Origin of the sequence: Mesorhizobium sp. NFR06 (genome assembly GCF_900115245.1) — a bacterium.
In the GTDB taxonomy this organism is placed as follows: Bacteria; Pseudomonadota; Alphaproteobacteria; order Rhizobiales; family Rhizobiaceae; genus Mesorhizobium.
This window is the reverse complement of sequence record NZ_FOVT01000004.1, coordinates 278,021-333,871: the sequence shown is the minus strand read 5'-3', so window position 1 is coordinate 333,871 and position 55,851 is coordinate 278,021. Positions and strand designations below refer to the sequence as shown.

The following is a 55,851-nucleotide window of genomic DNA, read 5'->3' as shown; positions in this document are numbered from 1 at the left end:
CGCCGCTGCCGACACCCAAGGGCGAAGCCGTTCGCGACGCCATTCCGGCGCTGCGCGAGGCAGGCAGCGGCCGCCCGACCAAACGCGAGCGTCGGCAAACTGACCGACTGCTCGGCGACGACTGAGCGGGCGCAACCGGGGCCTCGAGCGCAAGCGGCTGGAGTTCCATTTCCCGACGTCGGCCATCGGCCGCAACCCCCGCCCTTGCAAGCAGCCGGCAAAGGCGTTACCTCACCTGAAAAGCCGAGCAAATCGGGTCGTCCCGGAGCCTGCAATGACCTATGTCGTGACCGACAATTGCATCAAATGCAAATACATGGACTGCATCGAGGTCTGTCCGGTCGACTGTTTCTACGAAGGCGAGAACATGCTCGTCATCCATCCCGACGAGTGCATCGACTGCGGCGTCTGCGAGCCGGAATGCCCCGCCGACGCGATCAAGCCGGACACCGAGGGCGGCCTCGACAAATGGTTGCAGGTCAACTCCGAATACGCCGAGAAATGGCCCAATATCACCGCCAAGAAAGAGCCGCCGGCGGACGCCAAGACCTTCGACGGCGAGACCGGAAAGTTCGAGAAATATTTCTCGCCGGAACCCGGCGAGGGCGATTGATGCGGGCGCTGGCAACGCCGGCATGACGCGACGTAACGTGGCCGATACGATTGCTGTCTTGACAGGCAGCGACCCCGCTTGGCGTTAGCGAACGCAGCAAAACCTTGATTCTTCCGACTTTTTGTGTTACATGAACCAAACATGCCGGTGACACAACGTCGATTTATGGCGCTAACGCCCCAAATCACTGAAAGGTGAGCTTTTAGATCCGGACCAGAGCGATCTGGGGCAGGCAATCGCATTCGTGCGGTTTGCCGGTTCCTGCTTTTCCGGTGGCTCACGCTGTTGTGCGGCTAACGGTCGGCTATCGCCGACCCCACGGATTCGAGCCGGCATGAAGCCGGCTGCACAACTAAGGAGTTCAGGGCGTAATGGCAACGATAACCCCGCAGAAGAAGTCCACCGCGGCTCGCCACGGGTTCAAGACCGGTGAGTTCATCGTCTATCCGGCGCATGGCGTCGGCCAGATCGTGGCGATCGATGAGCAGGAAGTTGCGGGTCACAAGCTGGAACTGTTCGTCATCGATTTCCAGAAGGACAAGATGCGGCTGAAGGTGCCGGTCGCCAAGGCGACCTCGATCGGCATGCGCAAGCTGTCGGAAGAGGATTATGTCGACCGCGCGCTCAAGGTCGTGCAGGGCCGCGCCCGCATCAAGCGCACCATGTGGTCGCGCCGCGCCCAGGAATATGATGCCAAGATCAATTCCGGCGACCTGATCTCGATCTCGGAAGTGGTGCGCGACCTCTATCGCGCCGACAACCAGCCGGAGCAATCCTATTCCGAGCGTCAGCTTTATGAAGCCGCGCTCGACCGCATGGCCCGCGAAATCGCGGCGGTGAACCGCATGTCGGAAACCGAAGCGGTGCGCCTCATCGAGGTCAACCTCAACAAGGGTCCGAAGCGCGGCGCCAAGGCCGACAACGAAGAATCCGAACAGGAAGAAGCTGCCTGAGCTCTTTCGTTCTGACCGAATGCGAAGAACCCGGCCTGGCGCCGGGTTTTTTGTTTCTGGGGCTTTACTCTCCCCTTTGTAGGAGGTCGCTGCGAAGGAGCGGGGCGGGGGTGCGGCGCCAACCCCACCCGGACCCCTACGGATGTCCGACCTGCCCACAAGCGGGAGGTAGAGGGCTCAGCTGCCCGTTTGCTTCTGCGCCTCTTCCTGCCTCAACGAGGCAATAAAACGCTTGGTGCGCTCGCGCTCCGGTTTGTCGAACACGACCGAAGCCGGACCTTTCTCGACGATCGAGCCGGCGTCGAGGAAGACGACCTCCTGCGCGATCTTGGAGGCGAGCCTCAGATCATGCGTGGCCATCACCATGGTCGTGCCTTCCCGGGCAAGCTGTCCCAGCACGTCGACCACCTCCTGCGCCAGTTCCGGATCGAGCGCCGAGGTCGGCTCGTCGCAAAGCAGCACGCGCGGCGACGGCGCCAGCGCCCGGGCGATCGCCACGCGCTGCTGCTGACCGCCGGACAGCGTCGCCGGCCAGGCATCGGCCTTATGCGCCATGCCGACCTTCTCGAGCAGCGCCATCGCCCGCTCGCGTGCCTTTGGCTGCGGCCATTTCAGCACCGTCACCAAGCCTTCCATGACATTCTCGATCGCGGTGCGATGCGGGAAGAGCTGAAAATTCTGGAACACCATGCCGGTCTGCAGGCGGATGCGCTGGATATCCTTTGCCGGCACCTTGCCGCCCGGATGGAATTCCAGCGTCTCCTCGCCGATGCGCAAAGCGCCGGACGTCGGGATCTCCAAGAGGTTGACGCAGCGCAGCAGCGTGCTTTTTCCGCCGCCGGAAGGGCCGACCAGCGCCGTCACGCTGCCCTCGTCGAGGCTGACCGTGACGCCTTTCAGCACCAGATTGTCGCCGAATCGCTTTTCGATGTTGGTGAGGCCGATCATGCGTTGGCCTCCAGGAAACCGCCATAACGGTTGAGCCGCACCTCCAGCCGCGCTTGCAGCGCCGACAGCACGGAGCTCAAGGCGAGATAAAGTGCTGCTGCCTCGACATAGAGGATCAGCGGTTCATAGGTGGTGGCCACGATGCGCTGCGCGGCCTGGAACATCTCCGGCACCGTGATCGCGGCCGCCAGCGACGTGTCCTTGACCAGCGAGATGAATGTGTTGGAAAGCGGTGGGACCGCGACGCGGCCCGCCTGCGGAAGGATCGTGCGCCGCATCGCCTGGCTCCAGGTCATGCCGATCGAATAGGAGGCCTCCCATTGGCCTTTCTGCACCGAGCCGATGACGGCGCGGATGATCTCCGACGTGTAAGCGCCGATGTTGAGCGTGAAGCCGATCAGCGCCGCGGGAAAGGCATCGAGCAGGATGCCGACCGACGGCAGGCCATAGAAGATCAGGAACAGCTGAACGAGCAGCGGCGTGCCGCGGAAAATCCAGACATAGAAACGCGCCAGCGCGACCAGCGGCTTCGGCCCGAACAGCCGGATCAGCGCCGTCACCAGCCCGGCGATCAGCCCGAGCGCGAACGACAAAAGCGTCAGCGGCACGGTGAAGATCAACGCCGCCCATAATAGCGTCGGCAACGATTCCAGCATCAATTGCAGCCAATGCGGCACGGAGCGCTTCCCCTTTCCAGATACGGCGGCGTCTTCCCCCGTACGCAACGACTATCATGCAAAGACCGGCGGGCCGTCAAAGACGGCCCCGATGAATGTCACGCAAAAATGGCGGCCCGTCGTTGACGGCTCCGATGAACATAAAAAGGTGGCGGGCCGTCTTGGACGGCCCGCCGCATCCCAACAAAGGACGATTGCCTTATTTCGAAACGTCCTGGCCGAAATACGTGTCGGCGATCTTCTTGTAGGTGCCGTCGGCCTTGATGTCGGCCAGCGCCTTGTTGATGGCCGCGACCAAGTCCGGATCGCCCTTGCGCACGATGACGCCGGAATAGTCGGCATTCTCTTCCTGCGCGGCGATCTTCACATTCGCGTCCGGCTTGTGCTTCTTGAAGTCGAGGAAGGATAGGCTGTCGTTGATGGTGGCATCGGCGCGGCCGGTCAGCAGAAGCTGGATCGATTGGTCGAAGCCGTCGGTGCCGACAAGTTCCGCGCCGTTCTTCTCGGCGAGCTTGCCGAAATTCGAGGTCAGCGACTGCGCCGACTTCTTGCCCTTCAGATCGGCGAAGGTCTTGATGTCGGCGTTGTCGCCGCGCACGATCAGCACTGCCTTCGAGGCTATGTAGGGATCGGAGAAGGCGTACTTGGCCTTGCGGGCATCGGTGATGCCGACCTCGTTGATGACGGCATCGTAGCGGTTGGCGTCGAGGCCGGCGATCAGGCCGTCCCACTTGCCTTCGAGGAACTGCACTTTTACGCCGAGCTTGTCGGCGATGGCCTTGGCGATCTCGACGTCGAAGCCGACCAGGGCGCCGGATTCGTCATGATAGGTGAAGGGCGCGTAGGTGCCTTCCGTGCCGACCTTGATGACGCCAGCCTGCTTGATCTGGTCGAGATTGGCGCCGGCATGGCCGGCGGCAACCGCCAGAGCCTGCAGCGTTCCGGCGATAAGGAGCGATTTAAGCCATTTCATTTTTCTGTGATCCCGTTTTGACCGGTGCCCCGGCGCATTGTGAGAGCCGGAAACTGACAGATAGAAGGCCACGAAATAAGGAACCAGATTTCAAAAATCGTCTCCGCCAGAAATCTGATTCTCAAAATCATTCGACAATTCGCCAAGCGGCTTTCCGGGCCGATAACAAAATGTTCCCGCTGGCAACATTTGCCTCCTCGGGTGGCGGAACCATCCATGCGCCTGACACGTTGCAGGGCTGTTGTAGGGCGCGGTGGCCTCGTTTCAACCGCCACAGTGCAATCACCGCCAAAAGGAGCCGGCATGATCGAGGACGCGGCAGGACGGACACTGGTCCGGGCGGCAATGAGGGCTCCTTATCTCGAGCGCGACGAGGAGCATGTTCTGGCGCTGCGCTGGAAGGAAGAGAACGACCAGCACGCGCTGCACAGGATCACCGTCGCCCATATGCGCCTGGTCATCTCCATGGCCTCGAGATTCCGCCATTACGGCCTGCCACTCGGCGATTTGATCCAGGAAGGCCATGTCGGTCTGCTCGAGGCGGCGGCCCGCTTCGAGCCGGCGCGCGAGGTGCGCTTCTCGACCTATGCCACCTGGTGGATCCGCGCCTCGATGCAGGATTACATCCTGCGCAACTGGTCGATCGTGCGCGGCGGCACCAGTTCGGCGCAGAAGGCGCTGTTCTTCAATCTGAGACGTTTGCGCGCCCGCCTCGCCAATGGCGCCGAGCCGATCTCCAATGCCTCGCTCTACCGTGAGGTCTCGGCGGCGCTCGGCGTGCCGGAGGCCGACGTAGCGATGATGGATTCACGCCTTTCCTCCCCCGACAGCTCGCTCAACGCGCCTTTGGCCGACGAGAACGGTGCCGCCGAGCGGATGGATTTCCTGGTCTGCGAAGACCCGCTGCCCGACGAGATCGTCGGCGAAAGGATCGACATCCAGCGCCGGGCCGACTGGCTCAAAAGTGCGCTCGGGGCGCTCAACGCCCGCGAGCTTCGGATCATCGAGGAGCGCAGGCTGAGCGATGACGGCGCCACGCTGGAATCGCTTGGCGAGCAGCTCGGCATCTCCAAAGAGCGGGTGCGCCAGATCGAGGCGCGTGCCATGGAAAAGCTAAAGCTGGCACTGGTGAAGCAGAACCCTGACTTCCTGGCGGAAGCGGCCTGAAAATTGATATAAAATTGCCGAAAAACGATATTATCTATTTATTAAATAAGAATATATCGCCATCGCGGCAATTTTTCTTCACCTTATCCGTGAATTGTGAGCTCTTTAACAGACCATTGAGCCGCAATCGGCCTTTTTAAGCCTCCAGATCGTAACCGATGGGGGATTCGCCATGCTCCGATGCTGCGTGCTCCTTGCGGCCTTGATGCTCGTGGGCCTCACGACGATCCAGGCACGCGCCGATCGAAGGGTTGCCTTTGTCATCGGCAATTCCGAATACCGCGAAATCCCGGCGCTCAAAAACCCGGACAAGGACGCCGACGGTGTGTCGAAGACGTTCAGGCTGGCCGGCTTCGAGGTGTTCACTGCCAAGGACCTGACCAAGCTCCAGTTCGAAGATCAGTTCCGCAACTATCTCGCGGCGGCAGACGGCGCCGATCTGGCGGTCGTCTATTATTCAGGCCACGGCTTTCAGGTCGGCGGCGAGAATTTCCTGATCCCCGTCGACGCGTCGCTGAAAGATGCCGCGGACATGGAAATTCAGGCAATCAAGGTCAACGACGTGCTGCAGCAGTTGCGCGCCAAATCGAAGATCCAGGTGGTCATCCTCGACGCTTGCCGCAACAATCCTTTCCCGCGCAAGGACTATTGGCTGCGCGACCAGCTGATCGTCGCGGGCGGCACCGGCCTTGCTCAGCTGGCAAGCTCTCAAAACACGCTGATCGCCTTCGCCACGGAGCCCGGTGCGGTCGCCTATGACGGGTCCGGCAACGTCAGCCCGTTTTCGTCCGCCTTTTCCCGCCGCGCGCTGGCGCCGAACCAGGAGATACGCTCTGTCATGGCGGCCGTGCGCCGCGATGTGGTCAAGGCGACCAACGGCAAGCAGGTTCCCTGGGAGAACTCCTCGCTGATCGACGACGTGGTGCTGATGCGCCGCCCGAGCCAACCCGCGCTTCCGCCGGTGATGGAGAAAGTGGTGCCCTCGGGCGTCGGACCCGTCGTTTTGGACCTGCCGGCGCCTGTCGATGTCTATGGCGGTCCGGTCACCGTCAGCATCGAAACCCTTCCGGCGCTCGGACGCCTGGTACTTGATGGCAAACCGGTCGCCAAGGGCGAGCCTATACAGGGCAAGGACCTGCCGCGCCTGCGCATGGAGGCGCCGCGGATCTTCGGCGCGCAGGAGCAGGTGGAAACGCTGACCTACTTCACACATGACGACTTGGGCGGCGAAACCCAGGGTGTCCTCATCGTGCGTGTCAAGAACGGCGAGGGCGACGAGGGCCAGCAACTCATGGCGTCGCTGAAGGCCGGGCAGAAACAGCAAGTGCTGGAGCGCGGCATCCACGTCAGCGGCGCCGCCGAGGCGATCGGCAACCGCGACATCAGCGTTCCGGTCGGTGTCGGACCGGTTCCGCTGAAGCTGGATTTCCCGACGAAGGATCCGGCGATCAGCCTGCAGCTGGCAAGCTATCCGGCAACCGGAACCTTGTCGCTGCCCGATCGCATCCTGTCGCCTCAATCGAGCCTGATGGCCAATGACGTCGGCAATTTGCGTTATGAGCCGCAGATCGGCTCGGCGGCTCCGGTCGAGGTCGGCTTCGAAATCCGCGCCGGCAATGCATCCAAGCCGGCGACGATGAAGCTGTCGCCAGCCATCGACCCTTGCGACCGGGCCGCGGGCGAACCGCTCGACTCGCAGGGTGTCGTCCCCGGCCGGTTGCCGAACGAGATCGGCGGCGGCGCGGTGGAGGCCTGCGAAGCTGCGGTGAAGACCTACCCCGAAGTCGCCCGCTTTCACTACGAACTCGGACGCGCGCTGCTGGCGGCCGGCAAGGTCGACGAAGCACGGAAGGCCATCCAGGATGCTGCCGACAAGGGCCATATCCGCGCCGTCTTCGAGCTCGGCTACATCGCGTCGTCCGGAACGGGAACGGCCGTCGATCTCACCAGAGCGAACAGCTTCTATTCGCAGGCCTCCGACAAGGGAGATGGTTACGCCATGGCCGCCTGGGGGCGCGCCCTGTTCGATGGTGTCGGCGTCGAGCGCGATGCCGGCAAGGGCTTGGACCTGCTGCTCAAGGCGGCTGCGATGGGGCATATCAACGCCATGAACGATCTCGCAGTGATCTTCAAGGAAGGCCGCAACGGCATGCCCGCCGATCCGGCCCGCGCCCTGGCTTTCCTCAAAGCCGGCATCGAGCGGCAGGAAAAATATTCGATGAGCATTCTCGGGCTGGCCGGACGCGGCCCGCTGACGGTCGCGGCGTGCAAAGTCCCGCCGAAGATCATCACGAAGATAAAGGTGGTCCGCGTGCCCGCGCCGAAACCGAAGACCCTCACGAGCAAGCCGGTGCAAAACGAAACCGGGCCTGTGCCTTGGCGCGGCAGTAACGGCGACCGCAGTCAGCCACAGCCCCGAGGCGGTGGCAGCAATAGCAATAATGATAGCAGCGATAATAATAATGATAATAGCGATAATAATAATAGCGACAGCTGATCGCGCCCGCGATGGCAGCAATGCGGTGTTGCTGTCATCGGCCGCAAATGGTTCCGACATCGGATAGTGGCCGTGGCGCACATGCGGCCGCCGCCAACAGCGGCTTGTTTGCCCCTGCGGGGATTTACTTGTCGGTAACGATCTTGACCTTGTCGCCGGTCGACACGGTGGCGCCGGGCGACATGGCGTTGAGCACCCGGAACAGGTCGAGCTTGCGGTCGACGCCGACCATCTGGGCAGCGAGCGAGCCCATGGTCTGGCCCGCCTGAACGGTGACGACCCGGATATGCAGCGGCTTCAATGCCGCCTTCTCTGCCGGGCTGAGCACGCGGAAGGAACCGCTGACCGAGCGCGCGACCGGGTCGAGCGCGGCGCTGGCCGAAGGCGCGGCCGTCAGCAACCTGTAGACCTGCCCGCCGGCGCGGATCACCGCGATGTCGAACTGCCAGCCTTGCGCGCTGGCATGCGCCATCGCCGCCTCGTTGCCGTTGATCGTGTCCTGACGCACGCTGGCGTCTTCCAGCCCCGCCACCCAGCCGCTGCGGATGTAATCCGTGAGCGAGACCGACTTGTCGATCGCCACGCCGTCGAAGCGAATGGCGATGTCGCCGGGCCCTGTCGCGGTGACGGCGGCAGCCGAATTGTCGATGACGAACCCGTCCGGCACCGTGAACGAGACGCCGAGATTGGGGTGCATGAAGGTTTGGCCGCGCACATAGCCTTCTTCCGGCGTGTCGCCGTAAAGCAGGCCGTCAATGCCGGCGAGGAAAGCGTCGCGGTCGCGCGTGCCGACGCCCGGCGGGCCGAAATTGCGCGCAAGGCGTTGCGCCAACTCGATGCGTTGCGGCGTGTTGGGATGGGTGGCCAGGAAATCGAGGCTGGCGTCGGTGGCGCCGCTGACCGAACGGAAATCGGTATAGGCCGACATCGACTGCAGGAAACGGCCCGCCGCATAGGGATCGTAGCCCGCCTCGCCGATCGACTTGATGCCGATGGCGTCGGCCTGCAGTTCCTGGTTGCGCGAGAATTGTGCGAGCCTCAGCTTGCCGCGGATCAGCGCCGCCTTGGCGGTCGGGCTGTCGCCAAGCACGTCGGAAACCACCTTGGTCGCCAGGCCTTCCTCGGCCTCGAGCTGCTGCCGCTGCAGCCCATGATTGGCGGTGACGTGGCCCATCTCGTGCGCGATGACGGCGGCAAGCTCTGAAGAGTCATTGGCCAGCGCCAGCAGGCCGCGCGTCACATAGAGATAGCCGCCCGGCAGCGCGAAAGCGTTAACGTTGGGCGAGTTGAGGATGGTGATGCGATAGGTCTGGGTCGGGTTGGCCGACACCACGGTCAGGTTGCCGACGACCTTGGCCACCATGCGTTCGAGCTTGGGGTCGGAATATTCGCCGCCATAAGTGGCCAGGATGCGCGGATGCTGCGCCTTCGCCATTTCGGCGAGCTTGGCGTTGGCCACGACATTGTCGACGGTGATCGGCCTGTCGGAGGGCTGGAAGCCGTTCTCCTGCACGTCCGGCGGCGTGAACATCTGGCAGCTCGCCAGCGCCACGGCAAAGCCAGCCATCGCGAAAAATCGCGCCAGCGGCCTCGTCCACGCTCTCTCGATGCCGGTCGTCAGATCGGCTTCCTTTCGAAATCTTTCGGCAAATCACGGCTTGAGCCGGACCGGTATGGCCGGACCTAGCCACACTCCTCCGGACAAGGCAAGCAAACGCCGGATCGCCCTTTGCCGGTTTGGCCGTAAATTATGTCCGCTTCCGGGCAACATGTTGTGATCCGGCAACGCCGCCGCCACGATCGCCGATATAGCGCCGGAAGGCCTCGGGTCCAGACCGGTTGAAGAAATCGTCGGCCGGCCCGGTCGCCGCAATCGTGCCCTCGTCGAGAAAAGCGACGTCCTGCCCGATGTGGCGTGCATCCTCCGGCTGATGCGTGACGAAAAGCACCGTCATATGCCGCTCGGCATGGATATCGGCGACCAGGTCGAGCATGTCGGCGCGCAAGGCCGGCCCAAGCGACGCAAATGGTTCGTCGAGCAGCAGCACGGGCCGGTCGCGCAGCAGGACCCTCGCCAGCGCGACGCGTTGCCGTTCGCCGCCGGATAGCTCGCGCGGCAGCCGTTTCTCCTTGCCGGCAAGACCGACGCGCGCCAGCGCCTCGGTGACGGCGACGCGATCGGCGTCGCCGAGCTTGAGCGACGGCGAGCGGCCGAGCCCGACATTGGCCTCGACTGAAAGATGCGCGAACAGATTGTTTTCCTGGAACACCATCGACACCGGCCGCGCCGAAGGCGGCGCATTGCCCAGATCGGCCCCGCCGATCAGCACCTTGCCGGTATCCGGGGCTTCGAAGCCGGCTATCAGATTGAGCAACGTCGATTTGCCCGACCCGCTCGGCCCCATGATGGCGGTGATCCTGCCGGCCGCGAATTCGGCGTTGAAGCGGAAGGACGCCTCGCCATAGCTGAACGCGACGCCATCAAGCGCGACGGCGAGAGCCTTTTCCGCGGCGGCGCCATTGATGGTCGTCGTCATGATCTTCCTTCCCGCCCCAGCCAGTCGGCGGCAACCACCAGCATCAGGCAGACGAGACCGAGCAGCAAGGCGAGTCCCGCGGCGTCGGCTGTGCGGTAGCTGCTCATGCGCGCGAGCAGCAGATAGGGCAAGGTCTGCACGGAATCGCTGCCGAACAGCGCGATCACGCCGAGATCGCCCAGCGATAGCGCCATGGCGAACGCAAAGCCGGTTGCCAGCGGCCGCCTCAGCGACGGCCAGTCGATCAGGCATAGCCGGTTCCAGCCGGAAATGCCGAGCGCCAGGCAAAGCCGCTCGTGACGCTCGCTTGCCGCGTCATAGGCCGGGCGAATGGCGCGGATGGCAAACGGCATCGCCATCACCGCGTTGACGGCGACTACCATGACGGGCGCGACGCCAAAGACATCGGTGACGCTGCGCAGCGCCAGGAACCAGCCGGCGCCAAGCACGATCGGCGGCACGACGAGGACGAAGCCGGCGCCGGTGTCGGCGGCATGTTCGAGCAGGCTCATGGCGGCGCCTGTCCCGCGCCGCAGCGCCAGCGCGCGCCGCGCCGCAATCAGCGCCAGCGACAACGTCACCGCCAGCAGCGCCGCAAGGAAGGCAAGGCTTGCGCTGGTGAGCGTCGCGCGGCGCACCGCCGCTTCACGGGCCAACCGCCCGAGATCGGGCTCCAGGCCTGAAAACACCGTTGCCGCCATCGGTCCGGCAACGAACAGCAGCGCAAGCGCGATGAGGCCGGCGTTCAGCGCGCTTTCCACCCGGCCTGCCGAGAGGTAGCGACGCGGCGCCACCGGCAGATTGGCGTCGCCGACCATATTGGCGCCGAGCCGCGTGAGCATGATGACCACGACGAAGGTCAGCGCGATCTGCAGCAGCGTCAGCACCACGGCGCGCGCGGGATCGAAGTCGAAGCGCAGCGCCTGGTAGATGGCGACCTCCAGCGTCGTCGCGGCCGGACCGCCGCCCAGCGTCAGCACGATGGTGAAGGAGGTGATGCAGAGCATGAAGACCAGTCCGGCAATCCCCGGCAGGGCCGCGCGCAGCACCGGCCATTCGATCATCAAGAAGGCCGGCCGGGCGCCCATGCCAAGCTGGCTCGCCAGCCGCCATTGGTCGGCGGGGACGGTGCCCAACGCCTCGAGGAACAGGCGCGAGGCCAGTGGCAGATTGAAGAAGACATGGGCGACGAGAATGCCGGAGAGGCCGTAGACACCGGGCCATTCCCCGCCGCCAAGCCCGGCAAGGACGCCGGCAAAATAGCCGGCACGGCCGTAGAGCGCCAACACCCCGAGGGCGGCGACGATAGCCGGCAAAGCCAGCGGCACGGTGAAGAGCTGCAGGATCAGGCGGCGACCCGGGAAGCTTGGGTGCCTCGACAAAGCGCGCGCCACGAGCAGCGCCGGCGCGACCGACAGCAGCGTCGACAGCAGCGCCTGCCAGAGCGTGAAGCGGGCGACACGCAGGAGATAACCGTCGAAGGCCACGACAGCGCCGGACGGGTCGTGCGCGCCTTCGAGGATAAGCCCGGCGAAGGCGCCGCCGATGAGCAGGGCAATGGCTGCGAGGGCAACGATGCCGGCGGTGATACGGGAGTCAGAGCGGGGCGCGGACTGCACGCTGCACCATGTCGGCTTGAACTAGCGGGCGCCGCGTTCCTTCGCGCCCCCCTCTGTCTTGCCGGACATCTCCCCCACGAGGGGGGAGATCAGCAGTCACGCCGGCTTTCGCCAATCTCCAACGCAGCAGGGTTGAGCAAGGCGCCGAAGCAGCCAATCTCCCCCCTTGTGGGGGAGATGTCCGGTCCACCCTCCGCAGGTGCAGCGCAGCTGCTGCGAAGGACGGGCAGGACAGAGGGGGGCGCCGCAGAACAATCATCTTGGAAGATAGTAACCAAAATCACCTACTTGCTCATCACCGCCAGCCACTCATCCACCCATGCCTTGCGGTTGGCCGCGACCTCTTGCGGGTTGAACAAAAGGGTCTTGGTCGGCTTCACCAACTTGTCGAAGGCCGGATTGAGCGGCTTGTCGGTCTTGCCGGCCGGGAACATCCAGTTGGTCTCGGGGATGACGTCCTGGAATTTCGGCCCGGCCATGAAGGCTATGAACTTTTGCGCCAGCGGGTTCTTCGCGCCGGTCGTGGTGATGCCCGCCACCTCGATCTGCAGATATTCGCCTTCCTCGAAGGAGGCGGCCTGGTAGCGTTCGGTGTTTTCGGCCACCATGTGGTAGGCCGGCGAGGTGGTGTAGGACAGCACCATCGGCGCCTCGCCCTTGGTGAACAGTCCATAGGCCTCGCTCCAGCCCGGCGTCACCGTCAAAACCTTCGGCTTGAGCTTTGCCCAGGCTTCCGGCGCCTTGTCGCCATAGACCGACTTCACCCACAAGAGCAGCCCGAGGCCCGGCGTCGAGGTGCGCGGATCCTGGATGACGATCTTGTCGGTGCTGGCACCCTCGACCAGTTCCTTCAGGCTCTTCGGCGGGCTCTTCAGCTTTTCGGTGTCGTAGACGATGGCGAAATAGCCGTAGTCGAACGGCACGAAAGTGTCGTCGCTCCAGCCGCCCGGCACGTTGATGCCGGACACTTCGTCATGCGGCGCAAACAGGCCGCTCGCCTTGGCATCGGCGGTCAGGTTGGTGTCGAGGCCGAGCACGACATCGGCCTTGGTGCCGGCGCCTTCCAGCTTGACGCGGTTGAGCAGGGCGACGCCATCGGCGACCGAGACGAATTCGAGATCACAGCCGCATTCGGCCTCGAACTCTTTCTTGACGGCTGGTCCAGGACCCCAGTCCGCGGTGAAGCTTTCATAGGTGTAGACGGTGAGCTTGTCCTTCGCAGCGGCGGGCGCAACGCCCGCCAGAATCGAAACAAGACCGGTTGCGAGAATGAGATGGGACAGCATTGCGCGCATCGGCGCCTCCTTCGTTCGAGTGACAAGGAATTGAGGCGTCGGATGGTCCGAAACGTCTAATCCCTCCGCCGGTACAAACCGGATCAGGTTCAGCGGGTTGGCTTCTCGCCTCTCAGCCGGATCATGTCCGGCACCCCGTTAGAGCGTTTCGACAGATAGGCCCGGCCGAAGCGACGCGCAAGCGGAAGTTTGCCGAGCAGCTAATGCAGGGGCCGGACTTTGGCCCCATCTATGGCGCCGCCCGGCTTCCGTTTCACCCGGCGGGCTGGTAAGGGCGACGGCCATGGGCACATTCACCATCCTGCTTGGCGGCGAACTCATCCGCACGCCCCGGCTCGAACGCCAGATCGCGGGCTCGCGCATCATCGCCGCCGACGCCGGCATCGGCCATGCCCGCATGCTCGGGCTGATCCCGGAACTCTGGGTCGGCGATTTCGATTCCGTGCCGCCCAACCTGCCGGATGACCTTGCCGCCGTGCCCAGAACGGTGTTTCCGGCCGAAAAAGACAAGACGGACGGGGAGCTCGCCATCGCCGAAGCGCTCGACCGCGGCGCTACCAGCCTCATTCTCGCCGGCGCCTTCGGCGGCAAGCGCGCCGACCACGCCTTCCTGCATCTGGCGCTGGGGATCCGGCTGGCCGAGGCGGGCTCGACCGTGCTTCTGACGAGCGGCGCCCAGGAAGGCATTCCGGTCTTGCCGGGCGGCGCCAGCTTCGACTATGCGGACGGCACCTTGTTTTCGGTGCTTGGCTTCTCCGACCTGTCCGGCCTGACGGTCACCGGGGCCAAATGGCCGCTCGACCGCGTCGAGGTGGCGTTCGGCTCCTCGCTCACTATATCAAACGAGGTCAAGGGGCAGCTTGGCATCGCGCTGGAGCGCGGCCGGGCGCTGTTGCTGACCCACCCCTATCCTCTTCCTGAAAGCTGACATGGCGCCGCCACTTCTCAATCTCGACGGCATTAAACTGACCTTCGGCGGCACCCCGCTGCTCGACGGCGCGGCACTCAGCGCATCCGCCGGCGAAAAGATCGCGCTGGTCGGCCGCAATGGCTCGGGCAAATCCACCCTGCTCAAGATCGCCGCCGGGCTGATCGAGCCGCAGGACGGCGAGGTGTTCCGCCAGCCTTCGGCCACGGTTCGCTATCTGCCGCAGATGCCCGACATGGACGGCTTTGCCTCGGTGCGCGCCTATGTCGAGGCGGGCCTCGGTCCGGCCGACGATCCGCATCGCGCCACCTATCTGATGGAGCATCTCGGCCTTACCGGCGAGGAGCGGCCGAACGACCTGTCCGGCGGCGAGGCGCGCCGGGCCGCGCTTGCCCGCGTCATGGCGCCGGAGCCCGACATCCTTCTGCTCGACGAGCCGACCAACCATCTCGACCTGTCGGTCATCGAATGGCTGGAAGAGGAGCTTGCCCGCACCTCTTCGGCCGTGATCCTGATCTCGCACGATCGCCGCTTTCTCGAACGCGTGACCCGCGTCACCGTCTGGCTCGACCGTGGCCAGACGCGGCGGCTGGACAAGGGCTTTGCCCATTTCGAGGAATGGCGCGACCAGGTGCTGGAAGAAGAAGAGCGCGAGCAGCACAAGCTCGGCCGCCAGATCGTGCGCGAGGAGCATTGGCTGCGCTACGGCGTCACCGCCAGGCGCAAGCGCAACATGCGCCGTCTGGGCGAATTGCAAACCATGCGCCAGCGCTTCCGCAGCCATCGCGGCGCCGAAGGCACGGCGACCATGGTGGCAAGCGACGCCGCCGAATCCGGCAAGCTGGTGATCGAGGCCAAGACCATCGAGAAGAGTTTTGGCGACCTGACTGTCGTCAAAGGATTCTCGACCCGCATTCAGCGTGGCGACCGCGTCGGCCTTGTCGGACCGAACGGCGCCGGCAAGACGACGCTGCTGAAGATGCTGACCGGCGAGCTTTCGCCGGACGCCGGCACCGTTCGGCTTGGCGTCAATCTGGAGATCGCGACGCTCGACCAGAAGCGCGAGGCCGTCGACCCGCAGGAGACGCTGGCGCACTATCTCACCGATGGGCGCGGCGAAAACCTCGTCGTCAATGGCGAGCAGCGCCATGTCGTCTCCTACATGAAGGACTTTTTGTTCAAGCCGGAGCAGGCGCGCACGCCGGTGCGCGAGCTTTCGGGCGGCGAGCGGGCGCGGTTGCTGCTGGCCCGTGTGCTCGCCCGGCCGGCGAACCTTTTGGTGCTCGACGAGCCGACCAACGACCTCGACATGGAGACGCTGGAGCTGTTGCAGGAGCTGGTCGCCGGCTTTGCCGGAACCGTGATCCTGGTCAGCCATGACCGCGATTTCCTCGATCGCACCGTCACCAGCGTGATCGCGCCGGACGGCGGCGGACGCTGGATCGAATACGCCGGCGGCTACTCCGACATGCTGGCGCAGCGCGGCGGCTCCAGGCTGGAGGATCGCAAGGCCAGATCCAGGGCCGAGGCGGCTGAGGCTGTGCCGAAGGCCGAACAAGCCGCGCCGAAGGGCCCGGCGAGGAAACTCTCCTTCAAGCAGAAATTCGCGCTGGACTCGCTGCCGAAGAAGATCGAGGCGGTGGCGGCCTCGATCTCGCGGCTGGAAAACAACATCGCCGACCCGTCTTTCTACGAGCGCGATCCGGTCTCTTTCCAGAAGACCATCGCCGCGCTCGACAAGGAGCGCACGACGCTGGCCGCGCTTGAGCAAGAGTGGCTGGAGCTTGAGATGCTGCGCGAGGAGATGGAGGGCTGACAAGCTTGCCTGCACGCGGATATGCGCTTATTCTATGCGCATGAAGAGGTAGGCCATGCTCCAATCAACTGCAAAACCACAACGCAAATCGGTCAACACCTCGATTGATTCCAGACTGATCGAGGAGGCCAAGGCGTTGGGCATCAACATGTCCCGTGCTGCCGAGCAAGGAATCGCCAAGGCAATTTCTGCCGAGAAGACGCGTCGCTGGCAGGAGGAGAATAAGGAAGCGCTCGAAAGCTCCAACGAATGCGTCAAGCGCAACGGTCTGCCTTTAGCCAAGTACCGGCTGTTTTGATGGCTTGCTACGATTTCTATCGGAGCGCAGGAAGCGACGGTTATCTCCTTGATGTCCAGTCCGACATACTAGAACACCTCGATACCAACGTCGTCGTTCCGCTTCTGCCGCCCAAGGTCGCACCGTTGCCGGCTCGCAGGCTGAACCCGATCTTCAGGATCGATGGCGAAGACCATGTGATGGTCACTCAATTCATTTCGGCTGTGACGGCTTCCGAACTGCGGGCGGCAGAAGGAAATCTCGCAAGACATCACGACGAGATCGTCGCCGCGCTGGATATGTTGTTCCAAGGTTTTTGAGCGGCGGCGACGACGCCCTTCCTCAGCCCGACGTCTTCGCCGCCCAGGCCTTCAGCGCCTCATCGAAGACCTTCTCGCCGGGGATGCCCTTTTGCATGGTGAGCAGCGCGCGGCGTCCAGTCTTGTAGACCACCGGCACGTCGATCCAGTCCTGGCCCCTCAGCAGCGTCAGGTTGGCGTCCTCGTCTGCCTTGGTATCGTTGAGTGCGACGAGGAAGAAGCCATCGGCGATCTTGGCCGGGATGCCGATCAGCGGGCTGCCGGCGTCCTGCTCCGAGCTCTTCATGGCGATGCGCAGGATGTTGTCGACGCCGCCGCCGTCAAACCCTTCCGGTGTCAGGAAGATCATTTCGATGATGTGGCTGGCCGGCAAGGTCTGGTCGGTGTTGCGCCGGATCGTCATGCGCAGCTGGATGTTCTTGCCCGGGATCGTCGCCTCGGCGCGGATCGCCGGTTCTGGCGGCAGATCGCCGCCGGGTGATTCCTGCACCAGCGACCATACGATGCTGCCCGGCTCGGCCGTGCCCTGCTGGGTGCTGGTGCGCTCCTCATAGAAGATCGCCTTCTGCCCGACCGGCACGGTCGCCTCGGCCGTCGCCGGCGCCGGCGTGGCAGGCGCGGTCGCCGCCGCGGGGGGCGTGGTTCCAGCAGCTGGCGGCGCGGTGCCGGCCGCAGCTGTGGTTCCGGCTGCCGGCGTCGCGGGAGTGGCTGCATCGGTCGGTGGCGCCGGCGTCGCGCCGGCTGGGGCCGTCCCGGGCGTTTGCGTGGCCGGGGCAGGCGGAGTGGCGGTCGTCGCAGGCGCGGTTGCCGGCGCAGCCGGCGGCCGCGTCGTCAGCGCCGCGACGGATTCGCCTTCGCCGATCGTGGCCTGTCCGCCGGCAGGGCCGGGATCCGTCTCCTTGCCCTCGGGGGTCAGGCGCTGCGTGAACTTGGTCGTGTCGGCTGGCTCGCTGGGACTGGACGCAGCCGGCGCGGCCGCAGTCTCGGCCGCCGGCTTGGGCGGAGCGGGCTTGACCAGCGGCTCGGTCGAGACCGTCTTGCTGGCGCCGCCAACGCCGAAGAGCGAGCCGAACGCGTTCTTGTTCAGCCATACGCCGTAGCCACCGCCGGCCAGCACCAGCAGCGCGATGACGGCCGCGATCAACCCGCCATAGCTGCGCTTGCGCTGCCGCGACTGGGGCCGCAGCCGCTGGAATGTATCGGGCGCCGGCTGCTCGTTATTGGCGAAGACGTCGCTGTCATCATCGGCGTCGACGGCGTCCACACCGGCGAGGCCGACATCGTCTTCGCGCGGCGACGGCATCGGAGGCGGCGGCGCCTTCTGCCAGGCCGGCTCCGACTTTGGCGCAGCCTGCCAACTCGGCTCCGCCCTCGCCGTGCTCTGCCAGGCCGGGTCGGGCTTCGCGGCGTTTTGCGCTGCCGGCTCCGCCTTCGGCGCGCTTTGCCAGCTCGGCTCCATCCTGGCAGGCGCGGGTGCCGGCCTGAACGGTTCGGATTTGAAAGGATCGGGCTTGGCGGGCGTGGGTGCCGCCGGCTGCCGGGTATGGCTCGGCTGGTTCTTGTTGCGGTCGATGGAGGAGAAAATATGCTCCAGCTCCGCCAGCGGATCCTCGGCCGGGAGCTTGACATATTCGCGCTCGACGCTGGAAATGGCATCTTCCAGCGAGCGCTTCTGTTTGCTGACGATATCGGGCGCCAGCGGTGGGGAATACTCGGCGAGCTTCTTCGCCAGCATCGCGCGGACACCGTCGTATATCTGCTTGCGCACCTCGAACGAAGGTTCGCCCTTCTTGTCGAGCTGCTTTTTCAGAACACTAACGAAATCTGCCATGCGTCAGGTGACCTGCATTCGTTTCCCGCCCGGCCGCAAATCAGCTGTACCCCCGGGAAGGGCTGTGAAACTAGTCTTGAAACGGGTCGGTCACAAGTATTGTGTCGTCCCGCTCGGGGCTGGTGGAGAGCAGCGCAACCGGGGCGCCGATCAGCTCCTCGATATAGCGGACATATTTGACGGCCTGCGCCGGCAAATCGTTCCAGCTCCTCGCGCCGGCCGTGGTTCCCTTCCAGCCTTCGAGCGTCTCGTAGACGGGCTCGACCCGCGCCTGCGCGCCCTGGCTGGCCGGCAGGTAATCGATCGTCTCGCCGTCGAGCCTGTAGCCGGTACAGACCTTGATCTCGTCCAGCCCGTCGAGCACGTCGAGCTTGGTCAGGGCGATGCCCTTGATGCCGTTGACGGCCACCGCCTGGCGCACCAGCACGGCATCGAACCAGCCGCAGCGGCGCTTGCGCCCGGTGACGACGCCGAATTCGTGGCCGCGCGTGCCGAGGAACTCGCCGATCTCGTTTTTCTGTTCGGTCGGGAACGGCCCCTCGCCGACGCGCGTCGTGTAGGCCTTGGTGATGCCGAGCACATAGCCGATGACACCAGGACCGACGCCCGAACCGGCGGCCGCCTGTCCGGCCACGGTGTTGGACGAGGTGACGAAGGGATAGGTGCCGTGGTCGATGTCGAGCAGCGTGCCCTGCGCGCCCTCGAACAGGATGCGCTCGCCGGCCCGACGCTTGTCGTCGAGCACCTTCCAGACGCGGTCCATGTAGGGCAGGATCTCGGCGGCCACCGAGGTCAACTCCTGCATGATATCCTCATGCGTCGCTTCCGCGTGGCCGAGCCCGCGCCGCAGCGCATTGTGGTGCGTCAGCAGCCTGTCGACCTTCAAGGGAAGCGTTTCCAAATCCGCCAAATCCATCACCCGCACCGCTCGTCGGCCCACCTTGTCCTCATAGGCGGGGCCGATACCGCGGCGTGTCGTGCCAATCTTGGTTCCGGAATTCGAGGCGGCGTCTTCGCGGAACCCGTCCAGCTCCCGGTGCAAGGACAGGATAAGCGCGGTGTTTTCGGCTATTTTCAGGCGCTCCGGCGTGACCTGCACGCCCTGCTCCTTGAGCTTCTTGACTTCGGCGACGAAGGCATGCGGATCGAACACCACGCCATTACCGATGATCGAAAGCTTGCCTTCCCGCACCACGCCCGAAGGCAGCAGCGACAGCTTGTAGACCTTGCCGTCGACGACCAGCGTGTGGCCGGCATTGTGGCCGCCCTGGAAGCGCACGACCACGTCGGCCCGTTCCGACAGCCAGTCGACGATCTTGCCCTTGCCTTCGTCGCCCCATTGCGAGCCGACGACCACCACATTGGCCATGTTCTTTTCCCTTGAAACGCCGCGCAGGCGGCCTGAAACGACAGGCCTCTATAGCGTCAAGCGCCGGCCGGCGCGACCCCTTCTTTGGCGTCAAAACCGCGCCCAGGCACAACAAATTCCAGCTTTCGCATCATTTACTTGCCACAGCCGCCGCACTAGGCCGGCCTGAACTCTCGCAAACCCTGCAAGGCCGGATCCCCGATGCACCGAGCCGCCTATCTCTTCCTCTTGTTCACCACGCTCTTATGGGGCGGCAACTCCGTGGCCGGCAAGCTCGCCGTCGGCCATGTCTCGCCGATGACGCTGGTGTTCCTGCGCTGGGTGATGGCGGTGGCGATCCTGCTGCCCATCGGCTGGCGGACGCTCTGCGAGGATTGGCCAGAGGTGCGCAAGCACTGGCGGCTGCTTGCCGGCCTCGGCGCCTGTGGCTTCACATTCTTCAACGTCATCTTCTACACCGCGCTCAACTACACGACCGCCATCAATGTCTCGATCGAGCAGGCGGCCATACCGATGGTCATCATCCTTGCCAATTTCGTTCTGTTTCGGCTGCGCGTACGGCCGCTGCAGATCGTCGGCGTCGCGTTCACAATCATCGGCGTTGCCCTGACCGCGAGCCATGGCGATCTCGGCCAACTGCTGAAGCTCCAGCTCAATTTCGGCGACGCCATCATGCTGGCCGCGGTTCTCTGCTACAGCCTCTACTCGGTCGGCTTGCGCCTCAAGCCGGCGATCCGCTGGCAAAGCCTCATGCTGGCCTTGTCGGTCGCGGCGCTTGTCATCTCGGTGCCTTTCTTCGTTTGGGAAATTGTCGCCGGCCGCATCATCGTCCCGGACGCGCCTGGATGGGCGCTCACGCTGTATACCGCCCTTGGCGCCTCGGTCATCTCGCAGGTCCTCTACATCAAGGGCAACGAGATGATCGGCGCCAACCGCGCCGGCCTGTTCATCAACCTGGTGCCGATCTTCGGCACGCTGCTTTCGGTGCTGATCGTCGGCGAGCAGTTCCAGCTCTATCAGGGCTTGGCACTCGCGCTTGTCCTTGGTGGCATCGCGCTCGCCGAATACAGCGGCAGCAAAGCAGCGTCCCAGATGCAATGAGCCCGTGGTGGAATAGGCCAAGCAGCACTCGACTATGCTGGTCCCGTTAAGGATACCGGTGTTCGAATACTTCCAAATTCGCAGGGCAATTGACTTTCTCGACTTTCAGCCACCAGATGCCGCAATCGAGCTGCTTTGGAGCAATTCCGGGAAAGCGGTTTTTCGGTCCGGAATTCGCGTCAGACGAAGAGATGGAGCGGTTTCCGGTGAACCGCTCCGGTTCGAATGGAGGGACCATGAATTTCCGCATGTTTTTTGCGCTGATCGCCGCCCTTGTCGGCCTCGCGGCCTTTTGCGTATCGGCTTCGGCAGCCACGGTCGCCCACACCAGCACGTCGCTGAACGTCCGCAGCGGCCCGGGTGCGCACTATGCCAGGATCGCAACCTTGCCGGCTGGCCAGAGAGTTACGCTGTACCATTGCGAGGGCAGCTGGTGTTCTATTCGTGCGGCCGGAATCCATGGCTGGGCGAGCGCGAGCTACCTCGAACGCTCCCATGTCGTTCGGCCGGTCATTGTGCAGCCGCAAATCGTGATTCGCCCGCCATATTACCATCCGCACAGGCCATATCGGCCGCGGCCGCCCAAGCCTCACAAGCCGCAATGCAAGATCGCGCCCGGCTTCCCTTGCAAGTGAGCGAGGTATGAACTTATCGAAACGCCTCGCCTGCGCATGCAGGCGGGGCGTTTTTCATGTCACACCCGTCAAACAAAGACTTTTGAAGCGGCGCTGATTCCGTTTCAGTGCGACGCGCTTTGGAGCAATTCCAGGAAAAGTGCGACACGGTTTTCCGTCAGGAATTGCGTCAAAACAAAGAGATAGAGCGTTTCGCCGTTTCCGTGAAACGGTGAAATGCTCTAGGCGCCGCCGACGTCGAAGTGTAGCGGCTTGGCCGAGTCGATGGACTTGTGCGCCCGCAACTGATCCAGCACCCTCTCCGGGAACGGCGCGTCGAGATAGAGCAGCGCGATCGCATCGCCGCCCGGCCGGTTGCGGCCAAGCTGGAAGTTGGCGATGTTGACGCCGTTCTCGCCGCAGACGGTGCCGAGTAGGCCGATGATGCCGGGCGCGTCCGCATTGGTCGTATAGAGCATGTGCTGGCCGACCTCGGCGTCGAGATTGATGCCCTTGATCTGGATGAAGCGCGGCTTGTGATCGGAGAAGCAGGTGCCGGCGATCGAGCGCGTCATATGCTCGGTCTTGACGGTGAGCTTGATATAGCCGTCGAAGACGCCCGATTTGTCGCGCTTGACCTCGGCGACGATGATGCCGCGTTCCTTCACCATGATCGGCGCCGACACCATGTTGACGTCCGAGACCTGCGGCCGGATCAGGCCGGCAAGCGTGGCGCTCACCAGCGCGCGCGTGTTCATCGTCGCGGTCGATCCGTCGAACAGGATCTCGACCTCCTTGATCGGATCCTCGGTGACCTGGCCGACGAAGGCGCCGAGCACCTCGGCGAGCTTGACGAAGGGTTTTAGCCGTGGCGCCTCCTCGGCGGTGATCGAAGGCATGTTGATGGCATTGGAGACCGCGCCCTTGATCAGAAAGTCGCTCATCTGCTCCGCGACCTGCAGCGCGACATTCTCCTGCGCCTCGGTGGTCGAGGCACCGAGATGCGGCGTGACCACGACATTCTCCATGCCGAACAACGGGTTCTGGTCGGCCGGCTCGACCTCGAACACGTCGATGCCGGCGCCCGCCACCTTGCCGCTCTTCAGCGCCGCCACCAGGTCGGCCTCGACGACAAGGCCGCCGCGCGCGCAATTGATGATGCGCACGCCGTCCTTCATCTTGGCGATCGCCGCCGCATCGATGATGTGGCGTGTCTTGTCGGTCAACGGCGTGTGCAGCGTGATGAAATCGGCACGGGCGAAGAGCTCGTCGAGCTCGACCTTCTGGACGCCGAGCTCCTCGGCGCGGCTGTCCGACAGGAACGGGTCGAAGGCGATCACATGCATCTTCAACCCGACGCCGCGCGTGGCGACGATCGAGCCGATATTGCCGCAGCCGATCACGCCCAGCGTCTTGCTGGTGATCTCGACGCCCATGAAGCGGTTCTTTTCCCACTTGCCGGCATGGGTCGAGGCATTGGCTTCCGGTATCTGCCGCGCCAGCGCGAAGATCATGGCAACGGCGTGCTCGGCCGTTGTGATGGAATTGCCGAAGGGCGTGTTCATCACGATGATGCCCTTGCGGCTGGCGGCCGGGATGTCGACATTGTCGACGCCGATGCCGGCGCGGCCGACGACCTTGAGCCTCGGAGCGGCATTGATCAGCTTCTCGGTGACCTTGGTCGCCGAACGGATGGCGAGGCCGTCATACTGGCCGATCACCTCGGCGAGCTTTTCCTTGTCCTTGCCGAGATCGGGAAGATAGTCGACGTCGATGCCACGATCCTTGAAGATCTGCACGGCGGTGGTGGAAAGTTTATCCGAAACGAGAACGCGGGGCGCCATAGCGGCCTCCTTGAAAGGGATTTCGGGAAATGGTGGCGGCGGAGGCCGCCACGGATTTCAGGCCGCTGCCTTGAGCGAAGCTTTCTGTGCCGCGAAGGCCCAATCGAGCCACGGCAGCAACGCCTCGAGATCGGCAGTCTCGACGGTGGCGCCGCACCAGATGCGCAGGCCGGGCGGCGCGTCGCGATAGGAGCCGATGTCGTAAGCGACGCCTTCCTTGTCGAGCGAAGACACGATGCCCTTGGCGAAAGCCGCCTGACCGTCGGCATCGAGCGCCGCGACGTCGGGGTCGGTGAAGGACAGGCAGACCGAGGTGTTCGAGCGTGTCGCCGGATCGACGGCCAGATTGCCGAGCCATGGTGACTTGTCCGCGAACCGGTCGAGCACCGCGGCATTGGCGTCCGCGCGGGCAATGAGCGCCTCCAGCCCACCAATCGACTTCGCCCAGTGGAGCGCGTCGAGATAATCCTCGACGCACAGCATCGACGGCGTGTTGATGGTCTCGCCCTTGAAGATGCCCTCGATCAGCTTGCCGCCCGAGGTCAGGCGGAAGATCTTCGGCAACGGCCAGGCTGGCTTGTAGGTCTCCAGCCGCTCGACGGCGCGTGGCGACAGGATCAGCATGCCGTGCGCGCCCTCGCCGCCCAGCACCTTCTGCCAGGAGAAGGTGACGACATCGAGCTTTTCGAAATCGATCCTTTGCGCGAACGCCGCCGAGGTGGCGTCGCAGATGGTGAGGCCCTTGCGGTCGGCGGGAATGAAATCGCCGTTCGGCACGCGCACGCCGGAGGTCGTGCCGTTCCAGGTGAAGACCACGTCGCGATCGAAATCGATCTTTGTCAGATCCGGCAGTGCGCCGTAGCCGGCCTCGAACTTGCGCACGTCGGCGAGCTTGAGCTGCTTGACCACGTCGGTCACCCAGGCGGAGCCGAAGCTCTCCCAGGCGACCATGTCGACGCCGCGTTCGCCGAGCAGCGACCACATCGCCATTTCGACCGCGCCCGTGTCGGACGCCGGCACGATGCCGATGCGGTAGCCTGCGGGGACTTTGAGGATTTCGCGCGTCAACTCGATCGCCTGCTCGAGCTTCGCCTTGCCGATCTTGGCGCGGTGGGAGCGCCCGAGCGCGGCGGATTTCAGCGCCTCGGCCGACCAGCCGGGACGTTTTGCGCAGGGACCTGAGGAGAAATTGGGATTTGCCGGACGGAGTCCGGGCTTGGTAGGTGTCGTCATCGTGGTCTATCCTTCCAGATAGTGGCCCCTCGTTGGGGAGGGGTGGCCCACGGACGGCGATATGCGCTCAGGCTTCCGGCGTCAAGAGCAAAGTTTTTGTCGCTAGCGGGATATTCGCCTCAAGCCCTTGCCTCGGCGCGAACGAAAACGGCGGATCGCCCGATCCGCCGTCGAAATTTGCGGACTCTCGTTTCTCACCAGAGATCGTAGCGCAGCCCGAGCTTGACCGTCTGATAGTCAATGCCCTTGCGGATGTTGAAAGCGCCACCGTCATAGGCGACGTATTTGGCGCTCGGCACCGAGAAATATTCGTAACCGAGGTCGACCGAGACATTCTTGGTGACCTGGTAGGACAGACCCGCGGCGATGGAATAGGCGAGATTGAACTTGGCCGCGGTGTCGGTCTGACCTTCATAGCCGGCAGGATCATCGCAGAAGAATCCGCCGGTGCCGGCGCTGTTCGCGGGAACTTCCACGCAGTCGCGCGCACCCAGGCTCCTGTAGTATTTGTTGTAGGCTAGACCGATGCCGCCGCCGATATAGGGCGTGAGTCCGACATAGGTGCCCAGGTCGACATAGCCGTTGGCCATGACGCTGTAGCCCTTGTTGGAGGCGTTGTCGGAAAGGTCGCAGGCTTGGCTGGTCGCGACGGAATTGATGGTTCCGAAACCGTCGTCCACGAGCGTGTGCCCGTCGCAGGTCGCCCCTAGCTTGTCCTTTGCGGCGAATTTGTCGGTCGGCAGGATTCCCCCGTTCAACTCGACCCGGAGATAGTCGTTGACGTGATAGCCCATGCCGATGCTGCCGGTGAACAGACTGGACTCGTCGGTAAAGCTGTTGAGCGTTCCGGACGAGGTTTCCTCGTGCTTGAATGGATGGCTGAAGGCGTAGCCGACATCGCCGCGCAGGTACCAGCCCGAGCCGACTTCGACCGGCTGGTAGTCGGGCGCCTGATCGGCATAGATCGGCGGATCGTAGTCGGCCGCCAGCGCCGGCGTCATCGGCAACAGGATGATTGCTGCAAGCACTGACGCGATACGCGATCTCGATATCATGGTCCCCGGCTCCTGAAATTGGCGCCAGCCGCGAACGCGGGCGCCGTTTCAAGGAGCCATTGTTAACCATAGTGGTTAAGTGCCGGTTAAGGATAACAGCCGGTTACCGAATTGATTTCGATCGGATTTTAGCGACGGGTGCAAAATGCGAAAGCCGCCCGGCTGATGCCGGGCGGCTTGGAAGCCAAGAATACTCGAAGCGATTACTTGGTGTAGATCGGTTCCGGCTCGGGCTGGTAGACCACCGGCGCGGCGCAGCCATTGTTGCCGCCGAACTGGTAGCGCAGACCGCCGCGTACCTCGTGGGTATTGATGCCGCCGTCGAAGCCCGGCCCGGAACTGCTGGTGTCGAACTCGAACATGCGCCCGCCCTGGATATGGGTGTAGCGGTAGCCGGCATCGAGGATCACCCTGTCCGTCAAGCAGTAGGAAGCGCCGGCCATGAGTGCGTAAGCAAAGCGCCAGTTGGACGAGCCAGGATTGGTCTCGCTGGTGTTCGGATCGTGGACCGTGTCCCATTTGATGTGCGCGCCGCCGATACCGGCGCCGACATAAGGCGTGATGCCGTGCCAGGTGCCGATGTCGACATAGGCATTGGCCAAGAGCAGCAGGGCGCTCATCTTCGACACCTCGACCGACGTCGCGCCACTTTGGTCCGATGTTGCACCGTTGAAATTCGACTTGAACCAGTAGTCGGCGGTCAGATCGGTGCGGAAGTAATCGTTGATCTTGTAGCCGACACCGCCGCCGAGCGAGAAGCCGCCCTTGAGCTTGCCGAAATCGAAATCGTTGCTGCCTGGCGGCGGGCCATAAGTAATGTAGTCGATGCCGCGCAAGGTCGACTTGTGATAGTCGATGTCGCCGCGGATGTACCAGCCGCCGAAGTCGACCGGCTGCGCCTCGACGACCGGCGGCGGCGCCTCCTCGACCGGTGCCGGTTCCGCGAGGTCGGCGGCGAGCGCCGGTCCGGCCACCCCCGCGAACAGCGCGGCAAGCAATGCCATTCTCTTGAACATTCTGTCACCCCTAAGAAGCCTCGGGACGACACCCGCCCGAAGAAGTTTGACCTCGGGTTTGGATAATGAATCGGAAAGGTTAAAAGCCGTTTAACTGTATCGATTAACCACGAATCTATACAATTTTAGAGGGTAGGCCGTTGTGCGGCTGGCGCGGGACAGCGAAAAGCCCGCCCGGCGGCGGGCTCGTGGATATTGAGAACCAACCTCGCGGCGGGTTCAGGCGGCGCTGCGAGTTTCCGAAAGGATGCCGACGATGTCGTTGACGACCGCCTCGACCAGTTGCGGGTCGTCGCCCTCGGCCATGACGCGGATGAGCGGCTCGGTGCCGGAGGGCCGGATGACGAGGCGGCCGGATTTGCCGAGCCGGTTGCGTCCTTCCTCGATCGCCGCCTTGACCGGCGCTTCCTCCAGCGGCTTGCCGCCGGAGATGCGGACATTCTTCAACAACTGCGGCACCGGCTCGAACTTCCTCGACAACTCGCTGACCGGGCGGTTCTGCCGCTTGATGCAGGCCAGCACCTGCAGCGCCGAAACCAGGCCGTCGCCGGTGGTCGAGAAATCGGAAAGCACGATATGGCCGGACTGCTCGCCGCCGACATTCAACCCATGCGCGCGCATATGCTCCACGACATAACGGTCACCGACCTTAGTGCGGTGAAGCTGCAGCTTCATGTCGCCGAGGAAGCGCTCGAGGCCGAGATTGGACATCACCGTGGAGACGACGCCGCCCCCGGCCAGGCGTCCGCTCTGGTGCCAGGACTCGGCGATCAGCGCCATGATCTGGTCGCCGTCGACGATCGCGCCATTCTCGTCGACGATGACGACGCGGTCGGCGTCGCCGTCGAGCGCGATGCCGATATCGGCGCGCACCTCGTGCACCTTCTTCTGCAGGCCGGCCGGATGGGTCGAGCCGCACTCCTTGTTGATGTTGAAGCCGTTCGGCTCGACGTTGATCGCCACCACTTCGGCGCCGAGTTCCCACAGCGCCTCGGGCGCCACCTTGTAGGACGCGCCGTTCGCGCAGTCGACGACGATCCTAAGCCCCGAAAGCGACATCGAGCGCGGCAGCGTGCGCTTGGCGAATTCGATATAGCGGTCATGCACGCCATCGACGCGTTTGGCTCGACCAAGCCCGTCGGAATCGGCGAGCGCCAGCTCGATGTCCTTGTCGAGCATGCCTTCGATGCGTTCCTCGATCTCGTCGGAAAGCTTGTAGCCATCGGGCCCGAACAGCTTGATGCCGTTGTCGAAATAAGGATTGTGCGAGGCCGAGATCATCACGCCGATGTCGGCGCGCAGCGAGCGCACCAGCATGGCAACGGCCGGTGTCGGGATCGGGCCGAGCAGAAAGACGTCCATGCCGGCGGCGCACAAACCGGACACCATGGCATTCTCGATCATGTAGCCCGAAAGCCTGGTGTCCTTGCCGAGCACGACGCGGTGACGATGATTGCCGCGCTGAAAAGAGAGTCCGGCGGCCATGCCGACGCGCATGGCGACCTCGGCCGTCATCGGAAATTTGTTGGCGCGTCCGCGGATACCGTCCGTGCCGAAATACTGACCTGCCATGTCCGTTACAGTCCCCGTCGGTTTTTCAGCCGACCGTATTGCCACAAATTGGGCCGCATCCAATCATCAAATTTCATGATTATATATTACCATTCCTTAGAAAATCATTGTCGAGGATGGTGTAAGCGGCAGCCGACCACCACCTCTCCTTGTAGCGGGAATATACCAGCCGGCATGGACTTTTCTACCACACAGGCGGCCCGGCAAACCTTGTTCGCGCTGTGAAGCGCAAGAAATTCATGACATTATCGGGAGGGACACACTTTGTGACGGCATCGTAGCCGGAAGCATCTGGCGCAACTGAACATTGAGAGATATTGATTCGGTATAGGGACACCACCTGGCGACATCAAGGGAGAAAACGCCATGCTTATTCATAGACTTGCAGCTTTGACGGGCCTCGCCGTCGCAGCCTTTTTCGTGGCGGCGCCGGCCAACGCGCTGACCATGGCCGAGTGCAGCACCAAATATAACGCGGCCAAGGATGCGGGAACGCTCGCCGGCCAGACCTGGAACCAGTTCCGCAAGGCGCAGTGCGGCAGCGACGCCTCCGCCGCGACCGATACGAAGGCGGCGACCGAAACCAAGGCTGCTGAAACCAAGCCAGCCAAGAAGGCCAAGGACACCACCGCCGCGGCAACCGCCGACAGCGCGGCCAAGGGCCTGACCGCCAAGGAATGCAGCGCCAAATATCAGGCTGCCAAGGCCGCCGGCACGCTGAACGGCATGAAGTGGAATGACTTCCGCAAGACCGAATGCGCGGCTGGCGCTGCTGCGGCTGCTACCGACACCAAGCCTGCCGCCACCAAGACTTCGACCGCAGCGGCCTCTGACAGCTCGGCTAAAGGCCTGTCCATGGCCGAATGCAGCACCAAGTACCAGGCTGCGAAGACCGCCAACAAGCTGAACGGCATGAAGTGGAACGACTTCCGCAAGGCCGAGTGCGGCGCCGGCGCCGCCGATGACGACACCGTGCCCGCTCCGACCGAGGCGACCTTCACCAAGGAACCGGCGAAGCCGACTGTGACCGCGCCGAAGGGCGTGACTTTCCCCACCGCCATCTCGCCGAAATTCGCCAACGAGACCCCTGCCAAGGGCCGCATGCATACCTGCCTCGAGCAGTACTACGCCAACAAGGACGCCAACACGCTGAACGGTCTGAAGTGGATCCAGAAGGGCGGCGGCTTCTACAGCCTCTGCAACGCCAAGCTGAAGAGCTGATCGCTTAGCCACATCTTCCAGAGAAAGGCCCGCGCATCGCAAGTTGCGCGGGCCTTTTGTTGGGCGACTGTGCAGCAGAGCCGTAACCGCTGTTCTTAGGCCGCCAAGCAGGGACGTAGCTCCCCTTTGTTGACGCGATGTAGGTGGCGGATCATGATAGCCAACGGCGCAAAGAGCGACACCTCATGCTGGTGGGAGGACAATGATGCATCCACTTGTCATCGACGCGAAGCCTCAACCTATTTCAATTGATCCTGCTAACGCTGCAGTTCTCGTCGTGGACATGCAGAATGACTTCGGCACCAAAGGTGGAATGTTCGACAGAGCCGGAATCGATATCTCCGGGATTCAACGGGCTGTCGGCCCTACAGCCAGCGTAATCGCTGCCGCTCGCAACTTGAGAGTGCCCGTCGTCTATCTGAAGATGGGGTATTTGTCCGACCTCTCGGACCTTGGGACGTCGGACGCCCCCAACCGTATCCGACATCTCCAGATCTTTGGGGTCGGTGAGAGCATGATAAACCCGGATGGCAACGAGAGCCGGATTCTGGTCCGCGACAGCTGGGGAACAGACATCGTTGACGACCTCAAGCCACAGGCAGGAGATGTCGTTCTCTACAAAACACGGTTCAGCGGCTTCTACGAGACCGAACTCGATTCGGTTCTGAAGACCGCAGGCGTCAAACACCTCATCGTGACAGGATGCACGACCAGCGTGTGTGTGGAATCGACAATTCGGGATGCCTTCTTCAGGGACTATCACTGCATACTGCTGACGGATTGCACCAGCGAGCCCATCGCTCGGGACGCCCCAAGGAGCAATCATGATGCCTCGATCACGCTCGTGCAGATACTCTTTGGATGGACATCGACGTCCGACCATTTCCTGAAGGCGATCGAGGAGCGAGTTCAGGCACGGCTTGAACTAGCCGAATGAGCTGGCGAGGCTGCGTATCACCCGAACTCAGATCACGGCCTTAAGCTCGGGAGCCCGGATGTTGGCCCAGGGCAGCAGGTCATCGATCTGGCTGTTGGGGTCATCTGGCTGCCCCCATCTTCTCCCCGTGAACGGCAGGGCAATGAGGGGCAGCGCTGGCATCGATGGATAGAGAGCGTAGGCGAGGTCGACCGAGAGATCGCAGCCTGTCATCTTTGAACCGCGTAGAAAAAAAACGCCGCGGCAGGACCGCGGCGTTTTTGTTGATTCATATCTTTTCTAAAATCACCCCTGCGGCTGAGGCTCCATGCCGCCTTCGGGTTCGGGGCCCTTCTTGCGGCGGCCGCCGGTGCCGGCTTTCGGCACGGCCGAGCCGCGGCTCGGCGGCGTGTCGTCGCCGAGGTCGCGGGCGGGTTTGTGGCCTGCGATCAGCTGCTTGATCTCCTCGCCCGACAACGTCTCGTATTCGAGCAGGCCTTCGGCGAGCGCGATCCATTCCTTCTTCTTCTTGGTCAGGATGGCCTTGGCCGTCGAGTAGGCCTCGTCGATCAGACGGCGCACCTCCGCGTCGATGATCTGCGCCGTCTCTTCCGAGATGTTTTGCGTGCGCGCCACCGAGTGGCCGAGGAAGACTTCCTCCTGGTTGTCGCCATAGGCGACGTGGCCGAGCTTGTCGGAAAAACCCCAGCGCGTGACCATGGCACGCGCCAGCTTGGTCGCCTGCTCGATGTCGGAGGAGGCGCCGGAGGTGATGTTTTCCTTGCCGAACTTGAACTCCTCGGCGACGCGGCCGCCCATCATGATCGCGAGCCGCGAGATCATGTATTTGTAGCTCATCGAATAGCGGTCGCCTTCCGGCAGCTGCATGACCATGCCGAGCGCACGGCCGCGCGGAATGATGGTGGCCTTGTGCAGCGGGTCGGCCGTCGGCACGTTGAGCGCCAGGATGGCGTGGCCAGCCTCGTGATAGGCGGTCAGTTCCTTCTCGGCCTGCGTCATCGCCGACGAGCGGCGCTCCGCGCCCATCATGATCTTGTCCTTGGCGTCCTCGAATTCGGCCATGGTGACGAGCCGCTTGTTGCGGCGCGCCGCCATCAGCGCGGATTCGTTGACGAGGTTCATCAGGTCGGCGCCGGAAAAACCGGGCGTGCCGCGCGCGATGACCTTGAGGTCGACATTGGGCGCCAGCGGCACGTTGCGCACATGCACCTTGAGGATCTTCTCGCGGCCGACGATGTCGGGGTTCGGCACCACGACCTGGCGGTCGAAGCGGCCGGGCCTGAGCAGCGCCGGGTCGAGCACGTCGGGGCGGTTGGTGGCGGCGATCAGGATGATGCTCTCGTTGGACTCGAAGCCGTCCATCTCGACCAGCAGCTGGTTCAGCGTCTGCTCGCGCTCGTCATTGCCGCCGCCCAAGCCGGCACCGCGATGGCGGCCGACGGCGTCGATTTCGTCGATGAAGATGATGCAGGGCGCGTTCTTTTTGGCCTGGTCGAACATGTCGCGCACACGGGATGCGCCGACGCCGACGAACATTTCGACGAAATCCGAGCCCGAAATGGTGAAGAACGGCACGTTGGCTTCGCCGGCGACCGAACGCGCAAGCAGCGTCTTGCCGGTGCCGGGCGGGCCGACGAGCAGCACGCCGCGCGGAATCTTGCCGCCGAGGCGCTGGAACTTCTGCGGATCGCGCAGGAACTCGACGATTTCCTCCAGATCCTCCTTGGCCTCGTCGACGCCGGCGACGTCCTGGAAGGTGACGCGGCCATGCGCTTCCGTCAGAAGCTTGGCCTTCGACTTGCCGAAGCCCATGGCGCGGCCGGAGCCGGATTGCATCTGGCGCATGAAGAATATCCACACGCCGAGGATCAGGATCATCGGCAGCCACGAGATCAGATAGCCGAACAGCGAATTCGAGCCGTCGGTCTCAGGCTTGGCGGTGATGGTGACGTTCTTGTCCTGCAGCCTGGACACCAGCGACGGATCGCCGGGCGAATAGGTCTGGAAGCCGTTGGCGTTGTCCGTGTAGTTGCCGAAGATGCGGGCGCCGGCGATGGTCACGCTTTTGACCCGGCCGGAGGCGACATCCTGCAGGAACTGCGAATAGGCGATATCCGTCGTGGCACCGCGCGTCTGTGGCGTCTGGAAAAGGTTGAACAGGGCGATGAGCAGGACAGCTATGATCGCCCAGAGCGCGAGGTTGCGATAATTCGGATTCATCTATTGTCCTGTGGGCGTCCGCGTGCGGACCCGCGATGATGGAGAAGCTTGGGCCTAACATAGGGAGAGCACCTCCCCTTGCCAAGCAGAACAGCACGTATCGGTTAAGCTTTCGCCCACCCTCGGCCACCATCATGGCCATGGAATGGCGGCGCCGGCAGCGGCGGCGCGCCGACAAGGACCGCAACGGCGGCGGCGGGATCGAGATCGAAGGACGGCAGGAAGCGCGCGAAAGGGGTCACCACCGCAACGATCGAGACCGGTTGCCGGCCGGCTCCGCCGCCAGCAAAATCAAGGCGTTTGCCGCCGCACCACAGCGAGGGCTCCGTGGCAAGCGCCGCGTGTAAGAGGCTGGGCGGGATATCCTCGCTCGAGGACGCTTGCCTAGCGGCGGCGGCACCCAGCGGCGCGATCACCAAGTCGCCCGGCCTGTCGTTCAAAGTGATGCGGCACCGGTTGTCCCAAAGCCCATTCTCCACCACCGGAGCGGGAGCAGGGAGGTTGCGGTTCTCGCGGCGGACGAAAATCCCGGTTCGGCGCGCATCGACCACCGTCCGCGACAATGTGGCGCAAAGCGGGGCGGACCGCAGTTGGGAAAGCAACGTGGCGCAGCGCGCCTCGTCGGCGAGAAACGGCATGCCGCCGACGGTGGCCAGCAGGATGCGCAGCGCGTAGGTGGCCGCCTGGCCATCCTCCTGCGCGGCAAATTCGCGATCGAGACGGATGAGGCCCGCGACCGGCCTGCTGGCGAAGGCGTCGATCAGCGCGGCGGCACGACGGCCGACGTCCTCGCGCTCGCCGGCCGCCTCGCCCGCTCTTGCCAGCGCTTCCATGATGCGCCGCTCGCCATCGCCCTGCGCGAGCGCGGCCCGCACGCGCGGCCGCTCGAAGCGGGGATCGACATTGGTCGGATCCTCGATCCAGCCGACGCTGCGATGCACCAGCACCTCGCGCAGCGCCGCGCGCCGGGTGCCGAGCAGCGGGCGCACGATCCATGTCCGCCAGTTGTGAAGCGTGGCGGGCGCCATGCCGGCGAGACCGCGGCCGTCATCGTCGCGCGCCTGTCGCATCAGCACCGTCTCCGCCTGGTCGTCGGCGGTGTGGCCGGTCAGGATCAGCTTGATGCCTTCGGCGTCGGCTGCCGCGGCAAGCAGGTTGTAGCGCGCCTCGCGCGCGGCCGCCGGCAGCCCGCTGGTGGGCTTGTCGCCGCTCCAGGTAAGAATGCGATGCGCAATGCCGCGTTCGGCGCAGAAGCGGGCGACGAGCCGGGCTTCGGCGGCCGAATCCGGCCGCAGGCCGTGATCGACCGTCACCGCGAGCAGCCTGGCGGCCGGTGCGGTCCTGTCGAGGTGATCTTTGAGGAGGAGGAGAAGGGCGGTCGAATCGCTGCCGCCGGACACGGCCGCAACGGCGCCGTTGGAAAAGTCTAGGTTAGAGAAAAGGCAATCTGGAAACTCAGCTTTGGTATCGGCCGTCAGCACGCCGCCAGCGCCTTTTCCTGTTTGATGCGTTCCTTGAGCGTGCCCGAGACGTCGGGATAGCGCTTGCCGATTTCATTGAAGGTTGCGCAGGCGACGTCGTTCTGCTTCAGGCCGACCAGCGAAACGCCGAGCTTGAGCAGCATGTCGGGCGCCTTCTTGGCCTTCGGATAATCCTTGCTGGCGGCGAGGAAGACTTCGGCCGCGTCGCGGTATTTCTGTTGCCCGAGCAACGACTCGCCCAGCCAGTAATGCGCGTCGGCCGCCTTGCCGTCCTTGGGGAAGCGCGAAATATGATCGCGAAAACCCTGCTCGGCGGTCGAATAATCGCCCGACAGGATGAATTGGTAGGAGTTGCGGTAAAGCTCGTCGGGATTGTTGGTCGACGGCAAGGCCGCGACTTCGGTGCCGCCGGACTTGCCTTTCTTGGCCGGCGCCTCGGCTGCGGGAGCGCTTGCTGTGACCGGGGGAGGCTCAGCCGGCGCGCTGGCCTGCGGGCCGGTCTCGGCATTGACGACGTTGCCGTTCTTGTCGACGGTGATGGTGCCGAAATTCTTCGGCGGCGCGCCGGTGATCAGCTTGCCGGGATCGCCGGTCTGCGATTCCACGATGACGTCGCCGACCGTCTTGCCGCCGTTTTGCGAGCCGGTATCGGCCGGCGCCTGCGTCGCCGGAGCCTGGGCGACGCTGTTATCGGTTCCGGCGTCGCCGGTGCCGGATTGACCGGTGCCGGCATCGCCGAGATTGGTGTTGCCGCCGTTGGCATTGCCGTCCTGTGGGGCGGCTTCCGATTTCTTCTGCCCGGCTGGTTTGGCGCCTCCTTGCGAACCGCCCTCGAGCTGCTGGAAGCGGAACTCATTGTCTTCCTGCTGCTTTCGCATCTGTTCCTGCATCTGCAGGATCTGGAAATTGAGCTCCTCGATCTTGCCGTTCATCTGGCGAAGCTGGTCCTCCAGACCAGTCATGCCGGCGCCGCCATCCTGTTGCGCGACCTGCGCCTGTTCCGGCTTCTTCATGTCGCCGAAGATGCCGAGCGTCGGTAGATGGAAGCTGAACCCCTTGTCGGCAGCCTGCCCGGCGGTGTCGGCCGAGGCGGCAAGGCTCGGGAGGCTTGATACTAGCAGCAGCGCAAGCGTGCCGCTCAGGACCGTTCTGAAATGCATTCTGTCTCTCGCGGTGGGTGTGGGCCTGATGCGCCTTTCCAAATCAAACAGTGGGAGCAAGCGCCCTCGCGCTCATAGCAGGACGCGAGACTTCGGCCAAATTTTGTTTCAGCGTATTGCAAATGAAAAAGGCGGCGCTGAGGCCGCCTTTCATTGTTGGATGTGGCATTTTTGCCGCCCACCGCGCCGCGCGCCGTCAGACGCGCAAGCACGCTTCGGGACCGTTCAGCCGACGCGTGTTCCTCTCCGAAAATCGATGCCGATTTTCGGGGGCATGCGTCAGGAACCGGCGCCGGAAAGCGTAGTGACGGCGCGGCGGTTCTGCGACCAGCAGGAGATGTCGTCACAGACGGCGACCGGGCGCTCCTTGCCGTAAGAGATCGTCTTCAGGCGATTGGCGGCAACGCCCTTGGAGACCAGGAAGTCGCGGGTGGCGGCGGCGCGGCGGGCGCCCAGCGCCAGATTGTACTCACGCGTGCCGCGCTCGTCGGCATGGCCTTCGATGACGATCGCGTACTGGCGATACTGGTTCAGCCACTGGGCCTGGCGCGACAGCGTCGTTTGCGCATCGGCGCGGATCGACGAGGAATCGGTGTCGAAGAAGATGCGGTCGCCGATGTTGACGGTGAAATCCTGCGCCGAACCGGGCGTGGCGGCGCCGGCGCCGTTGAGGCCCAGATCGGCCGCGCTGTTCGGGGTCTTCTTCGAGGCGCAGCCGGTGATGGCGAGAGCCGCCACCAGCGCGATCATCGCTGGGTTTCTGGTAAGTGCTGCGATACGGCCCATGCCGCCTCTCCTTCGCATTTCGAGTGATTTCGTTGATCACCCAGTAACCACGTTTGGGTTAACCGCCATTCAAGAAACAGGGTTAATTTTTGGTTTCGAGCCGCCGTCCTCGGCCGGTTTTGGTGGGCGCACATTGCGTGCGGACCGTAGGCGGAAATGCGGCCAAAACATGAAGGAAAGAGGAACTGAGGAACTCAGGAATTGAGGAATTGACGAAAAGGGATCACCTCAGCCTCTCTCTGAGGCTCACGAGCATCCCATGGATCTGAGTTCCCTTACTCCAGCAACGGCGACCAGGCCGGATCCGAAGCGTAGTTCGCGGTCGGAATCTGCTGCTCGTTGCGGCCGGTCAGATCGACCGAGACCAGCTTGGGTCCGCCGGCGGAGTCGCGGAAGAACATCAGCACGCGGCCGTTCGGCGCCCAGGTCGGACCCTCCTGCTGGAAGCCGGAGGAAAGGATGCGCTCGCCCGAGCCGTCGGTCTTCATGACGCCGATCTGGAACTCGCCGCCGCTTTGCTTGGTGAAGGCGATGAGATCGCCGCGCGGCGACCAGACCGGCGTCGAATAGACGCCGTCGCCGAACGAGATGCGGTGCGGGTTGGAGCCGTCGGCGCCCATGACGTAGATCTGCGAGCGGCCGCTGCCGCCGCCGCGGTCGGAGGTGAAGACGATCTGTGAGCCGTCGGGCGAATAGGAAGGCGAGGTGTCGATTGCGGTCGAGTCGGTCAACCGCGTCGTCGAGCGGCTTCTCAAATCCATGGCGAAGATGTTGGAGTTGCCGTCGTCGCGCAGCAGGCTCATGATCACCTTCTGGCCATCGGGCGAGAAGCGCGGCGCGAACGTCATGCCGGGGAAGTTGCCCACCAGCTCGCGCTGGCCGGTCTCGATCTGCAGCAGGTAGACCTTCGGCTGCCCGCTCTCGTAAGACATGTAGGTGATTTCCTGCCGGTTCGGCGAGAAACGCGGCGTCAGCACGATCGCGCGGCCGTCGGAGAGGTAGCGCACATTGGCGCCGTCCTGGTCCATGATGGCGAGCCGCTTCTTGCGCGCGTTCTTGGCGCCGGATTCGTCGACGAAGACGACGCGCGTGTCGAAATAACCCTTCTCGCCGGTAATCCGCTCGTAGATGGCGTCGGCGATGATATGGGCGACGCGCCTCGTATTGGCGTCGTTGGCGAAGAACTGCTCGCCCGCCATCTGCTGACCCGCAAACGTATCCCACAGCCGATATTGCGCGCGGATGCGGCCATCGGCTTCCTTGCCGACGCTGCCCGTGACCAGCGCCTGCGCGTTGATCACCTTCCAGTCGTCGAAGCGCGGCGTGGCGTCCGGGCCTGAGATCTTTTCGATGAAAGCGCTCTTGTCGATCGGCGCGAACAGGCCGGAGCGCTTCAGGTCGGCCGTAACGATCTCCGTGATCTGCGCGCCAAGCGCATCATTGGACTGGAAATCCGTGATCGCGATCGGCAGCGGTTCGACATTGCCCTTGTTGACGTTGATCTCGACGAGGGCCCATGCCGGCGCGGCGGCGCCAACCATGGAACCCAAAGCTATAGTCGCGACCATCAGGAGCGGCTTGAGGATGAATTTCATGTCTTCTCGCTTCTCTTCGCTGATTGTGCGGAGGGCAGGCCTCAAAGGCCAAGCATTTCCCTCGGATCGAAAGTGACCTTGATCTGTGCCCAGATGTCCTGCTTTCCGGCAGGAACCTGCAGGCCGGCCATGTTGCATTTCTGGATCGCGCGCACCGCGCTTTCATCGACCTGGCGGTTTCCGCTCGACTTCTCGACGACCGGCAGTCCGTCCAGCTTGCCGGAGGCGTCGAGGTTGAACGAGATCACGGCGATGAGGTCATTCGTGGCTTCCATGCCCGCGGGGAAGGTCCAGCACCCGGCAAGCTGATCCCTCAGCGCCCCTTCCTCGGATTTCGACAGTTTTTGGCCCTGGTCCTTTTCGCCGCCCAGCGAAGCCTGCTGGGTCGAGCGCTTGGCGCCGCCGCCGGACGGCTTCTGCTTGTCGAGAAGCGCCGAAATCTCGTCGGCGTTGAACTGCTTGTCGTCCGACTTCGGCTTGGAGGAAGCCTCCTTCACCGGCTTGTCGGCGTCCTTGCGATCGGGCGCCTTGGCGCTCTCGGCCTGCGCCGGCTGCGGCTTCGGCCGCGCCTGCGGCGCGGGCGCGGAATCCGGCAGCTTGGCCTCGTCCGTCGGCTGATCCTGGGAGATTGCTTCGGCCACCGCGTCCGGCTTCACCTCTTCCTTCTGGATAGCGGCGGTCGTGTCCTTCGTCGGTGCCGGCGTCGGTTCCTTGGCCGGCGTCGGCTTGGGATCCGTCTGCTTGACGGGCTCGGGCTTGACCTCTTCCTTCGGCGCCGGGGTTGGCGCAACTTCCGTCGCCGGGATGGGCTTGGGCTTTTCCTGCGGCTTCGGCACGTCCTCGACCGCCGGCTTCTCGGTCGGTGTCGGCGCCGGCGGCGGCGCCGCTGTTTTCTCGACCGGCTTCGGCTTGGCTTCGTCCGTCACCGGCTTGTCGGTGTCGACGGTATTTTCGCCGACCTTCTGGGCATTCGGCACGACATCCGGCCGCTTGGTGGGCAGCGGCGCCGGCTTCTCATGCATCACCGACTTCTTGTCGCCCTGCAGCGTCTGCGGCACGGCCTCCATGGGCACGATGTCGACCGCCACCGACTCCACGTCGGCTGCCGGCATGGCCGGCGGCGACGACAGCGTGAACAGCCCGAAGGCCAGCGCCACCGTGTGCAAGATCACCGATGAGGTGAGACCGGTCCGCATCGCGCGTCTACTGATCCTGTTCCTGCAACGAGACCAGGCCGATATTCTTGTAACCGGCGGCCGAAATGCGGGCCATGACCTTCATCGCCGTGCCATAGTCGGTTAATTTGTCGCCGCGGATGAAGATGCGCTCGTCATAGCCGGTCTTCGAGATCGCCTGCAGCTTGGCTACGAGCTCGTCGATCGGGATTTCGGTTTCCTGCAGATAGATCTGGCCGCCGGCGTTGATCGACACGGTGATCGGCTGCGTGTCGACATTCAGCGCCTTGGCCTGCGTATCCGGCAGGTCGATCGGAACCCCGACGGTGAGCAGCGGCGCCGCGACCATGAAGATGATCAGCAGCACCAGCATCACGTCGACCATGGGTGTGACGTTGATTTCCGACATCAGGGCATGGTGACGGCCACGGCGCCTATGGCCGCGCCCGCCCCGCCCCGTGCCACCTGCGCCAACAGCAGACATCCCCATGATCGTTCCTCAGACCTTCTGCGCTACTTTTTCATCGATTTGGCGCGAGAGTATGGCGGAGAACTCGTCCGAGAACCCTTCCATGCGCACGCCGAGTTTGTTCGCGTCCGACGACAGCTTGTTGTAGGCGATGACGGCGGGAATGGCCGCGAGCAGGCCGATAGCGGTCGCCAGCAGCGCCTCGGCGATACCGGGCGCCACAACCGAAAGGCTGGTGTTTTTCGAGGCGGCGATCGCCTGGAACGAGGTCATGATGCCGATGACGGTGCCGAACAGGCCGATGAAGGGCGCGGCCGAGCCGGTGGTCGCGAGGAAGCCGAGGCGTCCTTCCAGCCTTTCCATTTCTCGGGTCAGCGCCAGGTCCATCGCCTTGTCGATGCGAGTTTGCAGCGCCAGCGGCGATTTCGCCCCCTTTTCGAAACTCTTCTTCCATTCGCGCATGGCGGCGACGAAGATCGCGCCCATGCCGGTGGTCTTGCGGTCGGCGAGCGTGCGGTAGAGATCCTCGAGCGACTGGCCCGACCAGAAAACCTGCTCGAAGCGGTTGAGCGCCAGCCGCATGCGGCTAAAGGCGACGAGCTTGTCGATGATGATCGCCCAGGTCCAGATCGAGGCGCAGAGCAGGCCGATCATGACCAGCTTGACCACCCAGCCGGCCTGCATGAACAGGGCCCATATCGACAGATGCGCGCCCGGTTCGGCGAGTGCGATGTTTTCCATGACTACTACGTCCTTAAGATTTTCCGGGCGTCGCTGGCGGCTGGCCCATGGGCATCCCTTTTGGTCCGATCGCGCGAAGCTGCGAGAAGCTTGCGGCCTAGCCCCGAATGCACCGTTTCGCGGCCTTTTCGAGGCAAATATTGGTGAAAGGAAGGCGCCCGAATTGCGCCAATCTTCGCCGATTCCTTCATGAACCGTTATGGTTAAGGATGGGTTAGGATGTAAGGCGCGGCGCATTGCCGCGCTTGGCGCGGCAACGTTCGGGGCCGACCCAGGTCGCATGCGTTGAGATTTCAGGGGCAGGCCGAGCCGGGAACGGTGGCTCCGGGAAGCGGAGCGGAGCGTAGTGAAACGCCCAAGCGCAGAAGGCCAGCGATCGCTGCCGGTCTTACCTGGATATCAGCTCGCCCCGAGGCATGAAAGCCGCGATCCATTCCTTCGGAAACCGCTTCGGCCGGCCGCTTTCGCCGACGATCGCCGCTTCGACCTTGGCCGCGACCAGCACGTCGGCGCCGCGCTTCAACTGCTGCCCCATGAAGATGCGGGCGCCGGAAATGTCGTCGGTGCGCGTGTCGATGGTTAGGATATCGTCCATGCGCGCCGGCGAGCGGAAGTCGATCTCCATGCGCCGCACCACCCACACGATGCGCTCGCCGTGCTTGCCGTCCAAAAGCTCGGTGTGGTGCACGCCGGTCAGCCTCAGATAGTCCGAGCGGCCGCGTTCGAGGAATTCGAGATAGCGCGCATGGTAGACGACGCCGGAGAAATCGGTGTCGGCATAGTAGACCCTGGCCATCAGGCGATGGCCGAAATCCGTCAGCGCCCCGGAAAGCCCGGCGCTGAGCGCCGCCGATTCACCATGATCGTCCATCGCGCTTTCCTTTTCTGGCCTGAACGGGCAGGTGTTTTCGCGCGGGAACGGGATGGCACTGTTGGGCACGATGATCAAGACCCTGATGGCGGCGCTGCTTGCGCTCGGTGCGCTGGCATTGCAGGCCGAAGCGGCTACGTTCTCGATGAAGCGCGGTCTCAATCTCGACCAGTGGGTCACCTGGCCGGCCGAGGACAAATGGGGCGACCGCCAGGCGATCCTGCCTTATCCGGAATGGCGCAAATTCCTCGAGAAGGACGACCTCGAGGCGCTCAAGAACGCCGGCCTCGACTTCCTGCGCATGCCGGTCGATCCCTCGCCCTTTCTGTCGGACCGGACCGCTGCTCTTCGCGACGACCTCTATGCCAGCGTGCTGGACTCGGCGCGCATGATCAATCGCGCCGGTCTGAAGGTGATCGTCGACCTGCATCTGATCCCCGCCGGCGGCAACCGCAAGATCGGCATGAGCGAGGTGATGCACGACTCCACCGTCTTCGATGCCTATACCGAATTGGTGCGCAAGATGGCGCGGACGCTGGCCAAGGAAGATCCGAAGCAGGTCGCGCTCGAGCTGATGAACGAGCCCACCATCGATTGCGACGAGAACGGCACCGATCTTTGGCCCGACCGCCAGAAGCGCTTGTTCGCGGCCGCGCGCGCCTCCGCCACCACGCTCACGCTGATCCTGACCGGCGGCTGCTATTCGAACGCCGAGTCGCTGGCCAGGATCGACCCCAGGGCGATCGCGGACGACAACATCATCTGGACCTTCCACTCCTACGATCCGTTCCTTTTGACACATCAGGGCGCGAGTTGGGCCGGCGACTTCATCCCCTATGTCACCGGCCTGCCCTACCCGCTTACGGCCGTTCCGAAGGCGCAGCTGGACATGACGCTGGGTACGATCCGCGACCGGATCAGGGCCGAGGCGCCGTGGGCGCGGCAGAGCGGCCTGCTTGCTTATCTCGACGAGCAAGTGGCGACGATTGACGGCCCCGAACAGCTGCTCGCCGTCATGGATGCGCCATTCACGACGGTCGAAGCCTGGGCAAAGGCCAATGGCGTCAGGCCGCAGGATATCACGCTCGGCGAATTCGGCATGATCCGCAAGGAATACGGCAACGGCTTCGTCATGCCGGCCGGCTATCGCGCGGCCTATGTGCGCGACATGATCGGCCGCGCCGAGGCGCACGGCTTTTCCTGGTCGGTGTGGAGCTACGGCGGCGCCTTCGGCGTCGTCGACGGGTTCGATGGCGAGAAGGCCGAGCCGGACGTGATGGATATGATCAGGTCGCTGCCCTGACCCCATGTCATCCAAAGATGCGCAGGGGTTTTCGGGCGACGACATGCTGAGCCCCAAAAGCGCGATGTTGGCGGGCTTCAGCCGAGATCGATCTGCAGGATCTCCGGCCGCACACCAAAGCGCACCGGCAGGATACTGAAACCGAGCCCGCCGGAAACGATCAGGTTACGGTCGTTTTCCACGACATGGCCATAGGCGAAGCGGTTGCCATAGGCCGAAGGCACGACCGGCGAATAGCCTAACACCCGCACCTGCCCGCCATGCGTGTGTCCGGACAGCGTCAGCGAAACCCGCCAAGGCACCTTCGGGAAGATGTCCGGCTCATGCGCGAGCAGGATGATCGGCTCGCTCCCTTGCACCTTGGCCAAGGTGCCGTCGAGATCGTCCAGGCCCTGGAAGCTGCCGCGTCCCTTGGCTTTGTTCGGCAGCAGCGCGAGCTGATCGGCGAGCCCGGCGATCCAGAAAGCATGCCCGTCCTTTTCCAGCCGCACGACGTCGTTTTCCAGCACTGGAATGCCGACATGCTCGAGCGCCTTGCGGGACTGGACCGGCCCGGCTTCGGCGCGCTGCGCAAAGGAATCCGTCCACCAGTCGTGGTTGCCGAGGATCGACAGCACGCCGAGCGGCGCCTTCAGCCCGGACAGTGCCTCGGCCCATTCGGCCACGCGTACCCAGCCCGTCACGAGCTTGGTTCCGGCGGTATAGTCGCCAAGCAGGACGATGAGGTCCGGCTGCAGCGCATTGGCCTCCGCGGCCAGCGAGGCAATGCGTTCCGGCGTCATCCACGGCCGGCAGGCATGGATATCTGCCAGCGCCACGACACGCAATTTGAGCCCGGCCGGCCAATGCGGCGGCGTCAGCGTGTAGCGCTTCACATGGGTCAGCAGCATCGGCTCGATGCCGACGGCATAAGCGCCAAGCGAGACCAGGCTGAAGGCCGAGCCGCCGATGAGGCGCAGAAAGCCACGTCTGGTGATCATGATTTGCCCAAGCCCTTGGGATACGTCGGTAAGCCTTAAAGACGGCAATTGCGCCCTCAGCTAGGCCGAACCGCGCAGATTCTGCGCAGACGGGCCATCGCTGGGCCAAACGGCGAACAAATCTCCGTTACTCTTCCTGGAACAGGCTGATCTGCTGCTGGGCGAGATCCTTCGGCGGATCGAGCCCGAGATGCCGCCAGGCATTGGCCGTCAGCACGCGGCCGCGCGGCGTGCGCTGGATGAAGCCCTGCTGGATGAGATAGGGCTCGATGATGTCCTCAATCGCGTCGCGCGGCTCGGATAGCCCGGCCGCGATCGTCTCGATGCCGACCGGTCCGCCGCCGAAATTGCGCGCGATCATCGACAGATAACGGCGGTCGAGCGCATCGAGGCCGAGCCCGTCGACCTCCAGCCTGGTCAGCGCCTCGTCGGCGATCTTCCTGTCGACATGGCCGTTCCCGGCGACGGAGGCGAAATCGCGCACCCGGCGCAACAGCCGGCCGGCGATGCGCGGCGTGCCGCGGGCGCGGCGCGCGATCTCCAGCGCGCCATCGTCGCCGAGCGGCATCGCGAGAATCCGGGCGCCGCGACGCACGATCTGCTCCAGCTCCTCGACCGTGTAGAAATTGAGCCGGACCGGAATGCCGAACCGGTCGCGCAGCGGATTGGTCAAAAGCCCGAGCCTGGTCGTTGCGGCGACCAGCGTGAAGCGGGCGAGATCGATCTTGACCGAACGTGCCGCCGGCCCCTCGCCGATGATGAGGTCGAGCTGGAAATCCTCCATCGCCGGATAGAGGATTTCCTCGACCGCGGGGTTGAGCCGATGGATCTCGTCGATGAAGAGCACATCGCGCTCCTCGAGATTGGTGAGCAGCGCCGCCAGATCACCGGCCTTGGCGATGACCGGACCGGACGTGGAGCGGAAATTGACGCCGAGCTCGCGCGCCATGATCTGCGCCAGCGTCGTCTTGCCGAGCCCAGGCGGACCGACGAACAGCACATGGTCGAGCGCCTCGCCGCGGCCCTTGGCGGCGTCGACGAAAACCTTGAGGTTGGCGCGCACCGCAGCCTGGCCGACGAATTCGTCCAGCGACTGCGGCCGCAGCGACTGGTCGGCATCCTCGCCGCGCTTGTCGGGGGCAATGAGGCGGGGCGAAAGGTTCATGCCGCCTTCCTTGCACATGGCCGATGGCGGAACAAGCGCTGCCTCACCGCGCCAGTTCCTTCAGGCCGAAGCGGATCAGCTTGGAGGCATCAGCGCCCTCGCCGGCCGATTTCAGCGCCGCGGCAACCGCGTTCGCCGCGATGTCGCGCGAATAACCGAGATTGACCAGCGCCGAGACCGCGTCGGTGATCGGTGCAGGTGCGACCCCTTCGCCGAGTTCCTGCTTGAGGCCGATCGTGCCGGTGGCCGCGCCCGCATAGGCCGGCGCCTTGGTGCGCAATTCGGTAACGATGCGCTCGGCCACTTTCTTGCCGACGCCGGGTGCGCGGGAAACCATGGCGATGTCGCGTAGCGCGATCGCATTGGCGAGGTCGGTCGGCGCCAGCGTCGACAGGATAGCCAGCGCCACCTTGGCGCCGACGCCCTGCACATTGTTCATTAACAGGCGGAACCATTCGCGTTCCAGCCCGGTCTGAAAGCCGTAGAGCCGGATCATGTCCTCGCGCACATAGGTCTCGATGAACAGCACCACCGCCTCGCCGGGCGACGGCAGCGACGCCAGCGTGCGCGCCGAGCAATGGGCGACATAGCCGACGCCGTGCACGTCGATGAGGCAGGAATCCTCGTCGATCTCGTCCAGCGTGCCCTTCAGTTTGCCGATCATGGCCTGGCCTTCATGGATGCGTTTCCGGAGAGACGATCTCGAGGTGGGGGAAATAGGTGCGATAGCGAGGAGCGTCGCGCGTCAATAGGCGGTGACCAGCAACGGCCGCATGGGCACCAATGAAAAAATCCGGCAAGGTCCGCTCTCGAACACCGCCGGCCCGCCGATAACGGGAATGCGCCACCCCAGCCAAGAATGCGGCTTCCCAGGGCAAAAACTCACGATCCATTTCAAGTCTCTCGGCTGCTTTCCTCAGCATTGCTTCGGAAGCAACCAGAGGAGCAAGCTCGGACCAGACAATGCTGTTGATGATCAAAGCACCATCGCGCCGGCAGGAGATGATCGCGGCCGAAGACCACTCCGTCAGCGGCCCTGCAGGACCCCAGACATCAATGAGCACGCTTGTGTCAATCAACGTCGAGATTTTCACGCGGCCCCCTCAACCACTCCATATACTCATCCGTCGTCATGCCGCCCAAATCCAGCGTCCCCTCCATCTTGTCGAGGACCTCTTTGAATTTACGGGCAGCTTCCTCCTCCGAAATGTTTTCGTTGACGGCGACAAGCCGGGCGCCCTCGTCCGTAGCCACGAACTGGACCTCCGAGCCCGGGCCTATGCCCAAGTGGTCCCTTATTTGTTTGGGGATCGTGACTTGCCCTTTGGTGGTCACACGCACGGTATTACCTCCGAGGTATTACTTATCCCACAAATGAGAACAAGTCAAGAACAAGCCTATCCCGCCACCGCCATCCGGTAAGCGATGCTTTGGCGGTGATGCGCATGGCAGATGGCGATGGCCAACGCGTCGGCGGCATCGTCCGTATCGAAGATGGCCTTCGGCATCAGCACCTTCACCATCATGTGAATCTGCTTCTTCTCCCCGTGACCGACGCCGATAACCGCTTTCTTAACGGCGTTGGGAGCGTATTCGGCGACCACCAGACCGGCGCGCGCCGGCACCAGCATGGCGATGCCGCGCGCCTGGCCGAGCTTCAGCGTCGCCGTCGCATCCTTGTTGACGAAGGTCTGCTCGACCGCCGCCTCATGCGGCATCGCCTGATGCAGGATTTCGGCCAGCCCGTCGTGCAATTGGCAGAGCCGTGTCGCCAGCGGCGCCTTGTCGTCCGAACGCACGGTGCCGGACGCGACGAAGCGCAGCGAATTGCCGAGGCTATCGACGATGCCCCAGCCGGTGCGCCTCAAGCCCGGATCGATGCCGATGATGCGAATCGCTTCCCCCATGGCGTCAAGTCTAGCCGTGGCGGCAAGCGATGCCAGTGAAATGTGAACAAACCAGAAACAATCGCGATCATTGGGCCGGAGTGTCCAATCTCGAACCTAGTTCGTCACGCGACGGATGGTTTTTGACAGCCGCGTGAGAAATGCCGGCCTGGACGAGGCGACCAGTTTCCATGCCAGGACTGCATTGCCCATGCGCCGCGGGAGGATACCGATGCAAAGGAACCAGGCTGCCAGGGCAGCCCGCCGCCGCCAGGATGCTTTCATTTCCAGACTGGCGACGGCGCCGGCTCTTGCCAGTCCCAGCCGGGAGTCGGTCGCAACTGGATGTTGTGGCTCGTCGACACAGAGCGAAGCCAGTCGCTCTTCCAGATGAATCGGATCGTGAAGGCCGGCATCCGGCAGCACTGTCAAACCGATCTCGGCCGCCCGGTCGGACAAAGCTTCAAGACGCCGGAAATCATGCTGCACGCGCCAACGCGCTCGCTCGGCAAGCTTTCCGGCAAAGACAGAATGGTTGGAACCGTGGATACGGTAGGCGCCAAGGCAGGTGTCGATGGATTTCACCTCTCCGTGCAGCGGCGCGAGCGTCGCGAGATAGCCATCAGCGCCTTGCCGGAAATCGCGTTCCGGCATCGGCATTATGGTTTCCAGCGCCGCACGGTCAAACGCCAACCCGCTTGTCACGGTCGTACGGTACCGCCCCTTGCGCAACAATTCAGGGACGACGTCGCCTGAATCGAACGGCTGTTCCGGGGGTGGAAAAACATCCTTGATACGCTGGTCCTCATCAACGAGATGCAATCTGAATTGCGCCTGCGCGACGGCCTCGTCCCACTCGCCCAGCACCTCCGAGATGGCGTTCGGATAGAGATAATCGTCGGCGTCGAGGAAAAGAACGATCTCCCCGGTGCTCGCCTCGAACCCGGTATTGAAGGCAGCAGCATGCCCGCCATTCCTGCGCCTCAAGCACGGGCGGATTTTGTCGCCGTAGGATTCGATGACGGCCGCCGAAGCATCCGTCGATGCGTCGTCGACGACCACGACCTCGACATTTCCGTGGTCCTGTTCCAACGCGCTGTCGATGGCGCGTCCTAAAAACTGTTCGTAGTTATAATTCGGGATGATGATCGATACCGGGGTGCGGTCCAATGATGAATGCACGGGATCAAGCCTCGCAATTTGCCTTGGTCACAGTGGCGGTGATTTGGTGCAAAACCGGGTTGAGCCGGTCGCGGCGGATGGCTTCCCCGCGAACTAGGGTGCCATCGCTTCGAGGCAAGAGGATGATTGTTTTCGCGAGGCCGGCATGACCTTCAACGCGATGACGAGATCAAAGAACGACGGGGGGATCGCTCGGCTTGCGGCCAAAATCGCGGCTCGCAACATCGCGGCTCGATTGAGGGGGATGCCGGTTCCTGCGCGACGCTATCGCAGCGTCTGTTGCAACGCGGCTTCAGCCGCGGCCAAAGGCCGTATTCAAGAGACTGATCTGGTCGGAAACCGGGTTGGCCCTGCGGCCAGACGTCTGCGTGTCGTTGACGACGTCGCCGTAGATTTCCTCGTCCATGCGCCGCACCAGCGCCTGCAGGCGCAGCGAGCGCGTGACGAGTTCCAGAAATTCCTTCGGCAGTTCGGCCCAACCGAGCGCCTCGTCATGCGCGGAAGCGGTGTCGAGCCGCACCTTGGACTTCTCCGAGGCCACCTGGTCGCGCGTCATCTCGCCGGAATTCGCCGCACGCTGCAACAGCAGCCAGGAGGCAACCTGCATCAGCCGGGTGGTGAGCCGCATCGATTCGGCAGCGTAAAGCGTCGCCGCAGTGCGCGACAGTTTCTTGGCTTCGAGCCTGCCCTTGCCATCGAGATATTCGGCGGCCTGTTCGACCAGCCCCATGCCTTCCTGGTAGAGCGGCTTAAAGGATTGGGAGAAAACCCGGCGCTCCGCCAGCTTGATGGTTTTCGCGCTGCCCTTCGAAGGCTCGTTCATCGATACGCCCCTGCACTGCCGCCAGCCGATTCGGTCATCCTTGCCGACGCGGCCCGCACCCTAAATGACTGAGGCTTGAAAATGCGCTTCGATGCCCTTGAAGGCAAGCGCATGTTTAACAAACGGTTAACGGCGGTAGCCTTCCGGCCGGCCTACCGCGGACAAAAAAAAGAGCCGCGGATAAGGCGGCTCTCAGGAGTTTAACAGGGAGGCGTCAAACAAAGTGGCTCCAACCACTCGGTAAGAATCCAGCAAAACTGGATGCGCGATAGTAAACGCCCGTAAAGCTTAACGAACCCTTAACGCGGCGCCGATTTTTCAACCTAACGCGCTTTCCTGTGCCGGAACAGGACAGCCGACTTCGCCGTCGGGGATCGACTGAGAGCCGGATTTTCGTACCCCGATCGCTGCCGCCGAAACACGCCGGCTGCTGCCGCGGCATCGTTCTGAAACAAGCGCCACGCAAAAGGCCGCTCCTCCCGAGCGGCGCGCAAATCCGCGCCGCCGCAAACCAGGCAAGATATCCAGGAGCAAACCATGGATTGGTATTCGATCGTCAAATTCTTCCACATTGTTTCGGCCGTTTTGTGGGTCGGCGGCGGCTTCGTGCTGTTCCTGCTCGGTGTGCTGGCCGAGCGCGCCGGCAACATCGAGGACAAGCTGCAGGCCATTCGCGCCAGCGGACAGCTCGGCGGCAAATTCTTCGCGCCGATGTCGATGCTGACGCTGGTCTTCGGCCTCATCATGTGCGGCTTCTGGGTCGGCTTTGGCGACCTGTGGATCGTCATCGGCCTCGTCGGCTATGCCACGACCTTCTCGATCGGCATGCTGGTCTTCAAACCGACCGGCGAGCGCATGGGCGCCATGATCGCCAACGAAGGCGTGACGCCAGTCGCTCTCGCCAGCGGCCAGCGCATGATGAACTGGGCGCGCCTCGATTATGCGGTGATGCTGGTCATCATCGCCGACATGGTGCTGAAGCCCACTTTGCACGACATCGGCATTCTCGCCGGCATGGTCACGGTCATCGCCCTCGGCGCCGCGCTGGCCTTCGGCGGCAGCCGCCAGATGGTGCCGAGCGCTGCCTGAGCCTTTACCTGGGGAGGGGTGGCCTGGCCGGCCACCCTCACATCAGACCGGCGATGCCATCCCACAGCAGCTTGACGGCGACCACCGCAACGGTGGCGTAGGTGAATGGATAGAAGACGTCCGGCCGCATGCGGCGCACCAGCCAGGCGCCGGCAATGGTCGAAAGCGGCGCCAACGGCATCAGCGCCGCCGATGCCGTCAGGTTGGTGGTGTCGAACTGGCCAAGCGCGAAATAGGGAATGAGTTTCAGCGCATTGGTGGCGGCAAAGAAGATTGCCGCCGTCCCCGAAAGCACTTTCGGGTCGAGCCTGATCGGCAGCGCATAGACCTGGAAAGGTGGGCCGCCGACATGGGCGACGAAACTGGTGAAGCCGGCGACCGCGCCCCAGAAGGCAGCCGCGATGCGGTTCGGCTCCGCCGCATGATCGGCGCCATGGCGGAACTGCAGGTAGAGCCAGCGCAACACGAAGACCAGCGCGACGGCGCCGACGATCAGCCGCACCATCTCCTCGGTCACCAAAGCCGCGGTCAGCCAGCCGAGCCCGATGCCGATGACGGCGCCGGGCATCATGTCGACCAGCATCTTGCGGTCGTAGACGCCCCACCAGGTCCACACCGAGACGATGTCCATCAGGCACAGGATCGGCAGCAGGATGGCGGCCGCCTGAACCGGCGGGATGGTCAGCGCCATCAACGGCACGCCGACGAAGCCGACAGCGCCACCGAAGCCGCCTTTCGACAGGCCGACAAGGATGACCGCCGGAATGGCGGCGGCATAGAACCACGGATCGCTGAGCAGGCCTGACATCGGCAGAGGAAAGTTGAAGAAGGCGGGAATCCAGCCATAGCGCAGAATACCGCCGTCGGGATAGTCATTAATGCCGGCATCCGCTATTGCCGGCCCAACATCGACGCCAAACGCCGACGATCGGTCGCGCCGCAAAGGATCGTCAGTCGGCCGGCTCGCTGTCTTCGAGGTGTGGGAATGAGCGCCATCAGTATTCGCGGGGCACGCCAGGCGGACGTTGCGGCAATCGTCACGATGCTTGCCGACGACGCGCTCGGCCAGACGCGTGAGGACGCCAACCTGCCGCTGTCGCAGGCCTATCTGGACGCTTTCGCGGCGATAGACAGCGATCCGAACCAGTTCCTCGCGGTGATGACCGACGGCGACGACGTCATCGGCACGCTGCAGATCACTTTTGTCGCCGGACTATCGCTACGCGGTGCCCGGCGCGGCCAGATCGAAGCCGTGCGCGTTGCGGCGCACCGGCGCGGCGAAGGCTTGGGGCAGCGCCTGTTCGAATGGGCGATCGACAAATGCCGCGAGCGCGGCTGCCGAATCGTCCAACTGACCACCAACAAGAGCCGGCTCGATGCGCACCGCTTCTATGAGCGGCTCGGCTTCAAGGCCAGCCACGTCGGCTACAAGCTTGAGCTCTAAGGCCAGCGTCCCGCCGCCCACCGCCGCGCCTGGACCAGCAGGAACATCGGCCGCTCGACGATGCTTAAGCCGTCGACCTCGGGCAGCATGGCGCGTAGCGCCGGCCACTCGGGGCGCGCCGTCCAAGCCCTCGACCGAGCGGCCGAGCCGGCTATAGCCTTCGAAGAAATCCGGGCGGTCGTAGATATTCTGCGCCATGGGCCTGTCCTGCTCTTGCCGGCATATCTAGCGGCCTCCCGTGGGCTTCCGCGCCATTTGCGAAGCTCGAATGGGCAGCGCAAGCAGAGGCCTCGGTTAAGCATTTTGGTCTTGGCCCGGCACGGCCGCTGTTCAAGCCAGGCGCTTTGCTCTATGCCGCAATGCAACCATCTTCGCCCGGCATAGGCGAAACCGGGATCGAAGACCAATGAACGAAGCAACCCCGCCCAACCGCTGCCGTATCGTGCTGATCGCGCCGCCGCTCGTGCCGGCGGAGCATATCTGCGCGGCATTCGAGGGTGGCGACATCGCTTCGCTGATCCTGCCCGACAACGGCATGGACGATGCCTCCCTCCAGGCCTTCGCCGAAAGGATTGTGCCGATCGCGCAAAGCGCCGGCATCGCCGTGATCATCGCCGGCGACAGCCGCATCGCCGGGCGCGTCCAAGCCGACGGCATCCATGTCGAAGTGAAACCCCGCGAGCTGGCCGAGACGATCGAACGCCTGGCCGGCAAGATGATGGTCGGCGTCGGCGGCGCCAAGACACGCGATGAGGCGCTGGAGCTAGGCGAGCAGCGGCCCGATTACATGTTCTTCGGCCGCTTCGGCTATGACAACAAGCCGGAGCCGCACCACCGCAACCTCGCCCTCGGCGAATGGTGGGCGGAAATGATTTCGATCCCCTGCATCGTCATGGCCGGCTCCGAGCTTGCGTCCGTCGAGACGGTGGCCGCGACCGGCGCCGAGTTCGTCGCGCTTTCCAGCGCCGTCTTTGCCGACGGGCGCGACCCGCGGGCGGCGATTGCCACCGCCAACGCGCTGCTCGATGAAACCGCGCCGCGTTTCGAGGGCTGACGTGCGCCTTTGTGTAGTTCTACTGGCCGTCCTGGCCGGCTTGATCGCCGAAGTGGCGGTCGCGGCCGAAACCGTGCCGCTGCCGCAACCCCGTCCCGACACGATCGTGCCGGACAAGGACGCGCCGGCTATTAGCAATTCGGGCATTGGCACGCCGGATCCAGGCAGGCCGGATGCGGGCCAGCCAACCGCCGGCACGCATGTCGACAAGCCGATCCAAAACACCTTGCCGCAGCCGGCGACCATGACGCCGCCGTCGGCCGACGCCGTCAATCCCGACCGCTTCGGCGCCAAGCAGCCGGACGCCGCCTACGGCGCCTTCCAGCGCGGGCTCTACAAGACCGCCTACAACCTTGCCTTGGAGCGCGCCAAGAACGGCGATCCGGCGGCCGAGACGCTCGTCGCCGAAATCCTGTCGCGTGGGCTTGGGATGCCGCTCAACGCCGCCGAGGCCGCCAAATGGTATGCGCTGGCCGCCGAGCAGGGCGTGCCGGAAGCGCAGTTCCAGTACGCCCTGATGCTGCTCGACGGCCGCTATGTGAAGAAGGACCAAAAGGGCGCTTTCGCGCTGATGCAGGCCGCGGCCGAGGCCGGCAACCGGCTCGCCCAGTTCAACTTCGCGCAGTTGCTGGTCCAGCAGGAACCGGGCGATGCCGGCCTCGTGAAGGCCGCCGTCTACTACGAGCGCGCGGCCGCCACCGGCCTGGCCGATGCGCAATATGCGATGGCGCAGCTCTATGCCAATGGCGCCGGCGGCAAGCCCCACGACGACGCCCAGGCACGCCTTCTTCTGGCGCAGGCCGCCAGACAGAACTTCGACACCGCGCAGATCGACCTCGCCGCCTGGATGATCGAAGGGCGCGGCGGCGGGCGCGACCTGAAATCGGGCTTTGCCTGGATGAAGCGGGCGGCGGAAGGCGGCAACGTCGCCGCCCAGAACCGTCTCGCCAAGCTCTATATGGGCGGCATCGGCACCGACCCGGACCTGATCATGGCCGGAGCCTGGTATATCGTCGCCCGCCGCGCCGGGCTGATCGACCCGCAGATGGACGATTTCCTGCAGGGCCTCGACGACGACCAGACCAAGCAGGCGCTGCAGAAGGCAAACCGCCTGCCCTGAGCCCTGGGTCACTGCATATGGTCGAGCACGACCTTGCCGAATGGCGAGCCGTGCTCGAGATATCGAAGCGCCTCCGCCGCTTTCTGCCAGGGAAACACTGTGTCGATCACCGGCCGCAGGCCGTTGACGGCTATGGCCCGGTTCATCGCCTCAAAGGACTCGCGTGATCCGACCGGTATGCCGCGCGCCCTCACCTGGCGGCGGAAGATATCGAGCGGGTTGATCGACCCCTCGCTGCCGCCGAGATAGCCGATGACATTGATTTGCGCGCAGCGCGCCGCCGCCTTGAGCGACTGCGCAAAACTCTGTGGCCCGCCGACCTCCATGATGTGGTCGGCACCGCGCTCGCCGGTCAGCGCCAGCACCACCGACGCCCAATCCGGATTGTCGCGATAGTTGATGCCATCATGCGCGCCGAGTTCCTTCGCCCGGGCGAGTTTCTCGTCGCTGCTCGAAGTGATCATGACGCGCGCGCCAGCTGCCCTGGCGAATTGGAGGGCAAACATCGAGACGCCGCCGGTGCCAAGGCTGAGCACAGTCTCGCCGGGCTTCAGATTGCCTTCGGTGAACAGCGCATGCCAGGCGGTGACGCCGGCGCAGGCCAGCGTCGCCGCCTCGACGTCGCTGAGATGCGCAGGCGCCAGGACCGCCGCTTGCTCGTCCAGCCGGGCAAACTCGCTGAGCATGCCGTCGACCGGGCCGCCGCGCTGGTAGGAGGCCTCGGCCATGACGAAGCTGCCGCCTACCCAGCGCTGCCAGAAGGTGCCGCAGACGCGGTCGCCGACCGTGAACCGGCTCACCCCCGCGCCGACAGCCACCACCTCACCGACGCCGTCGGAGAGCAGCACCAGCGGCAAAGTGAAATTCGTGTGGTAGCTGCCGCGTGCGATTTCGACGTCGCGATAGTTGACCGCGCTTGCCTTGACCCTGACGAGGATTTCCTGACCGCCCGGCTCCGGCATCGGCCGCTCGACCAATCTGAGGTTTTCGATGCCGCCGGGAGCCTGCAATTCGATCGCGCGCATTTGGCTTTCCTTCGACTGAGTGCGTTGAAGGAAAAAATCGCTTGCGCCGCTTTGGATTTCAAATTCATAATAGTCAGAATGATTATGCGCGTCACACATGCTTGAGGAATTGCGCACCCTGGTCCTCTTCGCCGAGGAGGGCTCGATCCAGAAGGTGGCGCAGCGCCTGCCGCTTACGCAGCCTGCCGTGACGCGCCAGATGCAGCGGCTGGAAGACGCGCTCGGCACGACGCTGCTCGATCGCCGGCAAAAGCCACCTCGACTGACCGCTGCGGGGGTTGAGGTGTTGGCGCAGGCAAGGAACATCCTGGCATCGGTCGAGGCGCTGAAATCCTTTGCGGCGGATGCCGAGCCGCATGGCGTGCTTCGCATCGGCTTGGCGCACGGCCTGTCCGACACCAGCGTTGCAAGCGCCATTGCCGGGGCGGCCGTCGCGTTTCCAAAAGTCTCATTGCGCATCAGGACTGCCTGGAGCGTCGAATTGATCGAGCAGTTCGGGCGCGGCCAACTCGACATGGCGATCGCGTTACGGGCGATCGGTGATCAGGACAACGACGCCGTCGTCGCCACGGAACGCCTTGGCATCGTGGGACGGACCGGCTTCATCGCCGATGCGAAGGACGCTGTTCTCGCCGACATGCCCTGGGTGCTCAGCCCCGAGCCTTGCGACGCGCGCCAGAAGCTTCGGTCCGCCTTGGGCGACGACCGGCAACGCTTGTTTGTTGCCGCCGAGATCCAGGATCCTGCCATGCAGATGGAATGGGTGCGCCGAGGACATGGCCTCGGCCTGGCGCCGCTGCGGCTCCTGGCGCGATCGCTTCCGAACGGCGTCGAACGTATCGATATCGGAGATCTTGACCTTACGATGCAGGTCGTGGCCCTGCGCTCGCCACACCTCAACCGGCTGGCAAAGGTAGCGGACGCCATTGCCGCTGCGGTTGGCGAGGTCATCGGCGACGACGGCTGATCTCCGGTCGCGGCGCGGGGCCGCTCCGGCCATCCCTTGCCTCTCCAGGCAATTTGTGGTCTTGGGAACGCCAAAGCGCGACCCGCGCCAGAAAATCTCACTCGGATCAGTTCATAATGGCCAAGATCAGTGGCAACGAAATCCGTCCCGGCTATGTCATCGAGCACGATGGCGGGCTGTGGGTGGCGGTCAAGACCAATACCGTCAAGCCAGGCAAGGGCGGCGCCTACAACCAGGTCGAATTGAAGAACCTGATCAACGGCACCAAGCTCAACGAGCGTTTCCGCTCGGCCGAAACCGTCGAGCAGATCCGGCTCGACCTGAAGGACTTCTCCTTCCTTTACGAGCAGGGCGAGGCGCTGGTGTTCATGGACACCGAAAGCTACGAGCAGCTCGAGCTGGCCAAGGACTTCGTCGGCGAGCGCGCCGCCTTCCTGCAGGACGGCATGATGGTGACGGTGCAGCTTTATGAGGAACGGCCGATCGGCATTTCGCTGCCCGACCAGGTGACGCTGACCATAACCGAGGCCGACCCCGTGGTAAGGGGCCAGACGGCCGCCTCCTCCTACAAGCCGGCGGTGCTGGAGAACGGCATCCGCGTGCTCGTGCCGCCCTTCATCTCGGCCGGCGAGCGTATCATCGTCGACACCAACGAAATCACCTACGTACGCCGCGCCGACTGAGGCATGATCCCCGAAAGTTGCAGGCTTTTCGGAGAAGGTCACACTTCAAAGCAAGGTTTAGACAGCCAAAAAGCAGGAAGAAAAAATGGCGCGTTCCGCTCTCCTCAACGTCATGGTCCAGGCCGCGATGAAGGCCGGCCGGTCGCTGTCGCGCGACTTCGGCGAAGTGCAGAACCTGCAGGTTTCGATGAAGGGCCCTGGCGATTATGTCAGCCAGGC

The 55,851-nt window shown here is 63.9% G+C and carries 54 protein-coding genes, 1 pseudogene and 1 riboswitch (2 of these 56 only partly in view); of the genes and pseudogenes, 21 read left to right on the top strand and 34 right to left on the bottom strand.

All coding sequences use genetic code 11. The features are described 5' to 3' along the window. The 3 genes from F3H96_RS10550 to F3H96_RS10540 form a co-directional block, all read left to right on the top strand. On the top strand, positions 1–125 hold the 3' end of the coding sequence (locus F3H96_RS10550) for an RNA-binding S4 domain-containing protein (RefSeq protein ID WP_149791870.1). 262 nt of this gene lie to the left of the window's left edge; the window shows 125 of its 387 coding nt (coding positions 263–387); its start codon lies beyond the left edge, outside the window; its stop codon occupies positions 123–125. Between the two features lie 149 nt (positions 126–274). Next, entirely contained in the window at positions 275–613 is a 339-nt protein-coding gene (gene fdxA, locus F3H96_RS10545; RefSeq protein ID WP_149791869.1) for a ferredoxin FdxA, read from the top strand. A 371-nt stretch (positions 614–984) separates the two neighbouring features. After that, positions 985–1,566: a CarD family transcriptional regulator gene (locus tag F3H96_RS10540; RefSeq protein ID WP_095816705.1), complete on the top strand. Its 582-nt coding sequence runs from the start codon at positions 985–987 to the stop codon at positions 1,564–1,566. Between the two features lie 177 nt (positions 1,567–1,743). On the opposite strand, the gene F3H96_RS10535 is transcribed toward F3H96_RS10540, so the two are convergent. From F3H96_RS10535 to F3H96_RS10525, 3 genes are all read right to left on the bottom strand, one after another. Then, positions 1,744–2,514 (bottom strand): amino acid ABC transporter ATP-binding protein, encoded by a 771-nt coding sequence (locus tag F3H96_RS10535; RefSeq protein ID WP_149791868.1) that lies wholly within the window; start codon positions 2,512–2,514, stop codon positions 1,744–1,746. Continuing rightward, positions 2,511–3,191: an ABC transporter permease subunit gene (locus F3H96_RS10530; RefSeq protein WP_149791867.1), complete on the bottom strand. Its 681-nt coding sequence runs from the start codon at positions 3,189–3,191 to the stop codon at positions 2,511–2,513. Before F3H96_RS10530 ends, F3H96_RS10535 begins: the two co-directional genes overlap by 4 nt. Positions 3,192–3,390: 199 nt before the next feature. After that, positions 3,391–4,164 (bottom strand): amino acid ABC transporter substrate-binding protein, encoded by a 774-nt coding sequence (locus F3H96_RS10525; RefSeq protein ID WP_149791866.1) that lies wholly within the window; start codon positions 4,162–4,164, stop codon positions 3,391–3,393. Positions 4,165–4,467: 303 nt separating this feature from the next. Between F3H96_RS10525 and F3H96_RS10520 the strand changes: the two genes are divergently transcribed. Together F3H96_RS10520 and F3H96_RS10515 are read left to right on the top strand one after the other, a co-directional pair. Next, positions 4,468–5,331: an RNA polymerase factor sigma-32 gene (locus tag F3H96_RS10520; RefSeq protein WP_149791865.1), complete on the top strand. Its 864-nt coding sequence runs from the start codon at positions 4,468–4,470 to the stop codon at positions 5,329–5,331. A gap of 205 nt (positions 5,332–5,536) precedes the next feature. Beyond that, the gene (locus F3H96_RS10515; protein WP_244619956.1) at positions 5,537–7,828 is read left to right on the top strand and encodes a caspase family protein; all 2,292 of its coding nucleotides are present in this window, start codon (positions 5,537–5,539) and stop codon (positions 7,826–7,828) included. Positions 7,829–7,952: 124 nt separating this feature from the next. On the opposite strand, the gene F3H96_RS10510 is transcribed toward F3H96_RS10515, so the two are convergent. The 4 genes from F3H96_RS10510 to thiB all read right to left on the bottom strand — a co-directional run bounded on the left by F3H96_RS10510 (position 7,953) and on the right by thiB (position 13,279). Then, positions 7,953–9,395, bottom strand: coding sequence for a M48 family metalloprotease (locus F3H96_RS10510; protein ID WP_149791863.1), 1,443 nt, complete (start codon positions 9,393–9,395; stop codon positions 7,953–7,955). A gap of 181 nt (positions 9,396–9,576) precedes the next feature. Then, the gene (gene thiQ / locus F3H96_RS10505; protein ID WP_149791862.1) at positions 9,577–10,365 is read right to left on the bottom strand and encodes a thiamine ABC transporter ATP-binding protein; all 789 of its coding nucleotides are present in this window, start codon (positions 10,363–10,365) and stop codon (positions 9,577–9,579) included. Continuing rightward, entirely contained in the window at positions 10,362–11,984 is a 1,623-nt protein-coding gene (gene thiP, locus F3H96_RS10500) for a thiamine/thiamine pyrophosphate ABC transporter permease (protein ID WP_149791861.1), read from the bottom strand. Before thiP ends, thiQ begins: the two co-directional genes overlap by 4 nt. A 284-nt stretch (positions 11,985–12,268) precedes the next feature. Then, positions 12,269–13,279 carry a thiamine ABC transporter substrate binding subunit gene (gene thiB, locus F3H96_RS10490; protein ID WP_149791860.1) on the bottom strand — a complete coding sequence of 337 codons (1,011 nt, stop codon included), beginning with the start codon at positions 13,277–13,279 and terminating at the stop codon, positions 12,269–12,271. A 43-nt stretch (positions 13,280–13,322) separates the two neighbouring features. After that, positions 13,323–13,427: riboswitch (TPP riboswitch) on the bottom strand. A gap of 135 nt (positions 13,428–13,562) precedes the next feature. On the opposite strand from thiB, the gene F3H96_RS10485 reads away from it, so the two are divergent. The 4 genes from F3H96_RS10485 to F3H96_RS10470 all read left to right on the top strand — a co-directional run bounded on the left by F3H96_RS10485 (position 13,563) and on the right by F3H96_RS10470 (position 16,620). Continuing rightward, positions 13,563–14,207, top strand: coding sequence for a thiamine diphosphokinase (locus F3H96_RS10485; protein WP_149791859.1), 645 nt, complete (start codon positions 13,563–13,565; stop codon positions 14,205–14,207). 1 nt (position 14,208) lies between these two features. After that, positions 14,209–16,023 carry an ABC-F family ATP-binding cassette domain-containing protein gene (locus tag F3H96_RS10480; protein WP_149791858.1) on the top strand — a complete coding sequence of 605 codons (1,815 nt, stop codon included), beginning with the start codon at positions 14,209–14,211 and terminating at the stop codon, positions 16,021–16,023. A gap of 136 nt (positions 16,024–16,159) precedes the next feature. Then, on the top strand, positions 16,160–16,321 hold the full coding sequence (locus F3H96_RS10475) for a type II toxin-antitoxin system CcdA family antitoxin (protein ID WP_244619955.1): 162 nt from the start codon (positions 16,160–16,162) through the stop codon (positions 16,319–16,321). Beyond that, on the top strand, positions 16,321–16,620 hold the full coding sequence (locus tag F3H96_RS10470) for a CcdB family protein (protein WP_149791856.1): 300 nt from the start codon (positions 16,321–16,323) through the stop codon (positions 16,618–16,620). Before F3H96_RS10475 ends, F3H96_RS10470 begins: the two co-directional genes overlap by 1 nt. A gap of 22 nt (positions 16,621–16,642) precedes the next feature. Here the strand turns inward: F3H96_RS10470 and F3H96_RS10465 are convergent, their stop codons facing one another. After that, positions 16,643–18,451 (bottom strand): hypothetical protein, encoded by a 1,809-nt coding sequence (locus tag F3H96_RS10465; RefSeq protein ID WP_149791855.1) that lies wholly within the window; start codon positions 18,449–18,451, stop codon positions 16,643–16,645. A 70-nt stretch (positions 18,452–18,521) separates the two neighbouring features. After that, entirely contained in the window at positions 18,522–19,820 is a 1,299-nt protein-coding gene (locus F3H96_RS10460; RefSeq protein ID WP_149791854.1) for an adenylosuccinate synthase, read from the bottom strand. Positions 19,821–20,021: 201 nt separating this feature from the next. Here F3H96_RS10460 and F3H96_RS10455 point away from each other — a divergent pair, with 201 nt between their 5' ends. Next, complete coding sequence (locus tag F3H96_RS10455) at positions 20,022–20,921, top strand: DMT family transporter (RefSeq protein ID WP_149791853.1); 900 nt, start codon at positions 20,022–20,024, stop codon at positions 20,919–20,921. Positions 20,922–21,157: 236 nt separating this feature from the next. Continuing rightward, entirely contained in the window at positions 21,158–21,556 is a 399-nt protein-coding gene (locus F3H96_RS10450; protein ID WP_149791852.1) for an SH3 domain-containing protein, read from the top strand. Between the two features lie 221 nt (positions 21,557–21,777). Here the strand turns inward: F3H96_RS10450 and serA are convergent, their stop codons facing one another. The 5 genes from serA to glmM all read right to left on the bottom strand — a co-directional run bounded on the left by serA (position 21,778) and on the right by glmM (position 28,255). Then, positions 21,778–23,379 (bottom strand): phosphoglycerate dehydrogenase, encoded by a 1,602-nt coding sequence (serA, locus tag F3H96_RS10445; RefSeq protein WP_149791851.1) that lies wholly within the window; start codon positions 23,377–23,379, stop codon positions 21,778–21,780. A 57-nt stretch (positions 23,380–23,436) separates the two neighbouring features. Further along, positions 23,437–24,612, bottom strand: coding sequence for a phosphoserine transaminase (locus F3H96_RS10440; protein ID WP_149791850.1), 1,176 nt, complete (start codon positions 24,610–24,612; stop codon positions 23,437–23,439). 194 nt (positions 24,613–24,806) lie between these two features. Then, on the bottom strand, positions 24,807–25,667 hold the full coding sequence (locus F3H96_RS10435; RefSeq protein ID WP_149791849.1) for an outer membrane beta-barrel protein: 861 nt from the start codon (positions 25,665–25,667) through the stop codon (positions 24,807–24,809). Positions 25,668–25,870: 203 nt separating this feature from the next. Continuing rightward, complete coding sequence (locus F3H96_RS10430) at positions 25,871–26,683, bottom strand: outer membrane protein (protein WP_149791848.1); 813 nt, start codon at positions 26,681–26,683, stop codon at positions 25,871–25,873. Between the two features lie 219 nt (positions 26,684–26,902). Next, entirely contained in the window at positions 26,903–28,255 is a 1,353-nt protein-coding gene (glmM, locus tag F3H96_RS10425) for a phosphoglucosamine mutase (RefSeq protein WP_149791847.1), read from the bottom strand. Between the two features lie 366 nt (positions 28,256–28,621). Here glmM and F3H96_RS10420 point away from each other — a divergent pair, with 366 nt between their 5' ends. Both F3H96_RS10420 and F3H96_RS10415 read left to right on the top strand, forming a co-directional pair. Next, entirely contained in the window at positions 28,622–29,476 is an 855-nt protein-coding gene (locus tag F3H96_RS10420) for a hypothetical protein (RefSeq protein WP_149791846.1), read from the top strand. 205 nt (positions 29,477–29,681) lie between these two features. After that, positions 29,682–30,413 (top strand): cysteine hydrolase, encoded by a 732-nt coding sequence (locus F3H96_RS10415; RefSeq protein WP_244619954.1) that lies wholly within the window; start codon positions 29,682–29,684, stop codon positions 30,411–30,413. Between the two features lie 285 nt (positions 30,414–30,698). Here F3H96_RS10415 and ftsH read toward each other — a convergent pair whose 3' ends face one another. From ftsH to ybgC, 9 genes are all read right to left on the bottom strand, one after another. Then, a complete protein-coding gene (ftsH, locus tag F3H96_RS10410) occupies positions 30,699–32,633 on the bottom strand; it encodes an ATP-dependent zinc metalloprotease FtsH (RefSeq protein ID WP_149791844.1) in 1,935 nt (644 codons plus the stop codon). Between the two features lie 104 nt (positions 32,634–32,737). Next, on the bottom strand, positions 32,738–34,114 hold the full coding sequence (gene tilS / locus F3H96_RS10405) for a tRNA lysidine(34) synthetase TilS (protein ID WP_149791843.1): 1,377 nt from the start codon (positions 34,112–34,114) through the stop codon (positions 32,738–32,740). Continuing rightward, the gene (gene ybgF, locus F3H96_RS10400; RefSeq protein ID WP_149791842.1) at positions 34,108–35,274 is read right to left on the bottom strand and encodes a tol-pal system protein YbgF; all 1,167 of its coding nucleotides are present in this window, start codon (positions 35,272–35,274) and stop codon (positions 34,108–34,110) included. Before ybgF ends, tilS begins: the two co-directional genes overlap by 7 nt. Before the next feature lie 279 nt (positions 35,275–35,553). Then, complete coding sequence (gene pal, locus F3H96_RS10395) at positions 35,554–36,060, bottom strand: peptidoglycan-associated lipoprotein Pal (RefSeq protein WP_095804685.1); 507 nt, start codon at positions 36,058–36,060, stop codon at positions 35,554–35,556. 275 nt (positions 36,061–36,335) lie between these two features. Then, positions 36,336–37,628 (bottom strand): Tol-Pal system beta propeller repeat protein TolB, encoded by a 1,293-nt coding sequence (tolB, locus tag F3H96_RS10390; protein ID WP_244619959.1) that lies wholly within the window; start codon positions 37,626–37,628, stop codon positions 36,336–36,338. A 68-nt stretch (positions 37,629–37,696) separates the two neighbouring features. Continuing rightward, entirely contained in the window at positions 37,697–38,851 is a 1,155-nt protein-coding gene (locus F3H96_RS10385; protein ID WP_149791840.1) for an energy transducer TonB, read from the bottom strand. Between the two features lie 7 nt (positions 38,852–38,858). Then, positions 38,859–39,320, bottom strand: coding sequence for a protein TolR (gene tolR, locus F3H96_RS10380; protein ID WP_149791839.1), 462 nt, complete (start codon positions 39,318–39,320; stop codon positions 38,859–38,861). A 9-nt stretch (positions 39,321–39,329) separates the two neighbouring features. Continuing rightward, entirely contained in the window at positions 39,330–40,040 is a 711-nt protein-coding gene (gene tolQ / locus F3H96_RS10375) for a protein TolQ (protein WP_149791838.1), read from the bottom strand. 388 nt (positions 40,041–40,428) lie between these two features. Continuing rightward, positions 40,429–40,911 carry a tol-pal system-associated acyl-CoA thioesterase gene (gene ybgC / locus F3H96_RS10370; protein ID WP_149791837.1) on the bottom strand — a complete coding sequence of 161 codons (483 nt, stop codon included), beginning with the start codon at positions 40,909–40,911 and terminating at the stop codon, positions 40,429–40,431. 52 nt (positions 40,912–40,963) lie between these two features. On the opposite strand from ybgC, the gene F3H96_RS10365 reads away from it, so the two are divergent. Then, entirely contained in the window at positions 40,964–42,214 is a 1,251-nt protein-coding gene (locus F3H96_RS10365) for a cellulase family glycosylhydrolase (protein ID WP_149791836.1), read from the top strand. Positions 42,215–42,291: 77 nt separating this feature from the next. Here F3H96_RS10365 and F3H96_RS10360 read toward each other — a convergent pair whose 3' ends face one another. From F3H96_RS10360 to F3H96_RS10325, 8 genes are all read right to left on the bottom strand, one after another. Continuing rightward, complete coding sequence (locus tag F3H96_RS10360) at positions 42,292–43,194, bottom strand: metallophosphoesterase (protein ID WP_149791835.1); 903 nt, start codon at positions 43,192–43,194, stop codon at positions 42,292–42,294. Between the two features lie 127 nt (positions 43,195–43,321). Next, positions 43,322–44,359, bottom strand: coding sequence for a Holliday junction branch migration DNA helicase RuvB (gene ruvB / locus F3H96_RS10355; RefSeq protein ID WP_149791834.1), 1,038 nt, complete (start codon positions 44,357–44,359; stop codon positions 43,322–43,324). Between the two features lie 43 nt (positions 44,360–44,402). Next, entirely contained in the window at positions 44,403–45,023 is a 621-nt protein-coding gene (gene ruvA / locus F3H96_RS10350) for a Holliday junction branch migration protein RuvA (RefSeq protein ID WP_149791833.1), read from the bottom strand. A gap of 10 nt (positions 45,024–45,033) precedes the next feature. Continuing rightward, a complete protein-coding gene (locus F3H96_RS10345; RefSeq protein WP_149791832.1) occupies positions 45,034–45,453 on the bottom strand; it encodes a type II toxin-antitoxin system VapC family toxin in 420 nt (139 codons plus the stop codon). Continuing rightward, positions 45,431–45,700 (bottom strand): AbrB/MazE/SpoVT family DNA-binding domain-containing protein, encoded by a 270-nt coding sequence (locus tag F3H96_RS10340; protein WP_149791831.1) that lies wholly within the window; start codon positions 45,698–45,700, stop codon positions 45,431–45,433. The genes F3H96_RS10345 and F3H96_RS10340 overlap by 23 nt, the downstream gene beginning before the upstream one ends. A 56-nt stretch (positions 45,701–45,756) precedes the next feature. Then, positions 45,757–46,266 carry a crossover junction endodeoxyribonuclease RuvC gene (gene ruvC / locus F3H96_RS10335; protein ID WP_149791830.1) on the bottom strand — a complete coding sequence of 170 codons (510 nt, stop codon included), beginning with the start codon at positions 46,264–46,266 and terminating at the stop codon, positions 45,757–45,759. A 96-nt stretch (positions 46,267–46,362) separates the two neighbouring features. Continuing rightward, positions 46,363–47,427: a glycosyltransferase family 2 protein gene (locus F3H96_RS10330; RefSeq protein WP_149791829.1), complete on the bottom strand. Its 1,065-nt coding sequence runs from the start codon at positions 47,425–47,427 to the stop codon at positions 46,363–46,365. Between the two features lie 292 nt (positions 47,428–47,719). Further along, a complete protein-coding gene (locus F3H96_RS10325) occupies positions 47,720–48,250 on the bottom strand; it encodes a DUF1465 family protein (RefSeq protein ID WP_149791828.1) in 531 nt (176 codons plus the stop codon). 537 nt (positions 48,251–48,787) lie between these two features. On the opposite strand from F3H96_RS10325, the gene F3H96_RS10320 reads away from it, so the two are divergent. Then, on the top strand, positions 48,788–49,339 hold the full coding sequence (locus F3H96_RS10320; protein WP_149791827.1) for a DUF2269 family protein: 552 nt from the start codon (positions 48,788–48,790) through the stop codon (positions 49,337–49,339). A 37-nt stretch (positions 49,340–49,376) separates the two neighbouring features. On the opposite strand, the gene F3H96_RS10315 is transcribed toward F3H96_RS10320, so the two are convergent. Next, positions 49,377–50,147: a sulfite exporter TauE/SafE family protein gene (locus F3H96_RS10315; RefSeq protein ID WP_149791935.1), complete on the bottom strand. Its 771-nt coding sequence runs from the start codon at positions 50,145–50,147 to the stop codon at positions 49,377–49,379. 177 nt (positions 50,148–50,324) lie between these two features. Between F3H96_RS10315 and F3H96_RS10310 the strand changes: the two genes are divergently transcribed. Next, positions 50,325–50,783, top strand: coding sequence for a GNAT family N-acetyltransferase (locus F3H96_RS10310; RefSeq protein WP_149791826.1), 459 nt, complete (start codon positions 50,325–50,327; stop codon positions 50,781–50,783). A 53-nt stretch (positions 50,784–50,836) separates the two neighbouring features. Here the strand turns inward: F3H96_RS10310 and F3H96_RS31040 are convergent. Continuing rightward, positions 50,837–50,981 (bottom strand): annotated as a pseudogene (locus tag F3H96_RS31040) (SAM-dependent methyltransferase); the annotation flags it as partial. 208 nt (positions 50,982–51,189) lie between these two features. Between F3H96_RS31040 and F3H96_RS10300 the strand changes: the two are divergent. Further along, positions 51,190–51,837 (top strand): thiamine phosphate synthase, encoded by a 648-nt coding sequence (locus F3H96_RS10300; protein WP_149791825.1) that lies wholly within the window; start codon positions 51,190–51,192, stop codon positions 51,835–51,837. Further along, positions 51,809–52,957 (top strand): tetratricopeptide repeat protein, encoded by a 1,149-nt coding sequence (locus F3H96_RS10295; protein WP_244619953.1) that lies wholly within the window; start codon positions 51,809–51,811, stop codon positions 52,955–52,957. The genes F3H96_RS10300 and F3H96_RS10295 overlap by 29 nt, the downstream gene beginning before the upstream one ends. An 8-nt stretch (positions 52,958–52,965) precedes the next feature. On the opposite strand, the gene F3H96_RS10290 is transcribed toward F3H96_RS10295, so the two are convergent. Then, on the bottom strand, positions 52,966–53,982 hold the full coding sequence (locus tag F3H96_RS10290; protein WP_149791824.1) for an NAD(P)-dependent alcohol dehydrogenase: 1,017 nt from the start codon (positions 53,980–53,982) through the stop codon (positions 52,966–52,968). Between the two features lie 97 nt (positions 53,983–54,079). Between F3H96_RS10290 and F3H96_RS10285 the strand changes: the two genes are divergently transcribed. From F3H96_RS10285 to F3H96_RS10275, 3 genes are all read left to right on the top strand, one after another. After that, positions 54,080–54,949, top strand: a complete 870-nt coding sequence (locus tag F3H96_RS10285) for a LysR family transcriptional regulator (RefSeq protein ID WP_149791823.1) — start codon at positions 54,080–54,082, stop codon at positions 54,947–54,949. 116 nt (positions 54,950–55,065) lie between these two features. Further along, entirely contained in the window at positions 55,066–55,632 is a 567-nt protein-coding gene (gene efp / locus F3H96_RS10280; RefSeq protein WP_149791822.1) for an elongation factor P, read from the top strand. Positions 55,633–55,717: 85 nt separating this feature from the next. Beyond that, positions 55,718–55,851, top strand: partial view of an inositol monophosphatase family protein gene (locus F3H96_RS10275; RefSeq protein ID WP_149791821.1) — the beginning only. The gene runs 667 nt beyond the window's last position; the window shows 134 of its 801 coding nt (coding positions 1–134); its start codon is at positions 55,718–55,720; the stop codon falls past the right edge of the window.

Coding starts and splice junctions, on each gene's coding strand:
- fdxA (WP_149791869.1), top strand. CDS start 275: ATGACCTATGTCGTGACCGACAATTGCATCAAATGCAAATACATGGAC.
- F3H96_RS10540 (WP_095816705.1), top strand. CDS start 985: ATGGCAACGATAACCCCGCAGAAGAAGTCCACCGCGGCTCGCCACGGG.
- F3H96_RS10535 (WP_149791868.1), bottom strand. CDS start 2,514: ATGATCGGCCTCACCAACATCGAAAAGCGATTCGGCGACAATCTGGTG.
- F3H96_RS10525 (WP_149791866.1), bottom strand. CDS start 4,164: ATGAAATGGCTTAAATCGCTCCTTATCGCCGGAACGCTGCAGGCTCTG.
- F3H96_RS10520 (WP_149791865.1), top strand. CDS start 4,468: ATGATCGAGGACGCGGCAGGACGGACACTGGTCCGGGCGGCAATGAGG.
- F3H96_RS10515 (WP_244619956.1), top strand. CDS start 5,537: ATGCTCGTGGGCCTCACGACGATCCAGGCACGCGCCGATCGAAGGGTT.
- F3H96_RS10510 (WP_149791863.1), bottom strand. CDS start 9,395: ATGGCTGGCTTTGCCGTGGCGCTGGCGAGCTGCCAGATGTTCACGCCG.
- thiQ (WP_149791862.1), bottom strand. CDS start 10,365: ATGACGACGACCATCAATGGCGCCGCCGCGGAAAAGGCTCTCGCCGTC.
- thiB (WP_149791860.1), bottom strand. CDS start 13,279: ATGCGCGCAATGCTGTCCCATCTCATTCTCGCAACCGGTCTTGTTTCG.
- F3H96_RS10485 (WP_149791859.1), top strand. CDS start 13,563: ATGGGCACATTCACCATCCTGCTTGGCGGCGAACTCATCCGCACGCCC.
- F3H96_RS10480 (WP_149791858.1), top strand. CDS start 14,209: ATGGCGCCGCCACTTCTCAATCTCGACGGCATTAAACTGACCTTCGGC.
- F3H96_RS10470 (WP_149791856.1), top strand. CDS start 16,321: ATGGCTTGCTACGATTTCTATCGGAGCGCAGGAAGCGACGGTTATCTC.
- F3H96_RS10465 (WP_149791855.1), bottom strand. CDS start 18,451: ATGGCAGATTTCGTTAGTGTTCTGAAAAAGCAGCTCGACAAGAAGGGC.
- F3H96_RS10460 (WP_149791854.1), bottom strand. CDS start 19,820: ATGGCCAATGTGGTGGTCGTCGGCTCGCAATGGGGCGACGAAGGCAAG.
- F3H96_RS10455 (WP_149791853.1), top strand. CDS start 20,022: ATGCACCGAGCCGCCTATCTCTTCCTCTTGTTCACCACGCTCTTATGG.
- F3H96_RS10450 (WP_149791852.1), top strand. CDS start 21,158: ATGAATTTCCGCATGTTTTTTGCGCTGATCGCCGCCCTTGTCGGCCTC.
- serA (WP_149791851.1), bottom strand. CDS start 23,379: ATGGCGCCCCGCGTTCTCGTTTCGGATAAACTTTCCACCACCGCCGTG.
- F3H96_RS10440 (WP_149791850.1), bottom strand. CDS start 24,612: ATGACGACACCTACCAAGCCCGGACTCCGTCCGGCAAATCCCAATTTC.
- F3H96_RS10435 (WP_149791849.1), bottom strand. CDS start 25,667: ATGATATCGAGATCGCGTATCGCGTCAGTGCTTGCAGCAATCATCCTG.
- F3H96_RS10430 (WP_149791848.1), bottom strand. CDS start 26,683: ATGTTCAAGAGAATGGCATTGCTTGCCGCGCTGTTCGCGGGGGTGGCC.
- glmM (WP_149791847.1), bottom strand. CDS start 28,255: ATGGCAGGTCAGTATTTCGGCACGGACGGTATCCGCGGACGCGCCAAC.
- F3H96_RS10420 (WP_149791846.1), top strand. CDS start 28,622: ATGCTTATTCATAGACTTGCAGCTTTGACGGGCCTCGCCGTCGCAGCC.
- F3H96_RS10415 (WP_244619954.1), top strand. CDS start 29,682: ATGCATCCACTTGTCATCGACGCGAAGCCTCAACCTATTTCAATTGAT.
- ftsH (WP_149791844.1), bottom strand. CDS start 32,633: ATGAATCCGAATTATCGCAACCTCGCGCTCTGGGCGATCATAGCTGTC.
- ybgF (WP_149791842.1), bottom strand. CDS start 35,274: ATGCATTTCAGAACGGTCCTGAGCGGCACGCTTGCGCTGCTGCTAGTA.
- pal (WP_095804685.1), bottom strand. CDS start 36,060: ATGGGCCGTATCGCAGCACTTACCAGAAACCCAGCGATGATCGCGCTG.
- tolB (WP_244619959.1), bottom strand. CDS start 37,628: ATGGTCGCGACTATAGCTTTGGGTTCCATGGTTGGCGCCGCCGCGCCG.
- F3H96_RS10385 (WP_149791840.1), bottom strand. CDS start 38,851: ATGCGGACCGGTCTCACCTCATCGGTGATCTTGCACACGGTGGCGCTG.
- tolR (WP_149791839.1), bottom strand. CDS start 39,320: ATGGGGATGTCTGCTGTTGGCGCAGGTGGCACGGGGCGGGGCGGGCGC.
- tolQ (WP_149791838.1), bottom strand. CDS start 40,040: ATGGAAAACATCGCACTCGCCGAACCGGGCGCGCATCTGTCGATATGG.
- ybgC (WP_149791837.1), bottom strand. CDS start 40,911: ATGGACGATCATGGTGAATCGGCGGCGCTCAGCGCCGGGCTTTCCGGG.
- F3H96_RS10365 (WP_149791836.1), top strand. CDS start 40,964: ATGGCACTGTTGGGCACGATGATCAAGACCCTGATGGCGGCGCTGCTT.
- F3H96_RS10360 (WP_149791835.1), bottom strand. CDS start 43,194: ATGATCACCAGACGTGGCTTTCTGCGCCTCATCGGCGGCTCGGCCTTC.
- ruvB (WP_149791834.1), bottom strand. CDS start 44,359: ATGAACCTTTCGCCCCGCCTCATTGCCCCCGACAAGCGCGGCGAGGAT.
- ruvA (WP_149791833.1), bottom strand. CDS start 45,023: ATGATCGGCAAACTGAAGGGCACGCTGGACGAGATCGACGAGGATTCC.
- ruvC (WP_149791830.1), bottom strand. CDS start 46,266: ATGGGGGAAGCGATTCGCATCATCGGCATCGATCCGGGCTTGAGGCGC.
- F3H96_RS10325 (WP_149791828.1), bottom strand. CDS start 48,250: ATGAACGAGCCTTCGAAGGGCAGCGCGAAAACCATCAAGCTGGCGGAG.
- F3H96_RS10320 (WP_149791827.1), top strand. CDS start 48,788: ATGGATTGGTATTCGATCGTCAAATTCTTCCACATTGTTTCGGCCGTT.
- F3H96_RS10315 (WP_149791935.1), bottom strand. CDS start 50,147: ATGTCAGGCCTGCTCAGCGATCCGTGGTTCTATGCCGCCGCCATTCCG.
- F3H96_RS10310 (WP_149791826.1), top strand. CDS start 50,325: ATGAGCGCCATCAGTATTCGCGGGGCACGCCAGGCGGACGTTGCGGCA.
- F3H96_RS10300 (WP_149791825.1), top strand. CDS start 51,190: ATGAACGAAGCAACCCCGCCCAACCGCTGCCGTATCGTGCTGATCGCG.
- F3H96_RS10295 (WP_244619953.1), top strand. CDS start 51,809: ATGAAACCGCGCCGCGTTTCGAGGGCTGACGTGCGCCTTTGTGTAGTT.
- F3H96_RS10290 (WP_149791824.1), bottom strand. CDS start 53,982: ATGCGCGCGATCGAATTGCAGGCTCCCGGCGGCATCGAAAACCTCAGA.
- F3H96_RS10285 (WP_149791823.1), top strand. CDS start 54,080: ATGCTTGAGGAATTGCGCACCCTGGTCCTCTTCGCCGAGGAGGGCTCG.
- efp (WP_149791822.1), top strand. CDS start 55,066: ATGGCCAAGATCAGTGGCAACGAAATCCGTCCCGGCTATGTCATCGAG.